This window comes from Nonomuraea sp. bgisy101 (genome assembly GCF_057708945.1).
In genome coordinates, this window is sequence record NZ_JBYITD010000007.1 from 284,657 (window position 1) to 340,817 (window position 56,161).

Genomic DNA, 56,161 nt, shown 5'->3' on the forward strand with positions numbered 1-56,161 from the left:
CGCGTCGTCGGGCGTCGCGGGGCGCACAAAGAAGGTCATGAGCGGCCATTCTGCCCGAACCCGTGTACGGGCGGCCCGCCGAAATTGACGTTTTCTTGACGCCCCGATCGCGATTGAACCACCTGTGGCCTCAGTAGTGTGCGTTCGTCTTTACGTGTACTTGATGTGGGGGTGGCCAGGTTGGCCGGCGTGGACCAGCGCGCTGCCGTGCGAGATGGGGCGCTCAGGGCGTGGCTGCTGAAGGGCCTGCAACGCTCGGCGCAGGGAAGCGGCCCGCATCACGAGGAGTCACCCGGCCACCAGCACTCCTGGTGGCAGGTGATGTGCCTGACCGGCGTGGACTACTTCTCCACCCTGGGCTACCAGCCAGGCATCGCCGCGCTCGCCGCGGGCACGCTCAGCCCGATCGCCACCGTGCTGCTGGTGGCGCTCACCCTGTTCGGCGCGCTGCCGACCTACAGGGCCGTGGCCAAGGAGAGCCCCCACGGGCTCGGCTCGCTGTCGATGCTGGAACGCCTCCTGCCGGGCTGGCGCGGCAAGCTGCTCGTGCTGTTCCTGCTCGGCTTCGTGGCCACGGCCTTCATCGTGACCATCACCCTGTCGGCGGCCGATGCCACCGCCCACCTGCTGCACAACCCGTTCGTGCCCGAGATGTTCGCCGGTTGGCAGGTGCCCGTCACGCTGGCGCTGATCGCCGCGCTGGGCGGGGTGTTCCTGGCCGGGTTCAGCGAGGCCATCTCCATCGCCGTCGTCCTGGTGGCGGTGTACCTGCTGCTGAACGCGGTCGTGGTGGCGGCGGCCCTGCGGCAGGTGTTCGCCGAGCCCCTGCTGATCTCCGACTGGCAGGCGGCGCTGACCAGCCAGCACTCGAGCCCGATCGCGATGATCGCCGTATCGCTCTACGTGATGCCCAAACTCGCCCTGGGACTGTCCGGCTTCGAGACGGGCGTGGCGGTGATGCCGCTGGTCAAGGGAGAGCTCACCAGCCGGATCAAGGGCGCGCGCAAGCTGCTGACCACCGCGGCGCTCGTCATGAGCGTCTTCCTGATCACCTCGAGCTTCGCCACCACCGTGCTCATCCCCGCCGAGGAGTTCGCCGAGGGCGGCGCGGCCAACGGGCGCGCCCTGGCGTACCTGGCCCACGCCTACCTCGGCGACTGGTTCGGCACCGCCTACGACCTGTCCACCATCGCCATCCTGTGGTTCGCCGGAGCCTCCGCGCTGGCCGGGCTCCTCAACATCGTGCCGCGCTACCTGCCCAGGTACGGCATGGCCCCTGACTGGTCGCGCGCGGCCCGGCCCATGGTCCTGGTCTTCACCGCCGTCTCCTTCCTCATCACCGTCTTCTTCGGCGCCGAGGTGGAGTCCCAGGGCGGCGCCTACGCCACCGGCGTGCTCGCGCTGATTCTCTCGGCCGCCGTCGCGGTCACCCTGTCGGCCTGGCACGGCGGCCGGATCCGCGCCGCGATCTCGTTCGGGATCATCACGCTCATCTTCGGCTACGCCACGGTCGCCAACATCATCGAACGGCCCGACGGCCTGGTGATCGCCCTGCTGTTCGTCGTCGCCATCGTGATCACCTCGTTGATCTCCCGCGCCACCCGCTCCACCGAACTGCGCGTCACCAACATCACGCTCGACGACCTGGCGCGGCAGTACATCAACCAGTGCGGCGACATCCGCCTCATCGCCAACGAGCCGAACGCCCGCGACCAGAAGGAGTACGTCGACAAGGCCCGCGAAGCCTGGGAGCTGCACCGCCTGCGCACCGGCGAGGGCCTGCTCTTCCTCGAGGTGAGCGTCCCCGACGCCTCCGAGTTCGCGGGCGAGTTGCGGGTCGTCGGCGAGGAACGGCACGGCTTCCGCGTCCTTCGCATGGAGAGCTCCACGGTCGCCAACTCCATCGCCGCCCTGCTGCTGTACCTGCGCGACCAGACGGACAAGACCCCGCACGTGTACTTCCACTGGGCGGCCGAGGGCAACCCCATCGGCGCGCTGCTGCGCTACCTGGTCTTCGGCGGTGGCGACATCCCGCCCCTCACCCGCGAGGTGCTCCGCCAGGCCGAACCCGACGCCGGCCGCCGCCCGGTCGTCCACGTCGGCTGACCTGCCGCCCGACGCCGGCCGCCATCGCGGCCGGCGGCCCGGTGGAAGTCCTCCAGGGACTCCCCGTCACGCAGCCGCAGGAACCCCTCGATCGCCAGGTCGCGACGGCGGCGGGCGCCCTCGGCGTCGGTCACCGTGGCGGCCTGGCCGTACCTGCCGGGGTCCCGCAGGATCTCGGGCGGGGAGGTGAAGACCGCGTCGCCCGCCTCGGGCAGGCCGCTGTTCTGCATCGCCACGACGATGCGCAGCCTGCCGTCGGCGTCGACCAGGCGGTGGACGGCGCCGGGGGTGAAGGTGACGACGGCGGGCAGGTGGCAGCCCTCGCCGTCCCGCGGGGGCGTGCCCTTCGTGCCCACGGGGGCGTGATTGCTAAGAAGGTAAAGGCCAGGCATGATGTCCTGGCGTGAGAATACGAGCGGCTATCGATTGGGCGCTGCCCTATTGGACACGCGGGCAGGCCGGGCGTGAGACGCCGCCAGAGCTTTTCAAGGTCCTTTACTACGGGTGGCTGCTGGCTTTCGTCCTCAAGGTGCTGGGCTCCTCATGGGACGTCTCCTGGCATTTCAAGTGGCTGCGTGACGACCTGGCACCCCCGCACCTGCTCAACTCGGCGGGCACGGCGATCGTCCTTGCGCTCACCATCATTCATGGTTACACCGGTTATGGCGTCGACAGAACCGCGCTGCGGCTGATCCAGTGGGGGACGGGCACCTTCCTGGTCGCGGTGCCGCTCGACCTGATCAACCACCGGGTCAACGGGCTCGACATCACCTCGTGGAGTCCCTCGCACATCCTGCTCTACCTCGGCACCTTCTTCATGATCGCGGGGGTGATCCGGGGCTGGTACGTCGGCGGGGGAGGCAAGCCCGTGCTCGCCGCGCTGTTCGCCTTCTTCCTGGAGAACATCCTCTTCCCCGCCCAGCACCAGGAGTACGGCGTGTTCGCCATCGCCGCCTGGGACAGGGGGGCGCCGGAGGCGGAGCCGATCCTCATGCAGTTCGCCGCCGACCAGATGGGCAGGCCGGTGGACCGTGACATGATGGTCGCCTTCTCGCTGCCGGTGCCCGACTACCTCTACCCCGTCTACTTCACCGTCGCCGGCCTGATCGTGCTGGCCGTGGCGCGGATGATGGTCGGCAGGTTCGGCACGGCGACGCTGGTCGCCGCCGCCCTCGTCGTCTACCGCGCGGCCGTCTGGCCGCTGCTCAGCGTCGCCGACTTCCCCGAGTCGGCGGTGCCGTTCTTCCTGGTGGTCGGCGCGCTCGCGGTGGACGTGGCGTTCCTGATCCGCATGCCGTACCTGAGAGCCGTGCTGGGGGCGGTGCTGGCGACCGCGGCCGTGTACGGCTCGCTCATCGCCCAGCACGCCGTGCTGGCCGCGCCGCCCCTGGCCACCGCCTCGGCGGTGTGGGCGGCGGCGGGCCTGGCAGTCGCCTGGCTGGTCATGGAATGGTTCGTGACCAGGTTCGGGCTGCGCGCCGCCGATCAGCCGATCGGGGCGCGGGTGAGCGCCACGGCCACGCCGTAGGCCAGGCCCATCACGACGAGCTCCGTCGCCGCCCACGCGGCGATGGAGCTCTTCTCGTTGCGGGCGATGCCGGGCATGAGCCGCCATCTGATGTTCGCGGCGAGGGGGATCAGCAGGCCGACCAGCGCCACCTTGGCCAGCACCAGCAGGCCGTACTCGGAGGCGACCAGATCGCCCGGCAGCTCGACGCCGGTGGTCAGGGCCATCGTCGAAAGGCCGCTGACCAGACCTGACAGGGAGACCACGGCCAGCGCGATCGTGGCGACCTTCGAGAACCTGGGCAGTGCGACGGCCAGCAACTCGCCGCGTGAGGCGAGATAGGCGCCGACCGCCAGGAGGCCGCCCGTCCAGACGGCCGCGCCCATCACGTGGAGCTCCATCGAGATCATGATGGGGTCGTGCCACACCGAGTCGACCGCGTGGCCCGTCACGGGGACCGGCAGCAGGCCGAACAGCGCGATCACGATCCGCAGCTCGGCGGGGACCTTCTCGCCGAACCGCACGGCCAGCAGGCCGAAAGCCGCGTAACCGAGCGCGCACGCCGTGCTGAACAGCAGGCCCTGGCCGGCGCCCACCGAGCCGATGTAGGTGGCGATCATGCCGAGCGTCGGCACCGTTCCAGGGCTCAGCTCGGCGGTGTACAGGACGATCGTCACCAGTGCGGTGATCGCCCAGATCCACGCGGCGGTGACGGCGTGGGTCCTGACGCGGCGCATGACGGGCTCGGTGGCGTCGGGGTCGTCGAAGCCGAGCAGCTTGGGCAGCAGGCTGAGACCGACGACGGCGGCGGCGGCCAGATCGAGCAGGACCCTGACGGCCGGCAGGCCGTACTCGACGACGGGGCCTGGCAGGGGGATGCCGGGGACGGGATCCTCGGCGGTCAGCGTGGCGGCGACGACGGCCGCGCAGACGGCGGCGAGGACCAGGCCCGCCGACATCCTGCCTGCCGTTACCGCACGGGCGGCGGGCCGTACCTCGGTGACGGTCATGCGTCGACCTGCCCGTCGGCGCGGGTGGCCGTCCCGCCTGCGGAGGCGACAGGGTGGTCGCCCGGTCCTGCGGCGGTGGTGGCGGCCTGCGCGGACGCGGACGGGTTCGTGGCGGGGGAGGGGGCGGCGCGGCGCAGGGCGATGACGGTGCCCGCGCCGAGAAGCACGAGCGCGCCGACCACCCACACGATGGCCATGCCGGCGCCGCCGTTCGCCGCCGCCTCGGCCGCCTGGGCGCCGAGGTCGGCCGCCTGCGACTGCTGCGGCGCGGGCGCCTGAAACGCGGGCGTGCCGGTGCCCGCGACGGTCAGCGTGAACGTGACCTTCCCTGAGACCGGGTGCCCGTCGGCCGACAGGATGCGGTAGCCGATCACGTACGCGCCGGCGGGCCCGAGCGGCCTGAGCCGCGCGGTGACCTTCGACCCGTTCACCGTGGCCTGCGCGGCCTCCCACCTGCCGCCGTCCGGACCCGTGACCGTGACCTGGGCGAAGCCCTGCCGCGCCGGCTGGTCGAACTCCAGCGTGACCTGCTCGGGCGCGGACGGCAGCGCGGCGCCCTCCTTGGGGTCGCTGCCGGTCAGCACGTTGTGCGCCTGCGCGGGCGCGACCGTGACGCCCAGCGCGGCGCACGCGAGCAGCAGGACCGTGAGTAGCCGCCTCACCGATCTCGACCTTCCGTAGAGCATGTCTTGACCAAGACATGCTCCCACTGCCGGCCACCTGCCGCGTTCGCGGTATAGCCGTGTTGATCGGGTACGGCATAGCATGCCGCCACCGCGATTCCCCCGATCACGCCGCGCGGAGGCCCCGATGAGCAGTGTCTCCCCACCGACCTCGGGGGCGCTGGCCGAACCCGTGCACAGGGTCGGCCCCTGGTGGGTGGCGAGCATCGCCTTCGCCAACCTGGCGCTGTTCGTCGGCTACTTCGCCCCGCTCCAGGTGCTGCTGCCCGAGCAGTTGGCCGCCGTCTCCCCGGGCGACAAGGAGGGCGCGCTGGCCTGGGTGACCGGCGCGGGCGCGCTGGTGGCGATGCTGGCCAACCCGGTCGCGGGCGCCCTGTCCGACCGCACGACGGGCCGCTGGGGCCGCAGGCATCCGTGGACGGTCGCGGGCGCGCTCGCCGGAGGCGCCGCGATGGTGTTCCTCGCCTTCCAGACCAGCGTGCTGGGCATCGCGCTCGGCTGGTGCCTGGCCCAGGCCGCGCTCAACGCCACCCAGGCGGCGCTCAGCGCGGGAGTGCCCGATCACGTGCCGGTCGACCAGCGCGGCGAGGTCTCGGGATGGATCGGCGTGCCCCAGTCGGTGGGGGTGGTGCTCGGCGTCGTGCTGGTGACCGTCGTGGCCACCACGACCAGATCGGGCTACCTGCTGGTCGGCGCGGTGGTGGCGGTGTTCGTGCTGCCGTTCGTGCTGACCACGAAGGATCCCCGGCTGACCGAGCGCCCGCCGTTCGACCCGAAGGAGCTGTGGGTCAGGCATCCGGACTTCTTCTGGGCGTGGATCACCCGCTTCCTGATGATGCTCGGCAACTCGATCGCCACGCTCTACCTGCTGTACTTCCTCACCGACGAGGTGGGCTACGAGCGGCTGTTCCCCGGCGAGAAGGCGACCGACGGGCTGCTGGTCCTGATCCTCGTCTACACCGCCACGGTGGTGCTCACCACGGTCGTGGCCGGCGTCGTCTCGGACCGGCTGGGCCGCCGCAGGCTCCTGGTGACCTGCTCCGGCCTGATCAGCGTGATCCCCGCGGTCATGATGGCGTTCTGGCCGCAGTGGCCCGTGGTCATGGCCGCCGCGGCGATCCTCGGCGCCGGGTTCGGCGCCTACCTGTCCGTGGACAACGCCCTGGTCACCCAGGTCCTGCCCAGCGCCGGCGGCAGGGCGAAGGACCTCGGCGTCATCAACATCGCCAACTCGGGCCCGCAGGTGCTCGCCCCGGTGATCGCCGGGCCGATCGTCGCGGGGCTGGGCGGCTACACCGTGCTCTACCTGGCCTCGGCCGTCCTCGCGCTGTTCGGCGCCGTCCTGGTGTGGAAGATCCGCGGCGTGCCCTGACTGATCAGGGGCAGGCGGCGCGCACCGGCGAGGTCACGTCGCGAAGTCGGCCGCGTGGTCGGCGAGGTAGTCGGCCAGCGACCGCGGCGGGTGTCCCGTCAGGGCCTCCACGGTACCGGTGATCTCCGACCAGGGGCTGTCCGGCACCGCCGCCATCATCTCGGCCAGCTCGCGGGCGGTCGGCTCCGGCATGCCCCACCGCTCCTGCGCGTGCCTGGTCATCTCCTCGATGCTCAGGTCCACATAGGTCACCGTACGGCCGAGCGTCGCGGTGAGCCGGGCGGCGATCTCCTGCTGGGACAGCGCCGCGGGCCCGGTGAGGACATGTGTCGCGCTCTCGCCGACGGGGCCTGTGAGCAGGGCGAAGGCCACGTCGGCGATGTCGCGTGTGTCGATGTAGCCGGTGCGGCCGGTGCCATACGAGCCGTGGAAGCGGCCGTCGGCGACCTCGCGCGGCAGGCTCTGCATGAAGCCCACGGGCTCCAGGATCGCGTGGGTCAGCCCCGACTTCCTGAGGTGCGCGTCGACCTCGCCGTGCAGCCCGCTGCTGAGCGGCCCGCCAGGGGTCGCGCCGAGCACCGACACGGCCACCACCTGGGACACGCCCGCGGCGGCGGCGCGGTCGACGACCTCCTTGTGCCGCTGGACGAACCCGGGCCACGGCGAGGTGTTGAGGAAGAGCCTGTCGCCCATCGGGATGGACGAGGGTCGCTCGAAGTCGCCCACCGCGTACTCGACGCCGAGTTCCTCACCCTGTTCGGCCCGCCGTACCAGGGCCAGGACGTCGGCGCCCGACTCGCGCAGGCGGGAGACCAGCGCGCGGCCGATCGAACCGGTCGCGCCCGTTACCACGATCATCGAAACCTCCATAAGTGGACGATCGGATTCCGCTTCTGGCTGGACGGTACACTAAGCGGAAGATTGTCGTCCACTTAGGAGTCGAGGTGCGTGCTGACGCCCGCCGTAACAGGGACCGGATCGTGGAGGCGGCGCGCGCCGTGGTGGCCGAGCGGGGGATCGACGCGCCGATGGAGCTCATCGCGCGCCGCGCCGAGGTCGGCGTGGGCACCGTCTACCGGCGCTTCCCCGACCGGCACGCGCTGATCGCGGCCATGGCCGACCAGTACATCCACGAGATCGCCGACGCTCTCACCAGGGCCGAGGAGTCGGGCGACGGGGCGATGGCGGCGGTCAGGTCGTTCGTGGTGTGGTGCGGGGACCAGGGCAGGGGCGCGCTGGCGGCCGCGCTGGCGGACCTGCCGCAGGAGCTGTTCGAGGAGATGAGGGAGTTCGTCACGGTGAGGGCGAACCTGGTCGAGCGGCTGGAGGCGCTCGTCGCCGCCGCGCAGGAGCGCGGCGAGATGCGGGCCGATGTGGGCGCCGACGACCTGATGGCGCTGCTGAACATCTTCGCCTGTCACCCGACGCCGCGGGGCGAGCACTACCTGCGGATCATGCTCGACGGCATTGACAACAGTTCACGCCATCATTGACCACCGACGGATGGTCGAGGCGGCGGGACTGGGAAAGGCCTCGGCCCGACGGCGGCGGTCGAGCGGGCACCACGACCTGGCTGTGAGCCTCGTGGTCGAGCGGCCCGTGCCCTTCCTGGACGAGCTCGACCATCGGGTGAGTGCGGCCTGCGCGTGGGCGTGCGCACGCCGCCACCGGTCGGCGTCGATGACCTGAACTTGACGGGAGTCTGGCCAGAAACCTCCCCATATCCGGGCAAGCCGTCCTCATGGCCCCGCACTGGAGGGAGGCAGGATGACAGCGATCATCGTGTGGCAGGAGGCGGGCGAGATGGAGAGGCGCCGGCTGATGGCCAGGGGAGGTGCGTCCGCTCCCGATGCCGAGCTGGTGGAGTCGGTGGCGGATCTGGTCCAGAGGGTACGGCTGCGCGGCGACGAGGCCCTGGTCGAGGCGCTCCACAGGTTCCACTGCGTCAGGGCGGAGCTCAGGATCGGCCCCGAGGAACTGCAGGCCGCGGGAAACGGGCTGGACGACGGGCTCAAGCAGGCGATCAGGGTCTCCATCGCCCAGGTCAGAGCCTTCAACGAGATCGCGCTCGCGCGCTCGGCCTGGCGCGCCGAGATCGACGGGGTCGGGCTCGGCGAGGTGACGCGCCCGATCGAGAGCGTGGGGCTGTACGTCCCGTGCGGCAAGGGCTCCTTTCCCTCGGTCCTGATCATGGTCGCCACCCCTGCGGTCGTGGCGGGCGTCGGCAGGATCGCGCTCGTCGTGCCCCCCGGCGTGGACGGCGGGGTGGACCCCGCGGTGCTGTTCGCCGCGCACGAGCTGGGACTGACCGAGGTCTACCGCAGCAACGGCCCCGCCGGGATCGCCGCCCTGGCCTGCGGCACCGCGACCATCCCCGCGGTTCGCAAGCTCGTCGGGCCCGGCAGTCCCGCCGTGACCCTCGCGATGGCCGAGGCACGGCGGCTCGGCTGCGTGGTCGAGGCGGGCTTCGGGCCGACCGACTCGCTGATCGTCTGTGACGGCTCGGCCGACCCCAGGCTGCTGGCGGCCGACCTGCTGAACGAGGCCGAGCACGGCCTCGACTCCGCCGCCGTCCTCGTCGGCATCGACCTGCAGGTGCTGAAACGGGCGGCCGCCGAGGTGTCCGCCCAGATCGCCGACCTGCCTGGACCGCGCCGCGACTACGCGGAGGCGTCGGTGCGGGCCAACGGCGGCATCGTGCTGGCGCGTTCGCGCGAGGAGGCCATGGCGATCGCCAACGCCTACGCGCCCGAGCACCTCCAGCTCGCCGTCGAGGACCCTGAGATGTGGCTTCCCCTGGTACGGCACGCGGGCACGGTCCTGCTCGGCCAGTGGACGACCCCGTCGGCGTCGAACTTCGCCATCGGCACCCCGGCCACGCTGCCCACGAGCGGCTTCGCGAAGGTGGTGAGCGGCGTGTCGGTGCACACCTATCTGACCAGGATCCCGGTCGCGCAGCTCGACAAGGACGCGTTCTGGCGGCTCGCGCCGACGATCACGGCGCTGGCCGAGCACGAGGGCTTCCCCGCCCACGCCGCGACGGTCACGGTCAGGCAGAATTGACATCGTCGCCCTGCGACCCGCGGCGCGAGCCGTACGGCTCCCGCCGCGGGGGCGCGGCGGGCCGCCTGCAGACGTAGGTGCGCGCGGGGGGCAGGTTCCGCCAGATGGTCCTGGTCGTGAGCACCTCGTCGAAGGCCGCGCCGAGTCGCCCGCGGAAGCGCCTGCCCGGCCCGAACGGGGTGCCGGTCAGGTAGGCGATCGTGGTGAAGCTCCCTCCCGCCTTCACGAAGACACCCAGATCAGTTCGCATGCTCCGACGCTAGGGAAGCGGCGGGCCCCTCGACTCCTGCCTGACGCCGATCTCCGCCCTCCGCCCATGAGCCGATCCGACCGGCCGGCGGGCCGGAGCTCTCCTCCTCGAGGGGGGCGGCCGTCTGCTCCTCGACGGACTGCCAGGCGCGCTCCAGCCTCGCCAGCTCCTCGCGGTCGAGATCGCGCAGCGGCGCCCTGCAGTACCCCGCGGGACGGCCCCACAGGCGCAGGAGCCCGCGGTAGATCGCCAGGTCACTCGCGCCGCGCACGACGGGGTCGGTGACCAGGCGGCGTAGCGGGAGCAGGCGCGCCCACCTGTCGCGGGCGCCGTGCAGGTCGCCGTGGCGCATCGCCTCCCACAACCCGGCGCCCGCCGCGGTGGTGACGTTGAGCAGGCCGCTGATCCAGCCGTGCGCGCCGCCCGCCATGGCCTCCAGTGGCGCGGCGAACCCGCCGTAGAACACCGAGAAGCCGTCGCCGGTCGCCGCGCGCAGCTCGTGCACCTCGTGCACGGTCGGCAGCGTGCTCTTGACCCCGTGCACCACGCCCTCCTCGTGGAGCCGAGCCAGCTCGGCCACCGGCAGGGGAGGGACGGCCGCGTTGGCGGGGATGTTGTAGACCCACACGGGCAGCCGGCACGCCTTCGCCACCGCCCGGTAGTGGCCGACGATCTCCCGCGGGGTGGGCCGCTGGTAGTACGGCAGGACCACCAGCGCGGCCGAGGCGCGTGCCCGCTCGGCGTGCAGGGTCAGCTCGACGGTCTCGGCCGTGCTGTAGGCGCCGGTCCCCGCCAGCACCGGCACCCTTTCGCCTACCGCGTCGAGCGCCACCTCCAGCAGCCGGCGCCGCTCGGCTCCCGACATCGCCACGAACTCGCCGCTGGTGCCGCCCACGACCAGCCCGTGCGCCCCCTGCTCGACCAGCCAGTCCAGGTGCTCGGCGGTGGCCCGCTCGTCCAGGCTCCCGTCGGCGGCGAACATGGTCAGCGCCGCCGGCCACACGCCCCTCACCGGGTGCCGCCCCTGTCGTACTCGGGCCTGAACGGATGCCTGAGGATCTCCTCGATCCGTGGTCTCGGTCCGAGCCCCGGCGCGTCGGAGACGATCCACTCGCCGTTGCTCACCCGTGGCGGGTCGTCGGTGTAGCGGTCCCAGTAGACCAGTTGCTCGGGGGTGAGCATCGACTCCGAGATCAGCAGGTTGGGCAGCGTCGCGGCCAGCTGCCAGGTGGCCGCGCTCGCCAGGGGCCCGAACGGGTTGTGGAAGGCCATGCCGATCGCATTGGCCTCTGCCATCGCGGCGATGCGCCTGGCCGCCGTCAGCCCGCCGCAGAAGATCACATCGGGCTGTGCGACCGCCAGCGCCCGCTGTTCGAGGAACGGAGCGGCGGCGTAGGGTCCCGCCCACCGTTCGCCGGCCGCGATCGGCGTCGTGGACCTCCTGGACACCTCGGCCAGCCACTCCGGCCGCTCCGGCGGCACCGGCTCCTCGATGAAGGTCAGCCGGTACGGCTCCAGCACCTCGCACAGCCGCAGCGCGTTGGCCACGCTCAACCGGCCGTGGCAGTCGAGCATCAGGTGCACGTCCGGCCCCGCCACCTCGCGGGCGGCCGCGAAGTACTCGGCGACCAGCGACCAGATCCAGTTCGGCAGCAGCTCGGTCTCGGTCTGTCTGGCGGGGATGGCCGCAGGCGTCTCGTGATGGACGCTCGACACCTTCGTGTAGAAGCCGGGCAGCGTCGTCTTGACGGCGGTGAACCCCATCGCGATCCTGTCGGCCACCTCGGCCGCGAACTGCTCGGGCGTCTCGGTGGCCCTCGCGTGCGTGTAGACGGGCACCGAGTCCCTGAACTTCCCGCCGAGCAGCCGGTGGACGGGCACGCCCAGCGCCCGCGCGTTCAGGTCCCAGAGCGCCACGTCCAGGGCCGAGATCCCGATCGTCAGCAGCGTGCCGCCGAGGAAGGAGTCGCGGTACATCCGCTCGAAGTGCTGCTCCACCCTGGTCGGGTCCTTGCCGACCAGGTACTCGCCGAGCTCTTCCACGATCGCGGAGACCGCTCTGGTACGGCGGCGCATGGCGACCTCGGCGTACCCCTCGACACCGTCGTCGGTCTCGATCCTGACGTAGATGGCGTTGTAGTACCCGAACTCGGCGATCCACTGCCGGACGGCGGTCACGCGCATGCGCTGGCTCCTTCGGGAGGGAATGACCCCATCCTCAGCACACTTAGGACCTAAGTCAAGAGTGTGCGTGAGCACAGGAGTTTTCCCGGCATCCCGCGATGGTCTACGCTTTCCTCGAACATAGGTCTTTGGTTAAGGAGACGCTCAGTGGCCGAGGCGACGCCGCGCGACCGCGCCCTGCTCGGCACCAGGATCGCCGGACTGATCACCGAGTACATCCGTGCCCGCGGCCTGACCGAGGGCGATGAGCTGCCCTCGGAGGCCAGACTTGCCGACGAGTACGGCGTGAGCCAGCGCGTCGTCCGCGACGCCTTCCGCTCGCTCACCCAGCAGGGCGTCATCCGCACCCGCCAGGGCAAGCGCGCCGTGGTGAGCGAGCTGCGCCCTGTGGCCGTGCACAGTTACTTCCGCCTGGCCATGGAGGCCGACGCCGCGGCCATCGACGAGCTCGTCGAACTGCGGCTCGCCCTGGAGACCAAGGCGGCGGGCCTGGCCGCCACGCGCATCACCGCGGCCGAGCTCGACGAGCTGCGGGCCGTGCTCGACGAGGTGGAGCACGTGGGCGACGACCTGCGCAGGCGCGTCCAGCTCGACCTGGCCTTCCACATCGGCGTCGTCAAGGCGGCCCGCAACCGGTTCTTCAGCGGGGTCATCGAGGCGCTGTCCGAGGCGCTGGCCGCCGAGCGGGAGCGCGGCAAGGAGCTGACGGAGGCGCTGGGGGAGAGTCACGCCGAGAGCGACGCCGAGCACCGCGCCCTGCTGCTCGGGCTCGGCACCGGCGACGCGGCGCTGGCCGAGCAGCAGATGCGCGCCCACCTGCAACGCGTCCAGCGCGCGTTCCGCGGCGAGGACTGACCGCGGAGGACCGGCTCCCGGCGAGGACCGGAGCGCCTGGAGCCGGTCCGGCCTCACTCCCAGACCGGGGCGGCCTCCGCCCTCCTGTAGAGCGCGTCGAAGTCCTCCGACCCGTCGTCGTCACGGACGTCCAGACAGGCTCCCCTCGACTGGGCAGGCATGTTCCCGACATACCTGCACTCCTCGAACAGCTGCTTGATCCCCGCGTAGCACCGGACCCTGCCGTCCCCGAGGCGGAAGCTGAGCAGCCGCCTCGGCGGCACGGGCGTGAACCCGTCCGGCACCCGCCACCGCTCCAGCGCCTCCTCGTCGAAGGCGACGCCGAGGCCGGGACCCTCGGGCAGCCGGCCGTACCCTCCGCGCACCTCGATCGGCTCGGTCAGCAGGTCGTCGGCGTAGACGTTCAGGCAGGTCACCGCGGGCCATCGGGCGTGGGTGAGGACCGCGCCCAGGTGCAGCGTCCACGCGGTCGTCAGCCCGGGGCCGACGATCTGAAGGAAGAGGTCCTTGTTGAAGGCCGCCGCCCTCAGGCCCTGCGCGATCGTGCCCGACACGCCCGCGTTGCAGGAGACGAACCCGTCGATCGCGTCCTCCCGCATCCACGAGGGGAACAGGGCCGCGTTGTAGTGCTCGACGACGGGCCTTGCGACCTTGGCCCTGACCGCCCGCTGGGCGGCCACGTCCGACTGCAGCACGGGGGATTCGTACATCTTCACCCTGGGCTGCCGGTCCAGCTCGCGCAGCACGTCGATCGCCTCGCCGGGGGTGCGCAGCATGCCGTTCCAGTCCAGGTCCAGCTCGTAGTGCACGGGCGTGACGGCGGAGATCGCGGCGACCTGCTCGTGGACGTCGAACCACGGCCTGGCCTTGAGCTTGTGGGCGAGGTAGCCCTCGGCCATGGCGTCCTTGGCCTCCTCGGCCAGCACCGCGGGCGGCATCTTGGTGCTCCACCAGGCCAGCGGGCACCAGCGCCGTACCACCGGCTGGCCGAACAGCGCGTGGACGGGCACGCCGAGCGCCTTGCCCACCACGTCGTACAGGGCCATCTGCAGCCCGGCCCCCAGCGTGTCGTCGGCCATCACCTCGGCTGGATGGCGGCCGACCACCCGGGCGACCGTCTCGTCCGTGGTCCTGGCCCAGGTGTAGTGGGGGAGGCTCTCGCCGTACCCGACCAGCTCGGCGGAGTCGGTGCGGACCCGCACGATCTCGACCACCGCGAACTCGGCGACGAGGATCTCGTTCCACGGACGGGAACGCTCGCGGAAGGGGACGTGCAGGGTGGTCCGCTCCACCCCGGTGACGCGCAGGCTCATGGGCTCCTCACTTCCCGTATCCGGCGGCGATGCCTTCGATGAGGCGGCTGCTCATCCAGAGGTAGAGCAGGAGCAACGGGATCACGACGACGCAGATCCCCGCGAAAAGGACCGACCAGCGGGCGCCCGTGTACTGCATGGTCTGGACGAAGTTCAGCAGGGTCAGCGAGATCGTCTTCTTCTCCTGCAGGAACGACAGGGCGAAGAACGTCTCGCCCCAGTCGCCGATGGCCTGCAGGATGAACAGCGCGATCAACCCCGACCTGGTCAGCGGCAGCATCACACGCCAGTAGGTGTGGTACGGGCTCGCCCCGTCCAGCGCCGCGGCCTCCTCCAGCTCGCGGGGGAGCGAGGCGAAGAACGCGGTCAGGAAGAAGACGGAGAACGGCAGGTTCGTGGCGATGTAGACGATCAGGAGGCCCGACAGCGAGTCGATCAGCCCCACCCTGTCCAGTCCGAGGTAGATCGGAATCATGATGGCGGGTCCGGGGATGCCGAGGCCCATCGCGAAGAAGACGGTGACGGGTCCCGCCGGCCGCCAGCGGAAACGCGACAGCACGTAGGCCGCGGGCGCCGCGAGCAGGATCGTGCCCAGGCCGCTGCCCGTCACGAGCAGCAGGGAGTTGAGCACGCCGTCACCGAAGGCGGCCGAGGTCCACGCCTCGGCGTAGTTGGCCCACTGGAGCTCGGCGGGCAGGCCCCACGGGTCGTGGACCACCTCCCTGGTGGTCTTCAGCGACGACAGCGCCATCCAGCCGACGACGAACAGGTCGAAGACGGCGAGCGACCAGGCCAGCGGCATCGCCAGCAGGAACAGCGGGCCGCGGCTGCGTCGTACGGTGCGGGTGGTCATGCGGCTCCTCAGTAGTCGGTCCGCTCGCGGCGGCCCGTCACCCTGCGGACCAGGAGGGTCAGCACGACGGTCAGGGCCATGGTGAGGACGGCGGCGGCCGAGGCGATGCCGTACCTCGGCACGCCGTCGGAGGGGAAGGCCCCCGCGTAGGCGTAGACGGAGAACGTCCACAGTCCCGTGGGTGGCAGGCTGCCCGTGGCACCGGCGAAGACCAGGACGAACTCGAAGGTCTTGAGCGCGCCGATCGCCCACAGCACCGCGCACACCCCGATGACGTCCCACATCAGCGGCATGGTGATGTGCCAGAACCGGCGTACGGCCGACGCGCCGTCGAGCTCGGCGGCCTCGTAGAAGGCGCGCGGGATGCGGTCGGCCGCCGCCATGAAGATCACCGTGTACGTCCCGGCCGCCAGCCACGTCATGCCGGCCATCACGGTGGCGAACATGTTCTCCGGCGCCAGCCACAGGGGAGGCTCGGTCACCCCCAGCGACTCCAGGACGGAGTTGGCCAGCCCGTCGGGGTCGAGCATGAACCCCCACAGGATGGCGATCACCAGCCCCGGCACCAGGCTGGGGAAGAACACCACGGCCCGCACGAACCTCCGGCCGACCATGTCCTGCAGCAGCATGGTCAGCACGAAGGAGATGACGAAGACGGCCGCCCCCACGCCGAAGAGGATCTTCATGGTGTTCGCGAACGACTGGCCGAAGACGGGGTCGGCGACCATCTCGGCGTAGTTGCCGAGCCCCGCCCACTCCATGGGACCCGCTCCGGCCCAGTCGTTGAAGCTGATCCAGACGGTGAAGACACTCGGCACGATCATGACGAGCGTGTACACGGCCAGCGCGGGCAGCAGGAACGGGCCGATCATCCGCCGCCTGGCCGCCTCGAAGGGCCCCACGCCCTCCGCCCGCACGGCGGGCCGCGCGGCCGTACGCTCCATCAGGCGAACGGCCATCAGCCCTTCGACTTCCAGTAGGCGGCGGCCTGCTCCGCCATCTTCGCCGTGAAGTCCGCCGCGGTGAGCTCCCCGAACAGCAACCGGTCGCTCAGCGGCAGCAGGACCTTGCTGTTGAAGTCGCCGGCGTCGACCAGGTCGGCCTTGTTGATCTCGCCGCTGTCCAGCGCCTTCTTCAGGTCGGCGATCTGCGGCGCGGCGGGCACGTCCTTGCGCACCGACATCTCCAGCGCCACGGTGGAGACCTTCTCCTGGTACTTGCGCTGCAGGAAGAAGGCGACGAAGCGCTTGGCGTCGGCGGCGTTGCGCGCCTTCTTGGGGATTCCGAACCCGGTGGTCGTCACGTTCAACGTCGGTGTCTTCCCGGCCACGGCCGGGAAGCGGAAGGCGCGGAACTCGAAGCCGGGCGCGGCGTACGGCGCGACCTCCTTGGGCAGGTAGGTGCCCTGGTAGAGGAAGTCGGACTCCCCGCCTGCCCATTTCTGCTGCATGGCGGGGAACTTGGTGGCGTTGAAGCCGTCGGGGAAGTAGCCGCCCTTGGCCAGCTTCTCCACCATCGTGGCCGCCTGGAGCACCTCCGGCTTGAGCCAGCCGCGCCCCGTGCGGTCGGGCGCGAGCGCGTGCCAGCCCTCGTCGCCCATGATCGCGCGGGCGAAGTGCTCCAGGTAGCGGGCGTTGTAGTTCGGGATGCTGCCGTCCTGCCCGAGCGGCTTGCGGCCCTTGGCCTTCTGCGCCTCCAGCAGGGCGGTGAACTCCTCCCACGTCTTGGGGGGCGCGGTGACCAGCTCGGGGAAGGCCTTGCCGTTGAAGAACCAGCCGTAGGTGGAGACCTGGTAGGGGACCTGGGTGACCACCCCGTCGGCCGAGGTGGCCATCCGCCGGTAGGCCTCGCCGACGGTCTCGGCGACGGTGGCCTGCTCGCCGTGGACCTTGGCCTGGTAGACGTCGGACAGGTCGAGGGCGGCCTTGGTCGCGGCGAACTGCCTGGTCAGCTCCCTGTTGTTGCCCTCCACCAGGTCGGCGGGCACGTGGTCGGTGTTCAGGCTGGGCAGGAACGTCTTGACCGCGGTACGGCCCTTCCACTGGGTCCTGACCTTGACGCCCGTCTCCTTCTCGAAGTCGGCGGCGGCCTCGGCCAGCACCTTCTGGTTGGGCTCGCCCTCCGACCACATGCTCCAAACGGTGATCTCCCTGTCGCCGCCGCCCGAGGCCTGGCCGCCGCAGGCGGTTAACAGGCAGACGGCGACGATCGCGGCTCCGACCTTCATGGGGACCGCCCTCTCAATTAAGACATAGGACAGATGTGTGTGCCCACCGTACAGCGCATCCGCCCAGGGTCAAGAGGTATTCCAGCGCGGCCGATTCCTTGACGGACCGTGGAGCGACGGTTACATTCCGGGCCAATACTTCAGTCCTAGGTCCTAGGAAAGGATCGCCGTGACGCATCAGGAGACCTCCCGCCGTTCGGTCTTGGCAGGGCTCGGGCTCGCCGCCGCGGCGGCCGCCCCCATGGTGGCCGTTGCGCCGCCCGCCCAGGCGGCCACCCCCGAGAATGCCGCCGCCGTCAACAGCATCAACCTCTACCCTGCCGACGCCTACGGCGCGGTCGCCGACGGCGTGGCCGACGACTCCGCGGCGCTGCAGCGGGCGATCGACGCCGCCGCCGCGGCCGGTGGCGGCACGGTGGTGCTGCGGGCCGGCAAGCAGTACCTGCTCGGCAAGTCGCTCCAGCTCAAGACGGGCATCGCGCTCGCCTCCGACCGCGCCCGCGCCACGCTGGTCCTCACCAGCGGCTACGCCGATCCGCACGTGCTCGCCGTCAAGGACGTCTCGGTGGTGACGCTGCGCAACCTCAAGCTGGACTGCGGCGAGCGGCGCCCGCTCCTGGCCGGCGTGCACGTCACCGCGAGCACCGACGTGATCCTCGACAACCTGCACGTCGAGGGCCTCACGGCCGGGGCCTACGACCGTCCCTCCGGCGTGGGTTCCACCGCGCTGGTGCGGATCGGGGACTCCCACCGGCTCCAGGTGGTGGGCTGCCGCCTGACCAAGGGCTACATCGGGCTCAACGTCGTCGGCAACTCCACGCACATCCTGATCGACGACTGCGACGTGCACGACCTGTCCCAGTTCGGCATGCACGTCCACGGCACAGTCGCCTCCCACACCGAGCACCTCACCATCAGCCGCTGCCGCGTCGAGCGCATCGGCGGCGGGCCGCACCCCGAATTCTCCGGCACCCCGATCTACATCACCTCCGGTGGCACCATCCATCCGGGGGCGCAGAAGCACCGCTTCGTCAGGGCGACCGACAACACCCTCACCGGCAACTACAAGGCCTTCAAGTTCGGCGGAAACGCCGACATGATGGCCATCTACGACATCCACGACGGTTTCTTCGACCGCAACGTGATCTTCGGCGGCGGCGACGCGGGCCTGTCCACCGACCGCTGCCGCAAGCTCGTGATCGCCAACAACATCATCGGCCACTGCAACACGGTCGGGATCAACGTCTGGGAGGTCGTCGACTGCACCGTCGTCGGCAACGTGGTCTACAACAACTACCAGAACTTCGACGGGCATCTCATCGCCGAGGACCGCGGCGGCATCAGGACCTACGCGAGGGACGGCAAGAAGTCGGAGAACGTCGTCATCGTCGGCAACCGCAGCTTCGACGACCAGGCGACCAAGACCCAGGACTTCGGCATCTTCATCCACCCGCGCACGAGGGGCGTGGACATCGGGGCCAACACCCTCACCGGCAACAAGACGGGCCTGTTCAAGACCAAGTCGGCCGAGGACATCACCTTCTCCTTCGTCGTCACCCTCGACGCCCTGCCGACCACGGGCTGGTGGGACAAGAACATGGTCGTCCAGCTGCGCAACCCGGCCCCGGGCCAGCCGTCCCGGTGGATCTGCACGGTGGGGGGCACGCCGGGGACGTGGCGGCCCGAGGCGGCGCTGGACGTTCCGGCGGCGATCACCGCGGCTCCCGCCTATGCCGGACAGCTGGCCCTGGCGAACAACGCGCTGTACGTGGCCAAGGGCACGGCCTCGGCGGCCGACTGGCGCAAGGTCGGGGACCTCGCGTGACGGGTGCACCGGACGCGGCGCACCCGAGGACCCTCCTGCGCCGGCGATCCCTGCTGGGCGGCGGCGCGCTGACGGTGGCGGGCGCGGCGGCCACCGTCGCCGTCCCCGCGGCCGTCCCCGCCGCGGCGGCATCCTCGGCGCCGCCCGCGGGAGTGTCCGCGGTGTACGCGCAGTACGTGCGGCGGGAAACCAGACTGCGGCTCTGGACCAGGCGCGAAGGGCACCGATGGATCCGCTACGACCTGCAGCGGTTCACCGCGACAGGGATCAGCCTCGACGCCTGGCGCCTGCAGGAGGTGTTCGCGGTCGACCTGTCGGCCGACGCCCCGGGTCCCGGCGTCGTCGAGACGAACCCGGCGCGGCTCGCGACGCCCGCCAACTACGAGTACGCCCTCTCGCTGCAGGGGGAGAGTCATATCGGCGGGATGCACGGCTTCGAGCTCTCGCGGGGGTCGCTGGTGGTGCTGGACGGGCGTGCCATGCCCGTCGACGAGCTCCCCGAGTACGCCTCCGCGGCCGAGTTCGAGCTGGCCCAGGAGAACGACCTGCTCTCCCGCGGCGACAGAAGCGTGGTCGGCGACCTGCGGGTGCGCCACCTCGTCACGTCCGCCGGGCTGCGGCTGCGCTGGAGCCTGACCTGGCGGCAGGCGCGGACGGTCGCGAACGCCTACGGCGCGATGCTTCCGGCCGACAAGAACGCCGCCGTCTCGACCAGGTGCAGGTTCATGGGCGAGGCGCGCGAGCACGACCTGACCGTTCCCGGACGGCCGCGCGCCGACGCCTACGGCGTGCAGATGTACAACAGGAGCAACGGCCTGGCGCTCTCGGTGGAGCTGACTCCCGACTTCCAGGCGGGATACGCCCACGCGAGCGGCTCAGGGATCTGGGTCAAGACCGACCAGCCGGGCTACAACAAGGCCTACCCCACCCGCGTCTACCCGGGACAGCTGGAGGACGTGGCGGAAGGCGCGACCTGGCGGCTCGACGCCACCTACCGCTTCGCCTGCCCCGCCTGATCAGCCTGCCCCGCCCCGCCGCCCGCCCCGCACGGGTGCCCTCGCGTACTCGTGCGGGACGGGCGGCAAGTCATCCGAAACGCCCGGGGATCAGCCCGGCTTGACCGAGACCCCGGTGCGGGCCGACTCGTAGACCGCCAGGACCAGGGCCAGCGCCGCCCTTCCGTCGGCCGAGGTGACCTCGGGGGCCCGGCCCTCGCGCACCGCCGCGACGAAGTCCTCCAACTGCAGGCGGTGGGCCGCCGCCCCGAGTCTGGCCGGCGGCTCCGGCTCGGCGCGGTCGTCCTCGCCGACCCTGAAGGCGATGATCACCTCGTTCTCCACGACCGCATGGCCGGCGTCGCCGTGCACCGAGACGCGCACGCTGTTGCCGCCGTGCGCGGCCGTCGTGGCGAACAGCCTGCCCAGCGCGCCGCCCGCGAAGCGGACCACGGCCGCCGCGGTGTCCTCCACCTCGATGCCCTCGTGCGCCAGCAGTCCCGCGTACGCCGACACCTCCTGGGCCGGGCCGAGTAGCGCCAGCATCAGGTCGACGACGTGCACGCCCTGGTTCATCAGCGCGCCTCCGCCGTCCAGCGCCCACGTGCCGCGCCAGCCGCCCGAGTCGTAGTAGGACTGGGGTCGCCACAACGTCACCTCCGCCGTTCCGGACGTGAGGCGGCCGAGCTCGCCCGCCGCCACCGCGGCCCCCACCTGGCGGAACGACGGCTCGAAACGGCGCTGGCTGATCACCGTGACGGTCCTGCCCGACTCGCGCTCGGCCGCGATGATCCGGTCGGCCGCCTCCAGCGTGATGTCGATCGGCTTCTCGATGACCACGTGCTTGCCCGCCCGCAGCGCGGGGACGGCGGCGTCGGCGTGCAGGCCGCTGGGCAGGCAGACGACCACGGCCTCGATGTCGTCCCTGGCGTACAGCTCGGCCGGGTCGCCGTGCGCGTCCACGCCGTGCTCGGCGGCGAGGCGCGTGGCCCGTTCCCGGTCGGTGTCCGCGACGGCGGCCAGCTCCGCCGTACCCTCCATGGAGGCAATGAGCCTCGCGTGCAGGGCTCCGATGACCCCGCACCCCACGATCCCGAATCGCACGGTTCTCCCTTCAGAGATCTGACCTAGGACTCTAGTTTTCCGCCTCCAGTAGGTCAATAAGTCCGGATTCATGGCAAGCAGAGGTCCTATGTCATAAGCTCGCCGACACATCGAGCGATCGGAGCAGCGGATGCGACTGGGCCTCATCGGCATCGACAACACCCACGCCGACCACGCCGTCCGGCACCTGAACAAGGAGCACGCGCTGGGACCCGCCCGGGTCGTGGCCGTTCAGGGCGGCACGGGCGAGCAGGCGGAACGGCTCGGCGTCACCACGCACGTGCGGCACCCCGAGGAGCTGATCGGCCTGGTGGACGCGGCGATCGTCATGGACAGGGACGGCTCCCTGCACCGCCGGCACGCCGAGCCGCTGCTCAAGGCGGGCATCCCGGTGTTCGTCGACAAGCCGCTGGCCACCACGGTCGCCGACGCCGAGGCGGTCATCGCGGCGGCCGCGGCGGGCGGCGTGCCCGTCACCTCCTACAGCGCGCTGCGCTGGCACCCCGCCGTGTCGGCGCCCGCCGAGCTCGGCGAGGTGCGGGCGGTCGTCGCCACCGGACCCGTCCAACGCGACAGCCCGTTCGGCGGCATCGGCTTCTACGGCGTGCACGCGGTGGAGGTGGCCCTGCACCTGCTGCCCGTCCCCGCCGCGGCGCCGTCCGTCCAGGTCCTCCCGGGAGTGGTCCTGGTGACCGTCGCCGCGGGGGACGCCCACGCCGTCGTCACCCTGGTCGAGCGCGACGCTCACACGGCTGGGCCCTTCCATCTGCAGGTGGCCGGCACCAAGGCGGTGGCGGCCGAGCGGCTCGCGCTGGGCCCGGACTACACGCTGCCGTCGCTGCGGCGCTTCGCCGACATGGTGCGCACCGGCGAGTGGCCGCTGTCGGCCGAGGAACTGCTCGCCCCCGTGCGCGTGCTGGAGGCGGTCAGCGCCGCGGTCAGGAACGCGTCGATCTCGGCCTGAGCGGCGGCCGCGCCCTCGGCCGCCGTCCGGTAGAAGAAGCCGTGCTCGGCGCGGGGGAGCGTCACGACCCTCGCCGAGGGCAGGATCGCGGCCAGCGCGTGGACGTGCGCGTGCGGGAAGTAGCGCTCCCTGCCCACGACGACGAACAGGAACGGCGGCGCGCCCGCGTGCGCGAGCGTGCCGGGGTCGGCCGCGCGCCCGCCCTCCGCGGCCAGCTCTTCGACCGCGGGGGCGATCTCGGGATGCATGCCCTCCCACGGGAACGGCGTGCCGGGGCCGTTGAGGCTCACGCACGCCAGCGGCGCCTCGCCGTCCGGGTGGCCGCCCCGAGGGCCCTGATGCCCGTCCGGGTGCCCGTCCTGATGACCGGCACCATGGCCGGACAGGGCGAACAGCGTGGCCAGGTGCGCGCCGGCCGAGCTGCCGACCAGCGCGACGGGCCGATCGCCGAGCCGTCGCCGCAGCGTGCGGTAGCCGTCGGCGACGTCGGCCGTCATCTCCGCCAGCCGCCCGCCGCCGCGGTAGCCGAGCGAGGCGCTCGTCACGCCGCGGCCGGCCGCGGCGCGCATCTGCTCGTGCCACTGCGCGCGGTCGCCCGACCGCCAGCCGCCGCCGTGGACGAAGCAGAGGGCGTACGGCGCGCGCACGTGGTTGGGCTCCAGCAGGTCGAGCCGGCGCCGCTCGTCGGGCCGGGAGCGGCGCGCCGCCGGGTGGTGGCCGTCCGCGGTCGGCGCGGTGTCGTAGGGCAGGGTCACGATCTTCACGGCAGCCCCCAGGATGTGATGAAATGAGCCAGCAGGTAGATCCTAGGTCCTAGGTTGGTGAGATGCGTTCGACAGACGTCTCGGTCCGCGAGGCGGCCGCCGCCTTCCACGACGTCCGGCTCGACCATCCGTTGCGCCTGTCCGGCGCGACGGTCGACAGGTTCACCCTCGCCGTGGTGTGGGTGACGGTCGAGGACCGCGCGGGTCGCGTGGCCTGGGGCGAGGGGGCGAGCGTGCTGTCCGTGCCGTGGTCGTGGCCGGTGTCGGAGCTGTCGTGGACCGTACGCGACCTCGTCTTACGCCGGTTGACCGAGCGGCTGGCCGCCGCCGCGACCGAGGTGGGGCCCGGCGACCCGTTCGCGATCCACCGGGAGCTGTCCGAGGCCGCCGCGTGCGCGAGGCACGACGGGGCGGAAGCGGCCGGCGGTCCTGAGCCGGTGCCCGAGCTGGCCGCCGCCCTCGCTCTCGGGGCCGTGGACAACGCCGTCCACGACGGATGGGCGCGGGCCGCGGGAGCCCCGGCCACCTCGCTCTACGAGGGCCTCGACCTCGGCCCGGCCCGCCGCCGGCTGCCGGTCCAGCACGTCGTCGGGCTCGACGACCCCCTCGAAGCAGATCCCCTCGAACACCCCCGCGCACCGGACCCCCGCGAATCCGGCCTCCTCGAACCAGATTCTCGCGAACCGGACGCGGTCGAATCGGGCCCGCCCGACCGGGATGACGTCGTGCCCCCGCGCCGCGCGGCCGTCCGCCCGCTGCGGGAGTGGCTGCGCGCCGAAGGCATCGCCCACGTCAAGATCAAACTCGCCGGGCGGGACCCCGCCGCCGACGCCCGCCGCGTCATCGAGGTGCACCGTGTGCTGCGCGAGAGCGCCGGCGACCGGCACACCGTCTCCCTCGACCCCAACGAGGGCTACCAGGAGCCCGCCGCCGTCCTCGAACTCCTCGACGCCCTCGACGGGAGCCCGGCGTGGGACGCCCTCACCTACCTGGAACAGCCCGTCCCGCGGGACGCGCCGCCCGACCCCGGCGGCATGCGGGCGATCGGCGCCCGGCTGCCCGTCCTCGCCGACGAGAGCCTGGCCACCGAGGCGGACCTCGCGCGCCTCGCCGCGGCCGGCTGGAGCGGCCCGGTCATCAAGGCCGCCCGCGGGCAGAGCCTGGCCATGCGCAGCCTCGCCCACGCCCGCGCGCACGGCATGCGCGTCGCGCTCCAGGACCTCACAGCCGTCGGCCTGGCGCTGGTCCACTCCGCCAGGCTCGCCGCCGTCCTGCCGCTGGACTGGCAGGCCTTCGAGTACAACAGCCGCCAGTACGCGCCCCGCGCCAACGGCGACCTGCCCGCCGAGCTCGTCCGGGTCCGGCAGGGGCACGTCGTCCCGGGACCTGCGCGGCCCGGCATCCACTGACCCAGGAGTGACCATGCAGGTGGGATGGATCGGTACCGGAACGATGGGCGAGCCGATGGCCGGCCGCCTCCTCGCGGCCGGGCACGCGCTGACCGTGCACAACAGGACGGCGGGCCGTACGGCTCGGCTGGTCGAGCGGGGCGCCCGCGCGGCGCCCACGGTCGCGGCCGCCGGCGGGGAGGTGGTGATCACGATGCTGCCGGCGCCCCGCGAGGTGATGGACGACGTCCTGGCGAACGCCGTCCCCGGCACGGTCGTCGTCGACTGCTCCACCTCGGCACCCGACCTGGCCAGGCACTGGGCCGAGGAGGGGGAGCGGCGCGGCGTGAGCGTTCTCGACGCGCCCGTCAGCGGCGGCCCAGCGGGAGCGAAGGCGGGCACGCTGTCGATCATGGTAGGCGGCGACGCGTCGGCCTTCGCCCTGGTCAGGCCGCTGCTGGAGACTCTGGGCACGACAGTCGTCCACCACGGCCCGCCCGGCACCGGCCAGCTGGCCAAGCTGGTCAACCAGACCGTCGTGGCGGGCGCGACGCTGGCGGCGTGCGAGGCCTACGCGCTGGCCGTCCACGGCGGCCTCGACATCGCCAAGGTGCTCGCGTCGGTCGGGCTGGGCGTGGCGGGCTCGCCGCTGCTGGACTTCCTGTGGTCGCGGCTGGCCGCCGCCGATCTGGAGCCCGGCTTCAAGCTCGACCACCTGCTGAAGGATCTGAGCCTGGTGCACGAGGCGGCCGGCGAGCTGCCGATGCCGGCGACGGAGCGGGCCGGCGAGCTGGCCGAGCGGATCCGCGCGGTGTACGGCGGCGAGCGCGGCACCCAGGTCCTGGTCAAGGTGGCCGAGCGGTGATCGTCGACTCCCACGTGCACGTCGGCAGGTGGAAGTACCCGCCTTTGGAGGAGTACCTGCCGGCCATGGCGCAGGCGGGGGTGGCCGCCGCCGTGCTCGTCCAGTTCGTCGGCAACACCGACAACGCCTACCTCACCCGCTGCGTCGCGGCCGATCCCGCCAGGTTCGCCGCGGTGGCGATGGTCGACACCGACACCCACGGGGCGCCCGCGCACGTCGCCAGGCTGGCCGCCACCGGCCACGTCAGGGGCGTCCGGCTGTGGGCCTCGACCAGGTCGCCCGGCCCCGATCCGCTGGCGCTCTGGCGCGCCGTCGACGCGGCCGGCCTGGTGGCCAGCGTCAGGGGACCGCTGGCCGACCTCGCCGACCCCGGCTTCGCCGGCCTGCTCGCCGAACTGCCCGGCCTGCGCGTACGGCTGGAGCACCTCGGCTTCACCACCTACCCCGACGCCGACCGCCGCGCCTTCGAGCGCTTCCTCGCCCTCGCCGAGCGCCCCCACACCTACACGATGTGGGCGGGCTTCCACGCCAACAGCGGCACGCCGTACCCCCACGAGGACGCCGACCCCTACCTGCGCGAGGCGGTCGCCGCCTACGGCGCGCACAGGATCACCTGGAGCGGCGACTGGAACCGCCCCGACCCCGCGCCCGGCGACTACGCCGCCGCCGTCAGGCACGTCCTCGACCGGCCCTACCTGACCGAGGACGACCACCGGCACATCCTGGGCGGCACGGCCCGCGAGCTGTTCGGGCTCGCGCCATGAGCGTGCGCGTGGGCATCGTCGGCCCCGGCGGCATCGCCGAACGGCACGCGGGCGCCCTGACCAGGGCCGGCGCGGTCCTGGCCGCCGTGGCGGGACCCGACAGGGCGCAGGCCAGGGCGTTCGCCGCCGCCCACGCCACCCCCGGGCACGGCCCGCCCGCCGTCCATCCCACGGCCGAGGCGCTCTACGGCCAGCCCGGCCTGGACGCCGTCGTCATCGCCTCCCCCCACGCCCACCACGCGGCCCAGGCCGAGGCGGCGCTGCGCGCGGGGCTGCACACCCTGTGCGAGATCCCCGTCGCGCTCGGACTGCGCGAGGCCGAATCACTGGCCAGGACCTCGGCGGAGACGGGCAGGCACCTGGCCGTCGCGCACACGCTGCGCCACTGCGCGCCGTACCTCGCCGTGCGCCGGCTGGTCGAGGAGGGGCTGCGGGTGACGCACGTCGTGGCGCGCACGCTGATGCTCCGGCAGCGTGATGCCGGCATGGACGGCCGCCCGCGCGACTGGACCGACGACGTCCTGTGGCACCACGGCGCGCACGCCGTCGACGCGGCCCTGTGGTTCCTGGACGCCGAGGACGTCTCGGTGCGGGCGGAGCGCGGCCGGCCATGGGAGGGCAGCGGCAGGCCGATGGACGCGGCGGCCGTGCTGCGCGCGCCGACCGGCGCGCTCGCCACGATCGCCCTGTCCTATCACTGCAGGACGCCCGCCAGGGACGTCGTGGTGATCGCCGAGGACCGGACGCTGCGCCTGGACGGCGGCCGCCTCCTCGGGCCCGACGGGGTGATCGTCGACTGCGGCGACGGCGACCGGATGGAACGCGAGGGCATCGACAGGCAGGACCGTGACTTTCTCGAGGCGATCACGCGGGACCGCCGTCCCGGGTGCGCGGTCGCCGACGTGCTGCCCGCGATGCGCGTACTCGAACGATGGAGGAGCCAGTGAACGAGATCGCCCGGATGGTCACCGACGAGGCGGCCGCGGCGATGGCCCGAGCGACGATCGCGCTGCTGCCGATCGGCTCGACCGAGCAGCACGGCCGCCACCTCACCTACGACACGGACTTCGCCATCGCGGAGGCGTTCGCCAGGCGGCTGGCCGGCGACCTCGGAGAGACGGCGGTGCTCTGCCCCGGCCTGCCGTACGGGCTGTCGGAGCACCATCTCGGCTTCGCGGGGACGCTCACCCTGCGCCCCGCGACGCTGCTCGGCGTCCTGAGCGACGTGGCCGAGTCGCTGGCGCAGGCGGGCATTCGCAGGGTCGTGGTCGTCAACGGGCACGGCGGCAACGTCGACGCCGTCCGCCTGGCCGCGCGCGGCCTGCGCCGCGACCACGGCATCGTCATGGCGCACCTCATGTGGGCGGGCCTGGCCGCCGACGTGATCGCCGGTGAGATCGGCAGCGAGCGGTACGGCCACGCGTGTGAGGGCGAGACCTCGGTCGGCATGGTGCTGGCCCCGCAGGTCGTGCGGGCCGACAGGATCGGGGAGCCGGGCACGCCGCTGCCGGTGCTCCCGCACGCGGCGCCGCCCGCGCCCCGCGTCGACCTGGCCCTGCCGTACCACCTGCTGTCGGGCACGGGCGCGCTCGGCGACGCCAGGCACGCGTCGCCGGCGCTGGGCGAGCGGATCGTCGCCACCGCGTACGCCAGGGCCCTGGAGTTCGCCAAGGCCTTCGCCGGCGAGGAGGGTTGAGCGTGCGGGTTCTCATCGCGGGCGGTTCGGGCGCGGTCGGCGCGCTCGTCGTGCCCGAGCTGGCCGCCCACCACCAGGTCACCGTGCTGGACCCGCTGCCGCCTGCCGTCGACGTGCCGTTCGTGCGGGGCAGCGTCACCGACCACGACGACGTACGGCACGCCGCCGAGGGCCACGACGCGCTCGTCTACCTGGCCATGGGCAGGAAGGACGGCTGGCGCGAAGGCCAGGAATGGGTGGCCAGCCACTTCGCGGTCAACGTCACGGGCCTCTACGTCACGCTGGGGGCCTGCGCGGAGGCGGGTGTGCGGGTCGCCGTGCACGCCAGCAGCATGTCGGTGTTCGACGGCTACGCCACGCGCGACTACGCCAAGCGGCCCGAGCCCGACGCCGTCGACGCCTACGGCCTCACCAAGCGCCTGGGGGAGCAGGTCTGCGAGGCCGCCGCCCGTGAGCACGGCCTCACCGTGACCTCGCTACGCCTGGTGCACCCCATGCCGGACGAGGAATGGCAGGCCTACGCAGGCGGCCTGCCCGACCTGGTGACGGCCGGCAGCGACGTGGCCGCGGCCTTCGTCGCCGCGCTCGAGCGCCGGGGGCCCGGCTACGCCGCCTACACGATCACGGGCGACTACGAGAGGACCGCGCTCGACTGGACCCCGGCGCTCCATGACCTCGGCTGGTGGCCCCGCGCCCGGCGACGCCGAGAATGACGGACGCGCGCCAGGCGGCGCTGGAACCGGCGTCCCGCGCGCGGCGGCGCTGGGACGCACGTGTGCCGGTCCCGCACGGGAGTCGCGGGACCGGCATCAGGGTTCCACCCTCTAGCTCGATCGCTGGCCGCGTCGCAACGGTAGCGACGACTTGGCCAGCCGGTGAGAGAGCGCCCCGCCGCCCGATGTCCGCTCGGTCGAAGCCGACGACCTGTTCATCGCCTTCGAGGGTCGCTTGACGGCCGGAGCCTCGGACTCGCCGCGCAGGGAGTGCTGCTCGCGCGTCTGCCGTGACTTGGAACTCACACCACCACCTCCCCGATATGTCAGTTATGTCCGTTTTGGGGAGGGGGAAACGCGCCTGATGGCCAGCGCCGCCGCCCTGATCGCGCCCCCCGGCGAGAGCCGGGCGCCACGCCAGGCCAGCCTGCCCGAGGCGGGCGCGACGATGATCGCCTGGTTGCGGGCCACGCCGCGCATGATGTCGGCGGCCAGCGACTCCACCGGGTACAGCCTCCCCTGCGCCCTGACCGCGGCGCTGCGCGCCCGCGCCCCCGTCTCCGTGTACGGCAGGCCGGGGTTGGCGTTGTCCAGCAGCGGCGTGTCGGTGAAGCCGGGGCAGACGACGCTCACCCTGACCCCGTGCGCGGCTGCCTCGGCGCGCAGGGCCGTCGACAGGCCCACGACGGCGTGCTTGGTGGCCGTGTAGGGCAGCATGAGCGGCGCGGGCACGAGCCCGGCCATCGACGCGGTGTTGACGATGTGGCCGAAGCCCTGCTCGATCATGATCGGGTAGGCGGCGTGCACGCCGTGCACCACCCCGCGCAGGTTGACGTCGATCGTCCGGTTCCAGTGGTCGAGCGTGAGTTCCTCGGTGTGGCCGCCGACGGCGATGCCCGCGTTGTTGAAGACGAAGTCGAGCCTGCCGTACCGCTGCCTGACCTGGTGGACCGCGGCCCTGACGGCGTCGGCGGAGGTGACGTCGACCTCGGCGTACTCCATCGAGGGCGCTTCTGGCGGGACCAGGTCGGCGACGGTGACGGCGACGCCCTTCGCGCTCAGTGCCAGGGCTAGCGCCCTGCCGATGCCCGAGGCGCCGCCGGTGACGAAGGCCGTCTTCGGCGAGGACCTCGTCACCGGCGCGGCTCCGCCCAGATGCCCATGACCTTCCAGATCCGCCTGGTGACAGGGTTGATCAGGCCCAGTTCGGAACAGAGGTCGCGGGTCTTGCCGACCGAGTCGCGGATCTCCGTCCTGAACTCCTCGTTGTCCGTGTAGACCTCCTCCACCACCTGGGGCGGGATCTTGAACGCGCGGATCATCGGCCCGGGAGGCGACAGCATGATCCTCGCCATGAACCCGAGGATGATCGGCGAGATCACCCCGAGCGCGAGTCGGCGGTGGCGCGGCATGCGCGGCACGCGCCGTCGCAGGTAGTGGCGCGCGAAGGAGATGTGCCTGGCCTCCTCGGCGATGTGGATGCGCATGATGGTCTCTTCGAGCGGGTGGTGCCGGTAGCCGTCCTTGAGCACCTTGCGCTGCACGTGGTCGATCGGGTCCTCGCCGCCGAGCACGAAGACGAAGAACAGCTCGGTGGAGATCAGCGGGATCCACGGCGCCACCTGGGCCAGCACCGAGAGCGGTCCAGGCATGCCGCGGATCGGGAGCTTCGTACGGTTGACGAACTCCTGGAACATCATCCCGTGATGTCCCTCTTCGATCGTCTCGTGGTAGACGTAGCGGAACTCGGGGGAGCCGTTGGGCAGCCGGTAGGCGTAGTTGAGCAGCCCTCGCTTGAGCAGGTTCTCGAACTGCAGGCCGATCTTCATGGCCGTCGCCACCCGCCACAGCCCGATCCGCGCCCTCGTCTCGGGCGAGCGGCTGCGATACCAGGGATGCCGGCCGAGCTTGTCGACCGGCGGCAGTTCCCACCGGGGGTCGGCGGGGTCGATGAGGAAGTCGGGGTCGTCCCATGGGATGTCGACGTACGGCTCCCAGTGCTTGTCGACCGACGCCTTCGACAGGCGTTCGATGACCGCCTCGTATGCGCGCTTCTCCGCGACCGACTCGTCGCGTTCCCTGGCGGCGGTTGAGCTCGGTGCAGCTGTCATGCCAGCAATTGTACGGAGAATCCAATAACTACGAAAGGTCCTCCGCCGCGATGCCCAGCTCGGCGGCCGCCGCCGTGCGCACCAACTCGGCGATCCTGCGGCGCGACAGCACCTTGCGGTGCACGGTCACCTGGACGGCGAGCCCGTCCACGAGCGAGAGGATCCGCCACGTGGCGGCCTCGGGGTCGGCGCACACGAACGCGCCCGAGGCCACGCCCTCCTCCACGATCACCCGGAAGGACTCCTTCCACCGCAGGTCCAGTCGCCGCGAGGTCTCCTCCAGGTCGGCGCTGCGCATCGACTCCGCCCACGCGTCGATCCACACGCGCCACATCTTGGCCGAGCCCGTGGGGGAGTAGAGCTTGAGCAGGTCGCGCAACCGCTCCACGGCCGTGCCGCCGGAGCGCTCCAACGTGGCGAGCGAGTCGAGGTCGCGTCTGGCCGCGTAGGCGAAGGCCTGGGCGAAAAGCTGGTCCTTCGTCTCGAAGTGGTAGAAGAGCAACGCCTGGCTGACGCCGGCCGCCCGCGCGATGTCGAGCGTCCTGGTGTGCCCGAATCCCTGCGCCGCGATGACCTCGCAGGCGGTCTTGAGTAAGTCTTCTCGCCGCAATCGGCTGAAACCGCGTGTCACAGGGGGAAACTGTATTACCCGTGGTAACCGTTGCGTAGAGGAAGATGTAGGACAAAGCGGGCGCCGGAGGGAGAGTCGGCGATCTTGAGGGTGCCTCCGTGGGCCTTCGCGATCTCCCTGGCGATCGGCAGGCCGAGACCGGTGCCGCCCGCGTCGCGGTTGCGGGAGGCGTCGAGCCTGGTGAACCGGCGGAAGACGATCTCGCGCTGGTCGGGTGCGATGCCTGCGCCGTCGTCCAGGACCTCGAGCACCGCGTCGGAGCCCGCCGTACGGACCGAGACGCTGATGGTCGTCTCCGCGTGCCGCTCGGCGTTGTCCAGCAGGTTGGTGAGGAGCCTGACCAGGCGCAGCCGATCGCCCGTCACCATCACGTCGTGCTCCAGGCTGCGGACGATCTCCTTGCACCGCGGCCGTCGCTCCAGCTCCTCGGCCACCAGTGCGCCCAGGTCCACGGGCTCCTTCGCGCCCGGCGCGCCCGAGTCGAGCCTCGACAGCGTGAGAAGGTCGGTCACGATCGCCTGCAGCCGGTCGATGCCGGCCAGCAGCGCCTTGCTGGTGTGCGTCCAGTCGACGTCGTCCGGATACAGGATGGCCTCCTCGACCTGCGCCCGCATCGCGGTGAGGGGACTGCGCAGGTCGTGCGAGGCGTCGGAGGCGAACCTGCGCTGCTGCTCCACCGCCGCCTCCAGCCGGTCGAGCGTCTGGTTGACGGTCTCGGCCAGATCGGAGATCTCGTCGCGGTGCCGCGCGGGCGGGACCCTGCGGCCCAGATCGGTGGAGGTGATCTCGGCCAGCTCGTTCTTGATGGTCTTCACCGGCGCCAGCGCCCTGCGCACGGTGAACCACGCACCCACGGTGGCCATCCCGGCCAGGAGCAGGACGATCAGCGCGGCGCCCAGGATGTAGAGCGGATGGATGTACCAGGGGACGGCGGGGACGTAGGAGTAGACCATCCAGAAGCCGTCCCCCACCTTGACCCGGTAGGCCACGGCGATCAGACAGTGCTCGCCCGGAACCTGGTTCGTGCACACCGTCGTGTCCACCCTGCCGTCGTCGCCCGTGGCAGGGGCGTGGAGGAGCAGGGGCTTGCCCAGCAGGCGGGCGCTGGCCTGGCGCACCCTGCCATGATCGTCGGCCACCTGGATCAGCTCGACCTCCTCCGTGGCGGTCAGCGGCTTGAGCTGCCCCGGCGCGGACGACTCCACGTTGAAGGCCACCCTGCGGCCCGCCGCCGCGGCCTGCCCGGTCCTGTACTCCTTCAGGGCCACGTTGGTGAGCAGGGTGATCACCACCGCGGCGGCCAGGCAGCCCATCAGGGCGGTGAGCCCGGTGATCAGTGTCAGCCGACGCCGCACCGACCACGTGGTGAGCATGTCAGCTCTCCTTCGCCGGGAGCCGGAGCACGAAGCGCGCGCCCGTGTCGGAGTCGGCGAGCCCCAGCGTGCCCTCGTGGACCTCGGCGATCTCGCGGGCGATGGCCAGGCCGAGACCGGTGCCGCCCGCGTCGCGGTTGCGGGAGGCGTCGAGCCTGGTGAACCGGCGGAAGACGAACTCCCGCTGGTCGGACGCGATCCCGGCGCCGTCGTCCAGGACCTCGAGCACCGCGTCGGAGCCCTCGTTGTAGACCGAGACGGCGAGCGCGGACTCCGCGTGCCGCTCGGCGTTGTCCAGCAGGTTGGTGAACAGCCGCGCGAGCCTGAGCCTGTCGCCCTCCACGACCACGTCGGGGCGCAGGTCGAGCTTGACCTCCTTGCTGCGCGTCCGGCCCTCCAGCTCGTCGGTCACGAGCTGCGCCAGGTCCACGGACTCGGACGCCTGAGGCTCGTGCGCGTCCAGCCTGGCCAGCGTGAGCAGGTCGGTCACGATCGCCTGCAGCCGGTCGAGGCTGGCCAGCAGCGCGTGCCCGGTCTGCTCCCACTCGGCGTCGTCGGGGTGCAGCAGCGCCTCCTCCACCTGCGCCCGCATCGCGGTGATGGGGCTGCGCAGGTCGTGCGAGGCGTCGGAGGCGAACCTGCGCTGTTGCTCCACGGCCGCCTCCAGCCGGTCGAGCGTTCTGTTGGCGGTCCTGGCCAGGGCGTGCAGCTCGTCGGGGTTGGGCGGCACCGGCACCCGCTGGCCGAGGTCCGTGGCGGTGATCTCGTCCAGTTTCTGCCTGATCGCCTCGACGGGCGCGAGCGTCCTTTCCACCGTGCGGGAGGTGCCCCACCAGGTCAGCGCGATGAGGGCGAGGGAGATCCCGATCAGGAACGCCAGCGCCCACGGGTGGACGTACCAGGGGACGGTGTCGCCGAAGGCGTAGACCATCCAGTCGCCCTCCTGCTCGTAGACCCTGAAGACGGCGACGATCTGGCAGGGGTTGTCGAAGGCCTCCAGTCCGCACACCACCTGCGTACGGCTGGCGTTGTCGTCGTCCGGCATGAAGGCCACCAGCCGCGGGCTGCCCATGAGGCCGGCGGAGGAGGACACCACCTCGCCGTCGGTGTTGAGCACCTGGACGCCCCCGACGTCCGTGCCCACGACGGCGGGCAGGTCACCGCGTTTGATCAGGTGGACCACGCGGAGGGCGGCGCTCATGACCTCTTGGGTCTGGTACTCGACCGCGGCGCCGTGAATGCCCAGCAGGAGGAGGCCGTTGACCGCAAAACAGAGTGCGGCCACGCCGACCGTCGCTATCAGCGTCAGCCGTGCGCGCACCGAAGCCGCGTACCGTGCGATCACATCTCTCCCCCCGGTAATCAGATGATCACACTAGGTGCCCTTGGCTCTAATTAACGGAGATTCATTCATAAATCCGGACAAAGCTCTGCACTAGGCGGGTGGGGGCGAGCTGATTAGAGTAAGTGAGCACTGATACCGAGGAGACGATGTGAATCTTGACGAGTATCGGAGCGCCGCCAGGACCTGGCTGGCCGAGAACGCGGGACGCGGCGACGACGCCGCACAGGCCGACGCCAAGGAGTTCATGGCCCGGCTCTACGACGCCGGATACTCGGGCATCACCTGGCCCGAGCGGTGGGGAGGCCAGGGGCTCACCCAGGCGGAGGAACGGGCGTTCGCCGCCGAGGCCCGCGCCTACACGCTGCCGACCTACATCTTCTCCATCGGGCTGGGCATGTGCGGGCCCACCCTCCTCGACAGGGGCAGCGACGCCCAGCGGGAGCGGTTCATCAGGCCGCTGCTGCGCGGAGAGGAGGTCTGGTGCCAGCTGTTCTCCGAGCCGGGCGCGGGCAGCGACGTGGCCAGCCTGCAGACCCGTGCCGTACGCGACGGTGACGCCTGGGTCGTCAACGGGCAGAAGGTGTGGACCTCCGTGGCCCAGGTGGCCGACTGGGGCCTGCTGCTGACCAGGACCGACGTCGAGGTGCCCAAGCACAAGGGCCTGACGATGTTCGTCGTCGACATGCACCATCCCGGCGTCACCGTCAGGCCGCTCAAGGACATGACCGGCCGCGCCCACTTCAACGAGGTCTTCTTCGACGACGTGACGATCCCCGACGCCCACCGGGTCGGCGAGGTCAACGACGGCTGGAGCGTGGCGGTGACGACGCTGCTGCACGAGCGGCTGTCGATCTCCGCGGGCGTCGGCATGGGCGGCGGCGTCGACTGGCTGTCCGAACTGCGCGAGGCCGTGGACACCAGCGACCCCTACGTCCGCGACCAGCTCGTCGAGCTGCACATCCGCACCCGCGCGCTGTCGCTGTTCAACCAGCGCCTCGCGCAGGAGACCAGGGCGGGCATCTTCCCCGGCGCGAGGGGCAGCGCGGCCAAGCTGCTGCTGGCCGAGCTGACGCTCTTCCAGGCCGACGTGGCCGTCTCACTCGTCGGCCCCGAGGCCCTGGTGGACGAGCGACTTTCCCACGCCGTCTGCCTCGCCCCCGCCATGGCCCTGGGCGGCGGAACGAACGAGATCATGCGCAACATCGTCGGCGAGCGCGTGCTCAACCTGCCGCCCGAGCCGAGAGTGGACAAGACCGTGCCGTTCAAGGACCTGAAGGTGGGGACGCAGGGGTGAAGCTCGTACTCGGCGAGGAACAGCAGGAGCTGCGCGCCACCGTCAGGGCCTTCATGGAGACCGTCTCGCCGCGCGAGGGCCACTCGCCCGCGGTCTACGCCCGCCTCAACGGGGAGCTGGGCCTGTCAGGCCTGATCATCCCCGAGGAGTACGGCGGAGCGGGCGCGGGCATGACCGAGCTCGCGGTCGTGCTGGAGGAGGCGGGCGCGGCGCTGCTGCCCGGCCCCTTCCTCGCAGGCGCGCTGGCCGCGATCACGCTGACCCGCCTCCCCGACAAGGAACTGCTCACCGCCGTCGCCGAGGGGCGCGTCACGGCCACGGTCGCGCCGCTGGCGGGCGGCAGCGCGCTGGTCGCCGACTCCCGCGACGGCGAGGCGCTGGTGAAGGGCAGGCTGCCGCAGGTGCTCAACGCGGCCGAGGCCGACGTGCTGCTCGCGCCGGTCACCCGCAACGACGGTGTCGCGCTGGTCGCGATCGACCTGACAGACCAGGGCGTCACCCGCGTCCCGCTGACCGCGCTCGACGAGACCAGAAGCATGGCCGAGGTCGTGCTCGCGGGCGTGAGAGGCAGGGTGCTCGCCGCGCCGCCCGACGGCGCGGCGCTCGAGTCGGCGTGGACGCTCTTCTCGGTCGCCCTCGCCGCCGAGCAGCTGGGAGTCATGCGGGCCTGCCTCGACGCCATCGTCGGCTACGCCAAGATCCGCGTCGCCTTCGGCCGCTACATCGGCTCCTACCAGGGCGTCAAGCACAAGCTGGCCGACATGCACTGCAAGCTCGAGCAGGCCGAGTCCATCGTCCGCTACGCCGCGTGGGCCGCCGACGAGTCGCCCGGAGAGCTGCCGCAGGCCGCCGCCCTCGCGCAGGCCTACGTCGGCAGGGCCTGCTTCGAGGTCGCCCGCGACCATCTGCTCCTGCACGGCGGCATCGGTTTCACCTGGGAACACGACGCGCATCTCTACTACAAGCGGGCCAAGACGGACGAGGTCCTGCTCGGCCCGCCCCGCACGCACCGAGAGCGGCTGGCCGACCTGCTGGAGCTGTGATGAACGGGTTCTACGAGATAGCGAAGTCCGATCCTGAACGCCTGGCCGTGGTCGAGCCGAGGACGACCTACGGAGAGTTGCTCGCCCGCGTCAACCAGGTCTCGCACGGCCTGCGCGCCCGGGGCCTCGGGACCGGCGACGTGGTGGCCGGGGTGCTGCGCAACGGCGTCGAGCAGGTCGTCATGCTGATGGCGACGGGCCAGATCGGCCTCTACTTCGTGCCGGTCAACTGGCACCTCACCAAGGCCGAGATCGACTACATCGTCGGCGACAGCGGCGCGAAGGTCGTGGTCACAGGACCCGAGGACGTGGACGCGCTGGCCGAGGGCATGCCGTCCACCGACCCCGAGAGCCGTACGGCGGGCGCGGTCATGTGGTACACCTCGGGCACCACGGGCTTCCCCAAGGGCGTGCAGCGCCCGCTGCCCGGAGCCGAACCCGAGGCCATCGTGCCGCTGTACACGTGGTTCCTCGGCGAGGTCGTCGACCTCAAGGCGGGCGAGGGCACGCACCTGGTCACCTCGCCGATGTACCACTCGGCCCCGTGCGCGCACACGCAGTTCGCGCTGCACCTCGGGCACACGCTGGTCATCGCGCCGCGTTTCGAGCCCGAGCCGATCCTGGAGCTGATCGACAGGCATCGCGTCACCAACGCGATGATGGTGCCCACCATGTTCCACCGGATGCTCCTGCTGCCGGAGGAGGTCAGGAAGAGGTACGACCTGTCCTCGCTCCAGCAGGTGATCCACACGGCCGCCGCCTGCCCCGTCGCGGTCAAGAAAGCGATCATGGACTGGTGGGGGCCGGTGCTCTACGAGTACTACGGCTCGACCGAGTCGGCCATCGCCTTCTCGGTCAAGCCGCACGACTGGCTGGCCAGACCCGGCACGGTCGGCAGGCCGGCGCCCACCTTCGAGGCCAGGATCCTCGACGAGCGGGGACAGGAACTGCCGCGGGGCGAGCCCGGCATGATCTACGTCAAGTCGAGCCTCGGCACCTTCGAGTACCGCAAGGACCCCGCCAAGACCGCCGCCAGCATGCGGGGCGAGTGGTACACCCCCGGAGACATCGGCTTCCTCGACGAGGACGGCTTCCTGTACCTGTGCGACAGGCGCACCGACCTGATCATCTCGGGTGGGGTCAACATCTACCCCGCCGAGATCGAGGCGGCCCTGCTCGAGCATCCGGCGGTCGCCGACGTCGTCGTCATCGGCGTGCCGGACGAGGAGTGGGGCCACAACGTGGTCGCGCTCGTGCAGGCGCACGCGGAGGTCACGCCCCAGGAGCTGCTGGATCACCTGGAGCCGAGGATCGCCAGGTTCAAGCACCCGAAGGTCATCGAGTTCCGCGCGGAGCTGCCGCGGACGCCGACGGGGAAGCTGTCGCGCTCGAAGGTGCGGGAGGAGTACCTGGCGGCCCTCGGGTGATCTCGCGCTCGACGTGCTCCACGGCCGCTCCCGCTCGGGCAGCGCCGCGAAGACCGTGCCGACGGCGGACGCCTCCGCCCGCGAAGGCGGTGCCCCCACCTGCCGTCGCGCGAGGGAAGTACTCCCTGCGTACGACGTCCGATCGGACATATCCGTCTATTGTGCCGGTATGAAGGTTGATCGGGACGTGGTGCTCGCGGTGGTGATCGCGGCGGCCCAGGTGGGCGGAGAGATGCTGCTCTCGCCAGGACTGGCCCCGCTCGACTACGGGTTGCTGCTTGCCGGCACGCTCGTGCTCGCGTTCAGGCGGCGGTATCCGATCACCGTGCTGGCGGTCACCGTCGCCTGCCTGCTCGCCTACTGCGCCCGCGCCCACCCCGGAGCGACGGTGGTCTTCCCCGTGCTCGTCGCCGTCTCCACCACGGTCCGGCAGGGCAGGCGCCCGGCCGCTCTGGCCGCCATCGTCGTCTTCGTCGCCGGCATGTTCGCCATCGGGCAGGACTCGACGGCGGCGCTGTCGCCCAGGTCGGCGATCGAGAGCAAGGTGCTGCTGGTCGGCTGGCTGGTGGCCGCGGCGGTGATCGGCGAGGCCCAGCGGGCCTGGAGCCACTACCTGGAGGAGGTCGAGCAGCGCGCGGCGGAGGCGGAGCGGACCCGTGAGGAGACCGCGCTGCGCCGCGCGGGGGAGGAGCGGCTGCGCATCGCCAGGGAACTGCACGACTCGCTCACGCACAGCATCTCGATCATCAAGGTGCAGGCGGGAGTGGCCGCCCATCTGGCCCGCAAGCGCGGCGAGGAGGTGCCGCCGTCGCTGACGGCCATCCAGGAGGCGAGCGCCGACGCGATGCGGGAGCTGCGTGCCACGCTGGAGGTGCTGCGCTCGGAGGAGGGCAGCGGCCTGGACCAGGTGCCCGAGCTGGTCGACAGGGCGCGCGCGGCGGGGCTGCCCGCCGAGGTCGAGGTGAGCGGATCCCCGCGCCCCCTGCCGACCGAGGTCGACAGGGCCGCCTACCGCATCGTCCAGGAGGCGCTGACCAACATCACCAGGCACGCGGGGCCCGCCTCCGCCTCCGTCCGCATCGGCTACCTGCCCGACGAGGTGGTCGTGCAGATCGACGACGACGGCGCCGCCGTACCCCACCAGAGGCATCAGCCGGGCGTCGGGCTGACGGGGATGCGCGAGCGCGTCACCGCGCTCGGCGGCCACCTGCGCGCCGAACCGCGGCCCGAAGGCGGCTTCACCGTCAGGGCCGAGCTCCCGGCGGCACGGTCATGATCAAGGTACTGCTCGCCGACGACCAGGCGCTGATCAGGGCGGGCTTCCGCGCCCTGCTGGAGGCCGAGGACGACCTGGAGGTGGTCGGGGAGGCGGCCGACGGCCGCCAGGCCGTCGAGCTCGCCGTACGGCACCGCCCGCAGGTCGCGCTCGTCGACATCCAGATGCCGGTCATGGACGGCATCGAGGCCACCAGGCGCATCGCCGCGGACGAGAGCCTGGCCGGTGTGCACGTGGTGATGCTGACGAACTACGGCGTCGACGAGTACGTGCTCGACGCGCTGCGCGCGGGCGCGGCCGGCTTCCTGCTGAAGGACACCGACCCCGCCGACCTGCTGTCCGGGATCAGGGTGGCGGCCAGGGGTGACGCGCTGCTGTCGCCGACGATCACGCGGAGGCTGATGGACGAGTTCGTCATGCGCGCGCCCGCCAGCCAGGTGACCGACCTCGACCCGCTGACCAGGCGCGAGCGGGAGGTGCTGTCGCTGGTGGGGCGCGGCCTGTCCAACGACGAGATCGCCGCGCACATGGTGATCAGCCCGTTCACCGCCAAGACCCACGTCAGCAGGGCGATGGTGAAGCTGGGCGCGCGCGACCGCGCCCAGCTGGTGGTCATCGCCTACGAGTCCGGCCTGGTCTCGAAGCGCAGCTCGTCGGTGAACCGGGTGCCGCCCTCAGGGGTGTCGCCCAGGTAGAAGCGGACGCTCATCGTCCTGTCATGGGTGTCGAGCACGGTCGTCCACGTGGTCCGCCACATCTTGTCCGCCCCCGCGGCGACCTCGTCCAGCGCGCTCGCCAGGCCTCGGGCCGACAGGGGCGCGCCCTTGCCGCGCTCGTGCAGCGTGCGGAGCCTGCCGAAGGTGTCCATCGTGGTCTCGTCGTCGGCAGGCAGCGCCATCGGGTCGGGGTAGCGATGCAGCGGATGGTTGGTCACGCACAACGGCGCGTCACCCGCTTCGACGATCCGCTCGCTCTCCCACACGAACGCCTTCCCCGAGGCGTCGGCGATCAGGTAGTGCAGGGGCAGGCCGTGGTCGTACTGCTTGGCCATCAGCAGCGCCCTCTTGGCCTGCTCGACGTTCTCGCAGGTGTCGAGCACGAACCTGGGCAACTGCACCGAGCTCAGCCCGACGCCCGGCTCGGCCGATCCGGGCGGCTCGGCCCTGCTCACGTCGGCGATCAGCAGCACGACCGCCAGGCCCGCCTCGTTGACGCCGTCCATGCAGCCGTCGAGCTCGTTCATGGTGATGACGGTGGAGGCCGGCCCCTCGTCGGGGATCGTGGTGATCACGTAGGGGCGGGAGGCCATGGGGAGCTCGCCGGGCGCCGGAGCCTGGCGGCCCATGATCTCGCTGGTGGTCTGCGTGAAGAAGTCGTAGTTGCGGGCGATCCTGCCGTGCCCGTCGGTGGCGGCCGAGGGCGGGCACCACAGTGCCGAACAGCCCGACCCCGTCGGCAGGGCGTTCAGCCCGTCAAGGACGAGGTCGTCACGGTCGGGGTCGAGGTCGAAGGCGGCGGCCACGCCGTCCAGCCGTTCGTGATGCTGCGGCCAGAAGTGCTCGAACCAGGCCATGCGCGCCCTGTTCACCGTCTGGTCGGCCGGTCGCGGCGCCCAGCCGGCACGGGTGCGCGCCTCCTCCGCCAGGGACCTGCCGATGTCGAACTGGCTGCCACGCACGGTGAGATGCCTGACGAGCTGGAAGTCGTTCTCGCTGCCCGCGATCTGGGTGATGGTCATGCCCCGAGCCTCGGCGGGGGCGCTGACCGCGCGCCTACCGCCCGCTGACCGCCCTGCCGCGGCGCGCCTTCGTCCCGCTGACAGCGCCTACGTCCCGCTGACCGCCCTGCGGTAACGCTCCGACAGCGTGCGGACCACCTCCGCCAGCTCCGGCGGCTCGATCACCTCGAAGTCGACGCCGAGCAGGCCGATCCAGACCGCGATGCCGGTGAGGTCGTCGCCGCCGACGTGCGCGATCGAGGTGTGCTCGTCGACGGGCTCGAAGTCCATCCCCGTCGGCAGGCCGCTCATCCGCTCGGCGGAGGCGTGGACCAGCACCTTCGCCCGGTAGCGCCACATCGCGGTGTTGAGGCCGCGCTCCACGTGCTCGGCCACGTCGAAGGGCAGCTCGCGCGGGGTGAAACGGGGGCCGTTCGGGGTACGGACGGAGATCCTGTCGACCCTGAACGTCCGCCAGTCGCGCCGCTCGACGTCCCACGCCAGCAGGTACCAGCGGCCACGCCGGTGCACCAGCCGGTACGGCTCGGCGTCGCGCCTGCTGCCGGTGCCGTCATGCCCCGTGTAGTCGAAACGCAGGCGCTCGTGGTCGCGCGCGGCGTTGGCGATCGTGGTCAGCACCTCGGGCGGCACCGAGGGCGCCGCGCCGGGGATCTGCACGGTGTAGGCGTTGAGCGCGCCCACCCTGCGCCGCAGCTTGGCCGGCAGCACCTGCTCCAGCTTGGCCAGCGCCCGCACCGAGCTCTCCTCGATGCCCGCCACGCCGCCGCCCGCCGCCCTGCCCAGGCCGACCGCAACCGCGACCGCCTCCTCGTCGTCGAGCAGCAGCGGCGGCAGGGCGGCGCCCGCCCCGAGACGGTAGCCGCCTGCCACACCCGGTGTGGCGTGCACCGGGTAGCCGAGGGTGCGCAGCCGCTCGACGTCGTTGCGCACCGTCCGGGTCGTCACGCCCAGACGGTCGGCCAGCTCAGGGCCTGACCAGTCCCTGTGCGCCTGGAGCAGGGAGAGCAGCTTGAGCAGGCGAGCCGAGGTTTCCAGCATGCGACCAGTGTGCCGCCTAACGAGGAACGTCCGCTTCCGTGATCACCACGATCTTGCCGAGAAGATGCCCTTCCTCGCTCAGCCGGTGAGCGTCGGCCGCGTCCTCCAGCCGGTAGACGCGGGCGATCGGCATGCGCACGCTCCCCGACGCCACCACGTCCCTGACCGGCGCGGGATCGGTGCCGCCCGTGGAGAAACGCACCCCGAACTCGCCCGCCGTCGGGTCGGCGATCGTGACGACCTTGTCCGCGTCCCCGGTCAGCCGCACGGAGTCGGCGAGCACGCCCCTGCCCGAGGCGTCCAGGACGGCGTCCACCGGGCCCACCCTGTCCGCCCACCCGTCGCCGTAGGTGACGGGGATGACGCCGAGGTCGCGCAGGAACGCGTGATGGGCCTCGCTCGCCGTACCGACGACCTCGACGCCCATGGCTCGCGCCAGCTGCGCGGCGACCAGGCCGACGCCGCCCGCCACCGCGTGGATCAGCAGCCTCCGGCCGTGCCCGCCGCCGTGCCCGCCATGCCCGCCGCCGTGCCCGCCGCCGTGCCCAAGGTCGTGCCCGAGGCCGAGCTCGGCCAGCGTCCTCATGGCGGTCTCCGCCGCCACGGGCAGCGCCGCGGCCTCCTCGTAGGTGAGATGGTCCGGCTTCTCCAGCAGCTCGGCGGGGTCGGCCAGCACATGGTCGGCCAGGCCGCCGGTCGGGACCCTGCCGAAGACCGGCTGCCCCACCCGCCAGCCCGCCACGCCCTCGCCGAGCGCGTCGATCGTCCCGGAGACCTCGATTCCCGTGCCGGTCGAGCCCTCCAGCGGGACGACCATGTAGCCCCTGCGGAACTTCCAGTCGAGGGCGTTCACCGCGGCGGCCCTCACCGCGATCCTGACCTGGCCCGGGCCCGGCGCCGGGATGCTCACCTCGTCGACGGTGAGCACGTCCGCCTCGCCGTACTCGCGGTAGCGGACGGCGCGCGAGGTGGCCAGCAGGACCGCCTTGCCCACCAGGGTGCGCCCCTCGATGGCGGCGTGCGCGTCGGCCGCCCTGTCCAGCGGCACGGCCAACCCGATCGTCGGCGTGATCCCGGCGGCGAAGGCCCGCTCCGCCAGACGCCTGAACTCCTGCGGCGTGAACTGGACCTGCTCCATGCCCGTGACGGTGATCCCGCGCCTGCCCGCCTCGGCCGCGTCGACGGGGGCCGGCCCTCCCGCCGTGACACCGTAGGCGAAGAATCTGCCACCCCGCGCGGTCAGCTCGAAGGCCCGCGCGCCCTGCTCGCCGCCGACCCCGTCGAAGACGACGTCGAACCCGCTCCGCCAGGCCCCTCCGGCGGCGGCCGCGTCCCCGGCATGCGGCGCCCCCTCGGCGTGGGCGGCGTCCCGGGTGTGGGCGGCGTCCCCGGAGTGCGTCGGCCGCTCGGTGTGAGCCGCGTCCCCGATGCGGATCGCGTCCCCGGAGTGCGTCGGCTGCTCGGGGGGCGCCGCCTGCTCGGTGTGGGTCGCGCCGAGGAGTTGGGCCCGCCGTCGCTTGGCCGTACCGGACGCGATGGCGGTGACCTCGGCGCCCGCCGCCGCGGCCAGCTCCACCAGCACCAGGCCCAGGCCGCCGCCCGCGCCGGTGACCAGAACCCTCGCCCCCGGCTTCAGCTCCGCCGCGTCCACCAGGCTGAGCGCGGCTGGACCCACCTGCAGCAGCGCCGCCGCGTCGCGCAGAGACAGCCCAGGGGGCACGGGCACCAGCGCGTCCGCGTCGGCCGACGCCTGCTCGGCGTACCCACCGCTGACCATGGCGGCGACCCTGCGCCCCAGCCACGAGGGGTCCACGCCGTCGCCGACCGACAGCACGGTCCCCGCCACGCCGGTGCCTGGCACGTACGGCGGCTGCGCTCCGAACCACTCCCTGCCCCAGCCCGTGCGCAGCTGCGCCTCCACCGAGAGGACGTCGGCCGCCGCCACGCCCACGACGACCTGCCCTGGGCCCGCCACCAGGTCGTCGACCTCGCGCGCTCGCAGAACCTCGGGACCGCCGAACTCCGTGACCTCGATAATCTTCATGCCGAGCAGTCTCGAACCTCAAGCATGCTTCAGGTCAAGTTCGTCTAGCCGAAGAGCTTCTGCGCCTGCTGGAGGAGTGTCAGCACGGTCAGCGATCCGAAGAAGGCCACCGACCAGACCAGGGCCGCGAGCCGGTAGCTGCGTACCTTGATCGGCCCCGGCAGCGCTCGCCTGTTGAGCACGATCAGCAGGATCGAGTACACGAACATCATCGCCGCGGCGAAGCACGCCGAGAGAACCAGCAGGATCAGCGGCTGGTCGAAGCCCGCGAGCAGGACGGCGATCCCGACCAGCGCCATCGCCCAGACGATGATGAAGTAGACCCTGTTGACCGAGATCGGCCGGTCGCGCAGGTAGACCGTCTTCAGCACGTCGGAGGCGAGCCTGCTGGTGTAGTCGACGATGCCCATCGCGGAGGCGAACAGCGACAGCGCGCCGATCACCCAGAACAGCACGCCGAACCACGCGCCCACCGTGGCCTGCAGCGCCTCGCCCTCCACCTTGAGGAAGCCGATGCTGTTGGCCAGCCCCTCCTTACCGAAGACCGTGGAGTAGGCGAGCATCGACATCAGCGCGATGGTCACGAACGACACCACGGCGAACGTCGAGGCCTGCTCCACGTTCGCGAAGCGCCACCAGGCCCGCCACCTGGCCAGGTTCTCCTTCGTGGGCGCGAACTGGAACCCGGTCGACGAGGCCGCCTCCTCGTGACCGGTGACCGGACTGACCAGCCGCGGCACGTAGTGGCCCATGCCCAGGCCCTTGTCGCGGATCCAGTTGCTCTGGCACAGGTTCTGTCCGCCGCCCGCGCCCGCGTAGGCGATGGCGCCCATCAGCAACGCGAACTCCAGCGGCGGGACCGGCAGGCTCGCGTCCACCGTGAGACCCCTGCCCAGCGCCACCCACGCGTCCGCGTTGATCGCGAACAGCACGGCCACCACGATCAGCGTGACCACCAGTGCGATCTTGACGAAGATCACCCGCTCCAGCATGGTGTAGATGACCGGCGCGAGCGTCAGCCCGAGCGCGATCACCAGGAGCATGCCGATCGCGATGAAGCGGACGTTGCCGCCCGTCAGGTACGTCACCATCGTCGCGGAGGTCGTCACCCAGCCGGGCCACAGGTTCGACAGCAGCGTCATCACGACGAACACCGCGCCCCAGTGCTTCCAGAACCGGCTGAACCCGGTCAGCGCGGTCTCGCCCGTGGCCAGCGTGTACCGCTCGATCTCCATGTTGAGGAACCACTGCGTGACGATGCCGATCAGCGCGCCCCAGATGAAGACCAGGCCGACCTGCGAGGCGATGTAGGGCCACAGGATGAACTCGCCGGAGGCGAGCCCCACTCCCGCGCCGACGAGCCCCGGCCCGATGAGGCGCCACTTCGAGACGGGGGCGTCGGGCAGATCCCTGACGGTGACCGGTGGAAGGACGTGCTGCGGCACTGTAGGCGTGAACACGCCAGCCCTCTACCCGATCAGCACCACATATTCACCGTTCTTCGTGAAATCCGCGACCCGCCCGCCGTCCGCCATCAACCCGCCCAGCACCTCGCGCATCGCAAGCCGCCACGCCATCGCCGCCGACGGGTCCTCGTGGCGCAGCGCCTCGATGTCGGCGGGCGTGCCGACCAGCGCCACCGGCCCCTTCACCTGCCCCCTGACGGGGAGGCGGTCCTCCTCCTCCAGCGCCACCACGCCCTCGTACGGCACGGCCGGGGCGTCCTGCTCCTTCACCAGCCACTCGACCACCAGGCGGTCGGACTCGTCGCCCTCGTTGATCGCGTCGGCCATCGCGCCGTAGAAGCCCTCCACGTACTCGATGGCGCGCGCGCCGAGCTTGGCGAGGTTGAAGTGGGCGTTGCGGCGCACCAGCGGGTCGAACGTCCACGTGATCCGGTCGATGCCGCGCTCGGCGCACCAGGCGCGCTGGTGCGTCTTGAGCGCGTGGCCGACGCCCCTGCCGGGCGCGGCGCCGGTGACGTGGGAGTGCAGGGTGTTGTCCTTGGCCAGAATGCCCACCGACGCGCCGACCAGCCTGCCGCCCTCGTAGGCGCCCGCGACGTAGCCGCCGGTGTGGGAGAAGACCCGCATCAGCTCCACGGTCACCGGTGGGTTGGCGGGAGCGGGGTGCCAGATCTCGTCGAACAGCCTGAAGACGTCGGCGAACTCGCCGATCTGGCGCAGCTCCCGCACCACCACCTGGGCTTTCGTCACCTTGGGAAATCTATCCGAGCCCGCGGGGCCGACACCTGCGAGCCGCGCCTTTCCTGAGGCGGCCGAATGCCCTGCCGATCCGGCGCTGCTCGGCAGGGTCAGGAGGCCAGGACCGAGGACACCAGCGCCCGTAGCAGCCGCATCCGGCCCGGCATCTCCGCCACGACCACGTGCTCGTGGTCGGCGTGCGCGCCTCCGCCCACCCCGCCGAGCCCGTCCAGTGTCGGCACGCCGAGCCCCGCCGTGAAGTTGCCGTCCGAGGCGCCGCCCACCGACGCCGACGTCAGCGCCCCGAGCCCCAGTTCCTCGGCCAGCCGCGCCGCCTCGGCGAACAGCTCCGCCGACAGCGCCGCCTCCATCGGCGGCCGGTTCGGCCCGCCGCTCATCTCCAGCCGCGTCCCCTTGAGCTGCGGCGACAGCGCCCGCATCAGGGTGTCCACCTTCGCCTGGGCGGCCAGCGTCGGCACCCGCACGTCCACTCCGACCCGTGCCAGGGCGGGCACCGTGTTCACCGTCGTCCCGCCGGCCAGCACGGTCGGCGTGACCGTCGTCCCCGTCACCGGCTCATCCTCGTCGACGAGTTCGGCCACGCCCGCGATCGTGAGAATCTGGTGGGCCAGCTCGATCCCCGCGTTGGCCCCGTTCCACGGTTCGAGCCCGGCGTGCGCCGCCTTGCCGTACACGGTGACCGTGTAGTCGGAGGTGCCCTTGCGCGCGGTCTTCAGCGCGCCGCCGTCCGCGCTCGCCTCCAGCACGAACGTGGCCGCCAGGCCGCGGGCGGCGTCCTCGATCAGCGTGCGCGAGGTGACCGAGCCGACCTCCTCGTCGCCGGTGACCAGCACGCAGACGCCGTCGAGCGAGTCGAGCCCGGCCAGCGCGTGGAACATCTGCACGAGCCCAGCCTTCATGTCGAAGACCCCTGGCCCGCGCGCGATCCCGTCGACGACCGACCACGGGTGGGTGGCCAGCGTCCCCATCGGCCAGACGGTGTCGTGGTGGCCGAGCAGCAGCACCTTGGGCGTGCCGAAGCTCCACCGCAGGTGCGTGACACCGTCGATGACGATCGTCTCCGGCTGCGCGCCCAGGTGACGGGCGCCCATCGCGGCGACCACCTTCGCGCTGCGCGCCACCGCGTCCAGGTCACTGGAGAAGGACTCGCAGCTGACCAGCTCACCGAGGTCCTCGATCACGCCAGCGCCTTCCCGAACAGGCGGTGCACGTTCCCGCCGACGATCTTGCGGACGTCCGCCTCGGGCACTCCGCGGGCCAGCAGCCCCTCGGTGACCATCGGCAGGCCGCTGGGCCCCTCGAGCCCCGGCACGCAGGCGCCGACGTCGAGACCGGTGGAGGAGATGGTCTCGCAGCACGGGGGAGTGAGGTCGCGCCTGACCTCGTCCATGAAGTCGGGCCCGAGCCCCACGTGGTCGATCCCCACGACGCCCACGATGTGCTCGATGTGGTCGAGCACGTGGTCGAGCGTCGCCTCGCGGGCGTTCTCGGTGAGGAAGGCGGCCAGGAAGTTGACGCCGATCACGCCGCCCGTCCCTGCCACCCCCCTGAGCTGCTCGTCGGTGAGGTTGCGGTGGTGGTCGCGCAGGGCGCGTGCGGAGGAGTGCGTGGCCATGACCGGCTTGGTCGCCAGCTCCAGCACGTGCGCGACGCCGGAGGCGCCCAGGTGGGAGACGTCGAACAGGATGCCCAGCCGTTCCATCTCCTTCAGCGCCTCGACGCCGTGGGAGGTCAGCCCGCTGCCCGTGGCGTCCTCGCCGCTGCCGTCGGCCAGCGGCGTACGGCCCCAGTGGGCGATCGAGGCGATCCGGACGCCGAGCCTGTGCACGGTCGGGATCAGCTCCACGCTGGCGTCGATGCCGGGCATGCTCTCCAGCGCCAGGACCAGCGCAATCCTGCCCGAGGCGATGGCCGCGTCGATCTGCGCGGCGTCCGTGCACAGCGCCACCTCGTCCGGGTTGCCCTCGGCGATCACGTGCGCGCACTCGATCATCCGCAGCGTCTGCCTGAGCGAGCCCTCCGGCCGGAACTCCGACGAGATGAACACCGGCAGCACCTGCAGGTTCACCTTGCCCGTCCGCAGCTGGGGCAGCCATTGGACGCGGAAGAACTCCGCCCACCGGTCCGGCGGCCTCGCCGAGACCGCCATGAGCAGATCGTTGTGCGTGTCTGCGACCACATGCGACGTCATGCCGAAGACGTTATCCGGTAGGCGGGCAGCGGCGGGAGGGCGGTGAGCCTGCGGTACAGCGTCGTCGGTCCTGGCCAGTTGTTGGTGACCCGCCCCTCGGCGGTCTTGTACCAGCTCTGGCAGCCGTTGTTCCACACCATCCGTTCCATCGCGGCCGCCAGCTGCCCGCGCCACGCCGCCATGGCCTCGGGCCTGACCTCCATGGGCCCGTTTCTCTCCAGGTATGGCAGGCACGCCATGACGTGCCGCACCTGGCACTCGATCATGAAGACGATGGAGTTGTGGCCGAGGTTCGTGTTCGGCCCGTAGAGGAGGAACAGGTTGGGGAAGTTCGGCACGGTGATGCCGAGATAGGCCTCGGCGCCGTCCTTCCACTGCTCGGCCAGCGACCTGCCGCCCAGCCCTGTGAACGCGATCGGCCGCAGGAACTCCGTGGACCTGAAACCGGTGGCGTAGATGATCGTGTCGGCCTCGCGCACGCCCTCGGCGGTCTCCACGCCCTTCGCGGTGATCCTGGCGATCGGGTCGGTGACGACGTCGACGTTGGGCCTGGTCAGGGCAGGGTAGAACGCGCTGTCGATGACCACCCTCTTGCAGCCGACGGGGAAGTCGGGCGTGAGCCTGGCACGCAGCTCCGGGTCGGCGACCTGGGCGTGCAGGTGGCCCAGCGCCCGCTTCCTCAGCATGCCGGCGCTCCAGCCCTGGGCGAGGGCGGGGTAGAGGGTGCCCTCGGCGTACCGGTAGATCCACTCGCGGTAGGCCCGCTGCAGGCCGGGAACGAGGCGGAAGGCGAGCGTGGCGGCGGGGCCGAAGGCGGAGTCGGGCTTGGGGATGACCCAGTTCGGGGTGCGCTGGAAGACGTCGAGGTGCTCGACCAGCGGCTGGATGCGGGGGATGAACTGCGCGGCGGACGAGCCGTTGCCGATCACCGCGACGCGGCGGCCGGTCAGATCGTGGTCGTGGTTCCAGCGGGCGCTGTGGAAGGCGACCCCTGCAAAGCTCTCAATTCCCGAAATTTCGGGGTATGAGGGGCGGTTCAGCTGCCCGACGGACGACACCACGACATCGAACTCCTCGGTCCCTTCGCCGGTGGTGACCTGCCAGCGCCGGCCGTCGAACGCGGCGGAGACGACCTCGGTGTTGAGCCGGATCTTCGGCCTGACACGGTACTTGTCGGCGCACATGTCAAGATAGGCCAGGATCTCCGGTTGCTCGGGGTAGCGGCGGGTCCAGCTCGCGTACTTCTCGAACGAGTACGAGTACAGATGGGAGGGGATGTCGCAGCCCGCCCCCGGATAGCTGTTGTCGCGCCAGGTGCCGCCGACGCCGCCCGCCTTCTCGTAGACCGTGTAGGAGCCGATCCCCGCGCGCTCCAGCCTGATCGCCATGCACAGACCGCCGAACCCCGCACCGATGATCGCGACCCTCATGCGTCCCTCCACAGATGTCAGGATCCACTTACGGTAGGCGGCGCTCGTTCACCTGTCGAGGCACCCGAGCCGGTAGTCTGCGCTGGTGACGCTGGCAGATGTGATCAACGTGTTCGAGGCCGCCTATCCGCCGCAAAGGGCCGAGTCGTGGGACGCCGTCGGCCTGGTCTGCGGAGATCCCGCACAGCCCGTGCGGCGGGTGCTGTTCGCCGTCGATCCCGTGCCCGTCGTCGCGGAGGAGGCGTTCGACTGGGGAGCCGACCTGATCGTCGTCCACCACCCCCTCTACCTTCGCGGCACCACCAGCGTCGCCGCGACCACCTACAAGGGACGGCTGATCCACCAGCTCATCCGCAACGACGTCGCCCTCTACACCGCCCACACCAACGCCGACGTCGCCAACCCCGGCGTCTCCGACGCGCTGGCCCGCGCCGTCGGCCTGGTCGGCGACCTCGTGCCGCTGCAGCCGTTCCCCGACGACCCCTGGCGCGGCCTCGGCCGCGTCGGCGACCTTCCCCGCACCATGACGCTCGGCGAATTCGCCGAGCAGGCCCTGGCCGGGCTGCCCACGACCTCGTGGGGGCTGCGCGTGGCGGGCGAGCCGTCCACGCCCGTCAAGCGGGTGGCCGTCAGCGGCGGCTCGGGAGACTCCCTCCTCGGTACGGCGCGCGCCGCGGGCGTCGACGTCTTCCTCACCGCCGACCTGCGCCATCACCCCGCCAGCGAGTTCGTCGAGGCCGGCGGCCCCGCCCTGGTCGACGCCGCCCACTGGGCCACCGAGTGGCCATGGCTCGACAGCGCGGCGTCCATCCTGAGCTCCAGTGGCGTTAACGTTGAGACGCGCGTCTCCGCCACGGTCACCGATGCTTGGACAAGAGGATATTGATCATGAAAGCAGCCCCTGCCGAACAGAAACGACTGCTCGACCTGGCCGAGCTCGACTCCGCTGCCGATCGTCTGGCCCACCGCCGCCGCACGCTGCCCGAGCTGGCCGAGATCGACGAGCAGTCGAAGCAGTTCGCCCAGCTGGCCACCCAGGTGATCGCCGCCGAGACCGAGGCCGGCGACCTGGCCCGAGAGCAGACCAAGGCGGAGAGTGACGTCGACACCGTGCGCACCCGCGCCGAGCGGGACCAGAAGCGCCTCGACTCCGGCATGGTCACCTCGCCCAAGGACCTGTCAAGCCTGCAGTCCGAGATCGCCTCGCTGCACCGCCGCCAGGGCGACCTGGAGGAGGTCGTGCTGGAGATCATGGAGCGCCGCGAGGCCGCCGACTCCAAGGTCACCGACCTGATCGCCAAGCGTGACGAGATCGCCTCCACCCGCGGCGCCGCAGAGGACCGTCGTGACACCGCCCTCGCCGAGATCGACAAGGAGGCCGCCGACGTCGCGGGGCGCCGCGCCGGCGTCGCCACCGAGATCCCCGCAGACCTGCTCGCCCTCTACGAGAAGCTGCGCGGCCAGTACGGCGTGGGCGCCGCGATGCTGCACGGCGGCCGTTGCATGGGCTGCAAGGTGACGCTCTCGATCGCCGACATGAACCGGATCAAGGCCGCGCCCCACGACGAGGTGCTGCGCTGCGAGGAGTGCCGCCGCATCCTCGTCCGCACCCCCGAGTCCGGCATCTGACCCTCGGCCCCGACTCGGCCTTCAGCGATCAAGGAGCAGTCATGAGCACGACCTCGTACCTCATCGAGGCCGACGGCGGGTCGAGGGGCAACCCCGGTCCCGCCGGCTACGGGGCCGTCGTCATGGACGCCGCCGACAGCCAGGTCCTCGCCGAGGTGGCCGAGGCGATCGGCGTGGCCACCAACAACGTCGCCGAGTACCGCGGCCTGATCGCGGGGCTCACCTCCGTGCTCGACCTCGGCGGCGAAGGTGCCGCCGTCGAGGTCCGCATGGACTCCAAGCTCGTCATCGAGCAGATGGCGGGCCGCTGGAAGGTCAAGCACGAGGGGCTCAGGCCGCTCGCCCTCGAGGCGCAGGCGCTGGTCAGGCGGCTGAGGGTCACCGGGTGGACGTGGATCCCCCGTGAGCGCAACAAGCACGCCGACCGGCTGGCCAACGAGGCGATGGACGCGGCGGCCAAGGGGCTGGCGTGGAAGGCGGGCGGCGCCGCCGTACGTGAGTCCGGCGCCGCGGGCGGCGTCGCCGAGCGGGATGCAGGCATCTCGGGCGGCACCGCGGAGCGGGATTCGGGCGGCGTCAACGCGGCTGGTCCTTCGCCCGTCGGGCTCGGGGCGGCCGCGCCGAAGGCGGGGGAGCAGACCGACCTGCTCGACCTGTCGGCCCCCACCGCCTCGCTGGTCACCCGGCAGGCCGCCAAAGGCACCGGCTGGGGTCCCGCCACCAGGGTCGCCACCTCCCTGCTCCTGCTGCGTCACGGCGAGACCCCGCTGTCGGCCGAACGCCGCTTCTCCGGCCTCGGTGACGCCGAGCTCACCGCCAACGGCCTGGCCCAGGCGAGTGCGGCGGCGCGCAGGCTGGCGGCGCCGCCGTACCGGATCGACGTGATCGTCAGCTCCCCGCTCAAGCGGGCCCGGCAGACCGCCGAGATGGTCGCCCGGCTCGTCGGCGTCGAGGTCGAGATCGACGAAGGGCTCAGGGAGACCGACTTCGGCGCCTGGGAAGGCCGCACCTTCACCGAGATCCAGCGCGAGTGGCCCGACGAGCTGGCCGCCTGGCTGGCCGACCCCACCGTCGCGCCGCCCCAGGGCGAGAGCTTCGCCGAGGTGGCGCGCCGGGTCGAGGCGACCAGAGATCGGCTGATCGAGCGCTACGAAGGCAAGACCGTGCTGGCCGTCTCCCACGTCACGCCGATCAAGACGTTCCTCAGGCTCGCGCTGCTCGCGCCGCCGGAGGCCCTCTACCGCATGCACCTCGACCTGGCGTGCCTGTCGCTGATCGACTTCTACGCCGACGGCCCGGCGGTGATGAAGACGTTCAACGACATCTCCCACCTGCGCTGACCCGGGCACGGCCGGGCCGTTCCCGACGCCGCGAGGCTCACCGGACCCGGCCGGGACCCTGGGCGCCGCCCTCACGTCACGGCGCTCTCGCCGGCGGGGTGGGAGGGGGCGGGGATGCGATAATCTCGGGGGAGACGAGCCGGCCGGGCGACCGCGTCGAGCCCCTTCGCGGGGCTCGCCGAGGAAGGTCCGGGCTCCACAGGGCAGGGTGGTCGGTAACGCCGACCCGGGGCGACCCGCGGGCTAGTGCCACAGAGAGCAGACCGCCTCCCGGTCATCCGGGAGGTAAGGGTGAAAGGGTGGTGTAAGAGACCACCAGCGCCCACGGTGACGTGGGCGGCTAGGTAAACCCCACCTGGAGCAAGGTCAAGAAGGGACGCTCCCAGGAGCGTCCCGCGCGCGGCGTTCGAGGACTGCCCGTCCGAGCCGCGCGGGTAGACCGCTTGAGGCCGCCGGCAACGGCGGTCCTAGATGGATGGTCGCCCCTTCGTTCGCGAAGGACAGAACCCGGCCTACAGGCCGGCTCGTCTCTCTCCGCCTCTCTGACCAGGGGCGGAGCACTCTTCACGATCTCCCGTTCCGTGATCTTGGGAAGTGGAAGCACGTCGACCGCTCCAAAGGGTGCGAGTCCGCGCCTGGCGCATGGCACGACGAGGGCACATGACGACGTGGGCGCCGGAAGGCGGCGGCCCGCGGTGAGCGGGCCGCCGCGTCACCTGCGCGCGCTCACGTCCCGGCCGCGGGGACGGGCACCAGACCGCGCTCGGCGAAGACCTGCTTGGCGATCGAGGTGGCGACCAGCGCCCGCGGCATCCCGCAGTAGACGGCCGCCTGCAGCAGAGCCTCGGTGATCTGGTCCGGGGTCAGCCCCGCGTTGAGCGCGATCCTGAGATGCATCTTGAGCTGCGGCTCGCAGCTCCCCAGTGTGGTGAGGATGCCCAGGATGACGAGCTGCCGGTCGCGCGGCGGCAGCGCGGGCCGGTCGTAGATCTCGCCGAACGCCCAGGAGATCACCTGGTCGGCGAGGTCGGGCGAGACGTCGTCGAGGGCGGCGGTGACGTGCGCGCGGGCGGTGCCGTCCAGGCGGTCCAGGACGTCTTCGCCGTGCTTGCGGCGATCTGTTGTCATGTCTTCCTCACCAGCGGACGTGGAGGCTGTCGGGGTGGCGGTAGCGCCAGCCGTGGAAGGCGGGCGGCCGGTCCGCGTCGGCCCGCAGGCCGGGCAGGCGTTCCAGCAGCACTTCCAGGCTGATGCGGACGATCTCCGGCACGAAGTCGATGGCCAGGCAGCGGTGCCGGGCGTAGCCCAGCGAGACGTGCGGGTGCAGCGGCCGGTGGAGGTCGAAGCGGTCGGGGTCGTCGAACACGCTCTCGTCCCGGTTGGCGGAGGCGACGATGGCCGCGACCGGCGCGCCCGCCGGCAGCGTCACCCCGGCCAGCGTGACCTCGCCGGGCGCCGAGCGCATGAGCGCGCCCACAGGCGAGATCCACCGCAGCGCCTCGTGCACGGCCGGCGGCAGCAGCGAGAAGTCGGCCTTGACCGCCGCGTACTGCTCCGGGTTGCCGAACAGGCCCAGCAGCGCGTAACTGGCCGCGATCGACGGCTCCTCGATGGCGCTCATCACCAGCCGCAGCGTCGGCAGCACCTCCTCCAGCGTGCGCGGGTTCTCGGGCGGCCGGCCCGCGTGGATGAGGTTGGAGAGCGTGGACTGGTTGGGGCTCTTGGTGTACCGCTCGACGGTCGGCGTCAGGGCCCGGTTGATCTCGGCGGCCGTGTCCTCGCCCAGCTTCTGCTTGGCGGGGTCGCCCTCGAAGTTGGTGATGCCGGTGTTCAGCCCGCGCGACCACCGCAGGAAGATCTCCGGGTCCACCTGGTCCAGGCCGAGCACCTTGGCCTCGGACAGGACGGCGATGGGGCCGAGGTAGTCGCGCTTCAGCTCGGCCTCGCCGCGGCCGGCGATGGTCTCGACGTACTTCTCGGCCAGCCGCCGGACGTCGTCGGCGAAGAAGCGGTGCACGGTCTCGGTCGAGTAGTCCACGTCCACGCAGGCGCGCAGCTCGGCGTGGGCGTCCCCCTCGGTGCCCAGCATGTTGCCCTGCCCGCACACCCGCGCCACGAGGGACTGGGGGAAGTGGGTGGTGAAAGACTGCGGGCGGCTGACCACCGTTACGACGTCGTCCCAGCGGGTCACCATCCACTGGTTGATCGCGGGCAGGAAGGCGACCGGCTCCTCCTTCCGCAGCCGGGCGTAGATCGGGTACGGATCCTCGTTGAGCTGGTCGAGTGTGATGCTCTCGGTGAAAGTGCTCATGGAGAAAGGTCCTCTCAATCCCTTCAGGGGCTCACTGGGGCTCAGCGGGTCAGGGCGGTGAGCGGGTGCCTTGCCCGGGGCTCGGGGCCGCCAGGCGCGCGCACGTCGCGCAGCACCTCCCGCAGGTCCGCCAGCAACTTGTCGGCGGTGTCGAAGCTGAATCCGTTGCGGATCACGAAACGCAGGACCTGGATCTCCTCCAGCGCGGGCGGCAGGTGGTAGGCGGGCACCTGCCAGCCGCGGCGGCGCAGCCGGTCGGACAGCTCGCGCGCGGTGCAGCCCAGATCGTCCGCCGTCCTGACGGCGAACACCGGCAGGTCGCTCCCGTCGGTGAGCGGTTCGAGACCGCCGAGCTCGGAGATGCCGGCCACCAGGTGCCGGGCCACGTCCTGGCAGGTCTGCTGGACCGCGCGGTACCCGTCGAAGCCCAGGCGCAGGAAGTTGTAGTACTGGGCCGCGATCGGGGCGCCCGACCGGGAGAAATTGAGGGTGAACGTCTCCTGCGGGCCGCCCAGCACGTCGGTGTGGAGCACCAGGTCGTCTGGCAGGTCGGCGGCGTCCTGCCAGACCACCCAGCCGACCGCCGGGTAGACCAGCCCGAACTTGTGGCCGGAGGCGTTGATCGAGCGCACCCGCGGCAGCCGGAAGTCCCACACCAGGTTGGGCTGGAGGAAGGGTGCGACGAAGCCGCCGCCGGCCGCGTCCACGTGCAGCGGCACGTCGATGCCCCGCTCCGCCTCCAGCCGGTCCAATGCGGCGGCGATCTGCGCGACGGGGTCGTACGCGCCGGTCTGGGTGGAGCCGAGCACGGCGACGACGCCGATCGTGTTCTCGTCGCAGTGGCTCGCCACGTCCTCGGGGTCGAGCCGCAGGTCGAAGGCGCCGCCGTGGTGGCGGATCGGCACCAAGCGGGCCTCGACGTCCCAGTAGCGGCAGAACTTCTGCCAGCACACGTGGGTGTTGGTGCCGATGACGAGGTTGGGCCGGTCGCCCGCGTGGCCGCGCCGCCGCCAGGCGAACTTCATCGCCAGGCCGCCCAGCATGGCCGCCTCGCTGGAGCCCGCCGTCGAGCAGCCGATGCCGTGGCCTGGGTCGTGCCACAGCTCGGTGAGCATGTTGACGCAGCGCCCCTCCAGATCGGCGATCTGCGGATACTCCTCGCGGTCGACCATGTTCCGGTCGAGGCACTCGCCGATCAGCTCCTTGGCCTGAGG

General features: G+C 71.7%; 53 protein-coding genes, 1 other RNA gene and 1 pseudogene (2 of these 55 cut by a window edge). 24 read left to right on the forward strand and 31 right to left on the reverse strand.

Going from position 1 to position 56,161, the window contains the following annotated elements:
• On the reverse strand, positions 1-39 hold the start of the coding sequence (locus tag AC3EO4_RS15955; protein WP_431896256.1) for a GNAT family N-acetyltransferase. It extends 516 nt beyond the left edge of the window; 39 of the gene's 555 nt are visible here — the first part of the coding sequence; the start codon lies at positions 37-39; the stop codon falls past the left edge of the window.
• Between the two features lie 150 nt (positions 40-189).
• On the opposite strand from AC3EO4_RS15955, the gene AC3EO4_RS15960 reads away from it, so the two are divergent.
• Positions 190-2,106, forward strand: a complete 1,917-nt coding sequence (locus AC3EO4_RS15960) for an APC family permease (RefSeq protein WP_379573813.1) — start codon at positions 190-192, stop codon at positions 2,104-2,106.
• Here the strand turns inward: AC3EO4_RS15960 and AC3EO4_RS15965 are convergent.
• Positions 2,004-2,462 (reverse strand): hypothetical protein, encoded by a 459-nt coding sequence (locus AC3EO4_RS15965; RefSeq protein WP_431896258.1) that lies wholly within the window; start codon positions 2,460-2,462, stop codon positions 2,004-2,006. The genes AC3EO4_RS15960 and AC3EO4_RS15965 overlap by 103 nt on opposite strands.
• A gap of 47 nt (positions 2,463-2,509) precedes the next feature.
• On the opposite strand from AC3EO4_RS15965, the gene AC3EO4_RS15970 reads away from it, so the two are divergent.
• On the forward strand, positions 2,510-3,634 hold the full coding sequence (locus AC3EO4_RS15970) for a hypothetical protein (RefSeq protein ID WP_379573816.1): 1,125 nt from the start codon (positions 2,510-2,512) through the stop codon (positions 3,632-3,634).
• On the opposite strand, the gene AC3EO4_RS15975 is transcribed toward AC3EO4_RS15970, so the two are convergent.
• A complete protein-coding gene (locus tag AC3EO4_RS15975) occupies positions 3,592-4,623 on the reverse strand; it encodes a copper resistance D family protein (RefSeq protein WP_431896260.1) in 1,032 nt (343 codons plus the stop codon). The two genes, AC3EO4_RS15970 and AC3EO4_RS15975, sit on opposite strands and share 43 nt — an antisense overlap.
• Positions 4,620-5,285: a copper resistance CopC family protein gene (locus tag AC3EO4_RS15980; RefSeq protein ID WP_431896262.1), complete on the reverse strand. Its 666-nt coding sequence runs from the start codon at positions 5,283-5,285 to the stop codon at positions 4,620-4,622. The genes AC3EO4_RS15975 and AC3EO4_RS15980 overlap by 4 nt, the downstream gene beginning before the upstream one ends.
• A 148-nt stretch (positions 5,286-5,433) precedes the next feature.
• Between AC3EO4_RS15980 and AC3EO4_RS15985 the strand changes: the two genes are divergently transcribed.
• Positions 5,434-6,678 (forward strand): MFS transporter, encoded by a 1,245-nt coding sequence (locus tag AC3EO4_RS15985; protein WP_379573819.1) that lies wholly within the window; start codon positions 5,434-5,436, stop codon positions 6,676-6,678.
• Between the two features lie 33 nt (positions 6,679-6,711).
• On the opposite strand, the gene AC3EO4_RS15990 is transcribed toward AC3EO4_RS15985, so the two are convergent.
• Positions 6,712-7,536, reverse strand: coding sequence for an NAD(P)H-binding protein (locus tag AC3EO4_RS15990; RefSeq protein WP_379573820.1), 825 nt, complete (start codon positions 7,534-7,536; stop codon positions 6,712-6,714).
• 86 nt (positions 7,537-7,622) lie between these two features.
• Here AC3EO4_RS15990 and AC3EO4_RS15995 point away from each other — a divergent pair, with 86 nt between their 5' ends.
• Both AC3EO4_RS15995 and hisD read left to right on the forward strand, forming a co-directional pair.
• The gene (locus AC3EO4_RS15995; protein ID WP_431896263.1) at positions 7,623-8,171 is read left to right on the forward strand and encodes a TetR/AcrR family transcriptional regulator; all 549 of its coding nucleotides are present in this window, start codon (positions 7,623-7,625) and stop codon (positions 8,169-8,171) included.
• A 274-nt stretch (positions 8,172-8,445) separates the two neighbouring features.
• Positions 8,446-9,741 (forward strand): histidinol dehydrogenase, encoded by a 1,296-nt coding sequence (hisD, locus tag AC3EO4_RS16000; protein WP_379573823.1) that lies wholly within the window; start codon positions 8,446-8,448, stop codon positions 9,739-9,741.
• Here hisD and AC3EO4_RS16005 read toward each other — a convergent pair.
• The 3 genes from AC3EO4_RS16005 to AC3EO4_RS16015 are packed head-to-tail and all read right to left on the reverse strand — an operon-like array spanning position 9,728 to position 12,175.
• The gene (locus tag AC3EO4_RS16005) at positions 9,728-9,991 is read right to left on the reverse strand and encodes a hypothetical protein (protein WP_431896264.1); all 264 of its coding nucleotides are present in this window, start codon (positions 9,989-9,991) and stop codon (positions 9,728-9,730) included. The two genes, hisD and AC3EO4_RS16005, sit on opposite strands and share 14 nt — an antisense overlap.
• Entirely contained in the window at positions 9,981-11,003 is a 1,023-nt protein-coding gene (locus AC3EO4_RS16010; RefSeq protein WP_431896266.1) for a dihydrodipicolinate synthase family protein, read from the reverse strand. Before AC3EO4_RS16010 ends, AC3EO4_RS16005 begins: the two co-directional genes overlap by 11 nt.
• Positions 11,000-12,175, reverse strand: coding sequence for a mandelate racemase/muconate lactonizing enzyme family protein (locus tag AC3EO4_RS16015; RefSeq protein ID WP_379573827.1), 1,176 nt, complete (start codon positions 12,173-12,175; stop codon positions 11,000-11,002). The genes AC3EO4_RS16010 and AC3EO4_RS16015 overlap by 4 nt, the downstream gene beginning before the upstream one ends.
• Before the next feature lie 147 nt (positions 12,176-12,322).
• On the opposite strand from AC3EO4_RS16015, the gene AC3EO4_RS16020 reads away from it, so the two are divergent.
• Entirely contained in the window at positions 12,323-13,030 is a 708-nt protein-coding gene (locus AC3EO4_RS16020) for a FadR/GntR family transcriptional regulator (protein WP_379573828.1), read from the forward strand.
• Between the two features lie 53 nt (positions 13,031-13,083).
• Here the strand turns inward: AC3EO4_RS16020 and AC3EO4_RS16025 are convergent, their stop codons facing one another.
• Genes AC3EO4_RS16025 through AC3EO4_RS16040 form a run of 4 tightly spaced genes read right to left on the reverse strand, consistent with a single transcriptional unit; the run spans position 13,084 to position 17,423 of the window.
• Positions 13,084-14,343, reverse strand: a complete 1,260-nt coding sequence (locus AC3EO4_RS16025) for a mandelate racemase/muconate lactonizing enzyme family protein (protein WP_379573829.1) — start codon at positions 14,341-14,343, stop codon at positions 13,084-13,086.
• Between the two features lie 7 nt (positions 14,344-14,350).
• Positions 14,351-15,196, reverse strand: coding sequence for a carbohydrate ABC transporter permease (locus AC3EO4_RS16030; RefSeq protein WP_431896268.1), 846 nt, complete (start codon positions 15,194-15,196; stop codon positions 14,351-14,353).
• Between the two features lie 8 nt (positions 15,197-15,204).
• Positions 15,205-16,155 carry a carbohydrate ABC transporter permease gene (locus AC3EO4_RS16035; RefSeq protein ID WP_379573831.1) on the reverse strand — a complete coding sequence of 317 codons (951 nt, stop codon included), beginning with the start codon at positions 16,153-16,155 and terminating at the stop codon, positions 15,205-15,207.
• On the reverse strand, positions 16,155-17,423 hold the full coding sequence (locus AC3EO4_RS16040; RefSeq protein WP_379573832.1) for an ABC transporter substrate-binding protein: 1,269 nt from the start codon (positions 17,421-17,423) through the stop codon (positions 16,155-16,157). Before AC3EO4_RS16040 ends, AC3EO4_RS16035 begins: the two co-directional genes overlap by 1 nt.
• A 169-nt stretch (positions 17,424-17,592) precedes the next feature.
• Between AC3EO4_RS16040 and AC3EO4_RS16045 the strand changes: the two genes are divergently transcribed.
• On the forward strand, positions 17,593-19,248 hold the full coding sequence (locus AC3EO4_RS16045) for a right-handed parallel beta-helix repeat-containing protein (protein WP_431896270.1): 1,656 nt from the start codon (positions 17,593-17,595) through the stop codon (positions 19,246-19,248).
• Positions 19,245-20,264 (forward strand): hypothetical protein, encoded by a 1,020-nt coding sequence (locus AC3EO4_RS16050; RefSeq protein ID WP_379573834.1) that lies wholly within the window; start codon positions 19,245-19,247, stop codon positions 20,262-20,264. Before AC3EO4_RS16045 ends, AC3EO4_RS16050 begins: the two co-directional genes overlap by 4 nt.
• 90 nt (positions 20,265-20,354) lie before the next feature.
• On the opposite strand, the gene AC3EO4_RS16055 is transcribed toward AC3EO4_RS16050, so the two are convergent.
• Positions 20,355-21,347 carry a Gfo/Idh/MocA family protein gene (locus AC3EO4_RS16055; RefSeq protein WP_431896272.1) on the reverse strand — a complete coding sequence of 331 codons (993 nt, stop codon included), beginning with the start codon at positions 21,345-21,347 and terminating at the stop codon, positions 20,355-20,357.
• Between the two features lie 130 nt (positions 21,348-21,477).
• On the opposite strand from AC3EO4_RS16055, the gene AC3EO4_RS16060 reads away from it, so the two are divergent.
• On the forward strand, positions 21,478-22,311 hold the full coding sequence (locus AC3EO4_RS16060) for a Gfo/Idh/MocA family oxidoreductase (protein WP_431896274.1): 834 nt from the start codon (positions 21,478-21,480) through the stop codon (positions 22,309-22,311).
• A 386-nt stretch (positions 22,312-22,697) separates the two neighbouring features.
• Here AC3EO4_RS16060 and AC3EO4_RS16065 read toward each other — a convergent pair.
• A pseudogene (locus tag AC3EO4_RS16065) lies at positions 22,698-23,075 on the reverse strand (alpha/beta hydrolase); the annotation flags it as partial.
• Between the two features lie 62 nt (positions 23,076-23,137).
• Here AC3EO4_RS16065 and AC3EO4_RS16070 point away from each other — a divergent pair.
• From AC3EO4_RS16070 to AC3EO4_RS16095, 6 genes are read left to right on the forward strand one after another with little or no spacing between them, the layout of a single operon-like run.
• Positions 23,138-24,484 (forward strand): enolase C-terminal domain-like protein, encoded by a 1,347-nt coding sequence (locus tag AC3EO4_RS16070; RefSeq protein WP_431896276.1) that lies wholly within the window; start codon positions 23,138-23,140, stop codon positions 24,482-24,484.
• A 13-nt stretch (positions 24,485-24,497) separates the two neighbouring features.
• Positions 24,498-25,328: an NAD(P)-dependent oxidoreductase gene (locus AC3EO4_RS16075; RefSeq protein WP_379573838.1), complete on the forward strand. Its 831-nt coding sequence runs from the start codon at positions 24,498-24,500 to the stop codon at positions 25,326-25,328.
• Positions 25,325-26,092 (forward strand): amidohydrolase family protein, encoded by a 768-nt coding sequence (locus tag AC3EO4_RS16080; RefSeq protein WP_379573839.1) that lies wholly within the window; start codon positions 25,325-25,327, stop codon positions 26,090-26,092. The genes AC3EO4_RS16075 and AC3EO4_RS16080 overlap by 4 nt, the downstream gene beginning before the upstream one ends.
• Positions 26,089-27,039 (forward strand): Gfo/Idh/MocA family protein, encoded by a 951-nt coding sequence (locus AC3EO4_RS16085; protein WP_379573840.1) that lies wholly within the window; start codon positions 26,089-26,091, stop codon positions 27,037-27,039. Before AC3EO4_RS16080 ends, AC3EO4_RS16085 begins: the two co-directional genes overlap by 4 nt.
• Entirely contained in the window at positions 27,036-27,788 is a 753-nt protein-coding gene (locus AC3EO4_RS16090; RefSeq protein WP_431896279.1) for a creatininase family protein, read from the forward strand. The genes AC3EO4_RS16085 and AC3EO4_RS16090 overlap by 4 nt, the downstream gene beginning before the upstream one ends.
• A 2-nt stretch (positions 27,789-27,790) precedes the next feature.
• Positions 27,791-28,501 carry an NAD-dependent epimerase/dehydratase family protein gene (locus AC3EO4_RS16095; RefSeq protein ID WP_379573842.1) on the forward strand — a complete coding sequence of 237 codons (711 nt, stop codon included), beginning with the start codon at positions 27,791-27,793 and terminating at the stop codon, positions 28,499-28,501.
• Positions 28,502-28,612: 111 nt separating this feature from the next.
• On the opposite strand, the gene AC3EO4_RS16100 is transcribed toward AC3EO4_RS16095, so the two are convergent.
• Genes AC3EO4_RS16100 through AC3EO4_RS16125 form a run of 6 tightly spaced genes read right to left on the reverse strand, consistent with a single transcriptional unit; the run spans position 28,613 to position 33,961 of the window.
• A complete protein-coding gene (locus tag AC3EO4_RS16100; protein ID WP_431896281.1) occupies positions 28,613-28,807 on the reverse strand; it encodes a hypothetical protein in 195 nt (64 codons plus the stop codon).
• Positions 28,808-28,831: 24 nt separating this feature from the next.
• On the reverse strand, positions 28,832-29,638 hold the full coding sequence (locus AC3EO4_RS16105; protein WP_379573844.1) for an SDR family NAD(P)-dependent oxidoreductase: 807 nt from the start codon (positions 29,636-29,638) through the stop codon (positions 28,832-28,834).
• Positions 29,635-30,612 (reverse strand): AurF N-oxygenase family protein, encoded by a 978-nt coding sequence (locus AC3EO4_RS16110; RefSeq protein ID WP_379573845.1) that lies wholly within the window; start codon positions 30,610-30,612, stop codon positions 29,635-29,637. The genes AC3EO4_RS16105 and AC3EO4_RS16110 overlap by 4 nt, the downstream gene beginning before the upstream one ends.
• A 28-nt stretch (positions 30,613-30,640) precedes the next feature.
• Positions 30,641-31,243, reverse strand: coding sequence for a TetR/AcrR family transcriptional regulator (locus tag AC3EO4_RS16115; RefSeq protein ID WP_379573846.1), 603 nt, complete (start codon positions 31,241-31,243; stop codon positions 30,641-30,643).
• Positions 31,244-31,257: 14 nt separating this feature from the next.
• A complete protein-coding gene (locus AC3EO4_RS16120) occupies positions 31,258-32,616 on the reverse strand; it encodes a sensor histidine kinase (RefSeq protein ID WP_431896283.1) in 1,359 nt (452 codons plus the stop codon).
• Between the two features lies 1 nt (position 32,617).
• Positions 32,618-33,961 carry a sensor histidine kinase gene (locus tag AC3EO4_RS16125; protein ID WP_431896285.1) on the reverse strand — a complete coding sequence of 448 codons (1,344 nt, stop codon included), beginning with the start codon at positions 33,959-33,961 and terminating at the stop codon, positions 32,618-32,620.
• A 148-nt stretch (positions 33,962-34,109) separates the two neighbouring features.
• Between AC3EO4_RS16125 and AC3EO4_RS16130 the strand changes: the two genes are divergently transcribed.
• From AC3EO4_RS16130 to AC3EO4_RS16150, 5 genes are all read left to right on the forward strand, one after another.
• Entirely contained in the window at positions 34,110-35,255 is a 1,146-nt protein-coding gene (locus tag AC3EO4_RS16130) for an acyl-CoA dehydrogenase family protein (protein ID WP_431896286.1), read from the forward strand.
• Positions 35,252-36,298, forward strand: a complete 1,047-nt coding sequence (locus AC3EO4_RS16135) for an acyl-CoA dehydrogenase family protein (protein WP_379573850.1) — start codon at positions 35,252-35,254, stop codon at positions 36,296-36,298. The genes AC3EO4_RS16130 and AC3EO4_RS16135 overlap by 4 nt, the downstream gene beginning before the upstream one ends.
• Positions 36,298-37,725, forward strand: coding sequence for an AMP-binding protein (locus AC3EO4_RS16140; protein WP_431896288.1), 1,428 nt, complete (start codon positions 36,298-36,300; stop codon positions 37,723-37,725). The genes AC3EO4_RS16135 and AC3EO4_RS16140 overlap by 1 nt, the downstream gene beginning before the upstream one ends.
• A gap of 169 nt (positions 37,726-37,894) precedes the next feature.
• Positions 37,895-39,001: a sensor histidine kinase gene (locus tag AC3EO4_RS16145; protein ID WP_431896290.1), complete on the forward strand. Its 1,107-nt coding sequence runs from the start codon at positions 37,895-37,897 to the stop codon at positions 38,999-39,001.
• On the forward strand, positions 38,998-39,696 hold the full coding sequence (locus AC3EO4_RS16150; RefSeq protein ID WP_379573853.1) for a response regulator: 699 nt from the start codon (positions 38,998-39,000) through the stop codon (positions 39,694-39,696). The genes AC3EO4_RS16145 and AC3EO4_RS16150 overlap by 4 nt, the downstream gene beginning before the upstream one ends.
• Here AC3EO4_RS16150 and AC3EO4_RS16155 read toward each other — a convergent pair.
• From AC3EO4_RS16155 to AC3EO4_RS16190, 8 genes are all read right to left on the reverse strand, one after another.
• On the reverse strand, positions 39,621-40,739 hold the full coding sequence (locus AC3EO4_RS16155; protein ID WP_379573854.1) for a C45 family autoproteolytic acyltransferase/hydrolase: 1,119 nt from the start codon (positions 40,737-40,739) through the stop codon (positions 39,621-39,623). The two genes, AC3EO4_RS16150 and AC3EO4_RS16155, sit on opposite strands and share 76 nt — an antisense overlap.
• Positions 40,740-40,826: 87 nt before the next feature.
• On the reverse strand, positions 40,827-41,777 hold the full coding sequence (locus AC3EO4_RS16160) for a helix-turn-helix transcriptional regulator (protein ID WP_379573855.1): 951 nt from the start codon (positions 41,775-41,777) through the stop codon (positions 40,827-40,829).
• Positions 41,778-41,793: 16 nt separating this feature from the next.
• Positions 41,794-43,821, reverse strand: a complete 2,028-nt coding sequence (locus tag AC3EO4_RS16165; protein WP_431896292.1) for a zinc-binding dehydrogenase — start codon at positions 43,819-43,821, stop codon at positions 41,794-41,796.
• A 44-nt stretch (positions 43,822-43,865) separates the two neighbouring features.
• Positions 43,866-45,281 carry an Nramp family divalent metal transporter gene (locus AC3EO4_RS16170; protein ID WP_431896294.1) on the reverse strand — a complete coding sequence of 472 codons (1,416 nt, stop codon included), beginning with the start codon at positions 45,279-45,281 and terminating at the stop codon, positions 43,866-43,868.
• A 9-nt stretch (positions 45,282-45,290) separates the two neighbouring features.
• On the reverse strand, positions 45,291-46,037 hold the full coding sequence (locus tag AC3EO4_RS16175) for a GNAT family N-acetyltransferase (RefSeq protein WP_379573858.1): 747 nt from the start codon (positions 46,035-46,037) through the stop codon (positions 45,291-45,293).
• 98 nt (positions 46,038-46,135) lie between these two features.
• Entirely contained in the window at positions 46,136-47,227 is a 1,092-nt protein-coding gene (locus AC3EO4_RS16180; protein WP_431896296.1) for a M20/M25/M40 family metallo-hydrolase, read from the reverse strand.
• The gene (locus AC3EO4_RS16185; protein WP_379573860.1) at positions 47,224-48,237 is read right to left on the reverse strand and encodes a dipeptidase; all 1,014 of its coding nucleotides are present in this window, start codon (positions 48,235-48,237) and stop codon (positions 47,224-47,226) included. The genes AC3EO4_RS16180 and AC3EO4_RS16185 overlap by 4 nt, the downstream gene beginning before the upstream one ends.
• Complete coding sequence (locus tag AC3EO4_RS16190) at positions 48,234-49,667, reverse strand: flavin-containing monooxygenase (RefSeq protein WP_431896298.1); 1,434 nt, start codon at positions 49,665-49,667, stop codon at positions 48,234-48,236. The genes AC3EO4_RS16185 and AC3EO4_RS16190 overlap by 4 nt, the downstream gene beginning before the upstream one ends.
• 85 nt (positions 49,668-49,752) lie before the next feature.
• Between AC3EO4_RS16190 and AC3EO4_RS16195 the strand changes: the two genes are divergently transcribed.
• The 4 genes from AC3EO4_RS16195 to rnpB all read left to right on the forward strand — a co-directional run bounded on the left by AC3EO4_RS16195 (position 49,753) and on the right by rnpB (position 53,167).
• Positions 49,753-50,553 (forward strand): Nif3-like dinuclear metal center hexameric protein, encoded by an 801-nt coding sequence (locus AC3EO4_RS16195; RefSeq protein WP_379573862.1) that lies wholly within the window; start codon positions 49,753-49,755, stop codon positions 50,551-50,553.
• 2 nt (positions 50,554-50,555) lie between these two features.
• Positions 50,556-51,296, forward strand: coding sequence for a zinc ribbon domain-containing protein (locus AC3EO4_RS16200; protein WP_431896300.1), 741 nt, complete (start codon positions 50,556-50,558; stop codon positions 51,294-51,296).
• A gap of 41 nt (positions 51,297-51,337) precedes the next feature.
• Positions 51,338-52,636 carry a bifunctional RNase H/acid phosphatase gene (locus AC3EO4_RS16205; protein WP_431896302.1) on the forward strand — a complete coding sequence of 433 codons (1,299 nt, stop codon included), beginning with the start codon at positions 51,338-51,340 and terminating at the stop codon, positions 52,634-52,636.
• Positions 52,637-52,771: 135 nt separating this feature from the next.
• Positions 52,772-53,167, forward strand: an RNA gene (rnpB, locus tag AC3EO4_RS16210) — RNase P RNA component class A.
• 195 nt (positions 53,168-53,362) lie between these two features.
• On the opposite strand, the gene AC3EO4_RS16215 is transcribed toward rnpB, so the two are convergent.
• The 3 genes in view from AC3EO4_RS16215 to gad are tightly spaced (at most 41 nt apart) and all read right to left on the reverse strand, a layout consistent with a single transcriptional unit that may run on beyond the window.
• Complete coding sequence (locus AC3EO4_RS16215; protein WP_379573865.1) at positions 53,363-53,764, reverse strand: carboxymuconolactone decarboxylase family protein; 402 nt, start codon at positions 53,762-53,764, stop codon at positions 53,363-53,365.
• 7 nt (positions 53,765-53,771) lie between these two features.
• Positions 53,772-54,947, reverse strand: a complete 1,176-nt coding sequence (locus AC3EO4_RS16220) for a cytochrome P450 (RefSeq protein ID WP_431896303.1) — start codon at positions 54,945-54,947, stop codon at positions 53,772-53,774.
• A 41-nt stretch (positions 54,948-54,988) separates the two neighbouring features.
• On the reverse strand, positions 54,989-56,161 hold the 3' portion of the coding sequence (gene gad, locus AC3EO4_RS16225) for a glutamate decarboxylase (RefSeq protein ID WP_431896305.1). It continues 222 nt past the right edge of the window; 1,173 of the gene's 1,395 nt are visible here — the last part of the coding sequence; the start codon falls outside the window, past its right edge — the gene reads right to left on this strand; it ends in the stop codon at positions 54,989-54,991.

What these genes read in the sequence shown, in the direction of transcription:
- AC3EO4_RS15975 (WP_431896260.1), bottom strand. Translation starts at nt 4,623, where the DNA reads ATGACCGTCACCGAGGTACGGCCCGCCGCCCGTGCGGTAACGGCAGGC.
- AC3EO4_RS16005 (WP_431896264.1), bottom strand. Translation starts at nt 9,991, where the DNA reads ATGCGAACTGATCTGGGTGTCTTCGTGAAGGCGGGAGGGAGCTTCACC.
- AC3EO4_RS16185 (WP_379573860.1), bottom strand. Translation starts at nt 48,237, where the DNA reads ATGACGTCGCATGTGGTCGCAGACACGCACAACGATCTGCTCATGGCG.
- AC3EO4_RS16160 (WP_379573855.1), bottom strand. Translation starts at nt 41,777, where the DNA reads ATGCTGGAAACCTCGGCTCGCCTGCTCAAGCTGCTCTCCCTGCTCCAG.
- AC3EO4_RS16015 (WP_379573827.1), bottom strand. Translation starts at nt 12,175, where the DNA reads ATGCGCGTGACCGCCGTCCGGCAGTGGATCGCCGAGTTCGGGTACTAC.
- hisD (WP_379573823.1), top strand. Translation starts at nt 8,446, where the DNA reads ATGACAGCGATCATCGTGTGGCAGGAGGCGGGCGAGATGGAGAGGCGC.
- AC3EO4_RS16165 (WP_431896292.1), bottom strand. Translation starts at nt 43,821, where the DNA reads ATGAAGATTATCGAGGTCACGGAGTTCGGCGGTCCCGAGGTTCTGCGA.
- AC3EO4_RS16120 (WP_431896283.1), bottom strand. Translation starts at nt 32,616, where the DNA reads ATGCTCACCACGTGGTCGGTGCGGCGTCGGCTGACACTGATCACCGGG.
- AC3EO4_RS16025 (WP_379573829.1), bottom strand. Translation starts at nt 14,343, where the DNA reads ATGAGCCTGCGCGTCACCGGGGTGGAGCGGACCACCCTGCACGTCCCC.
- AC3EO4_RS15985 (WP_379573819.1), top strand. Translation starts at nt 5,434, where the DNA reads ATGAGCAGTGTCTCCCCACCGACCTCGGGGGCGCTGGCCGAACCCGTG.
- AC3EO4_RS16150 (WP_379573853.1), top strand. Translation starts at nt 38,998, where the DNA reads ATGATCAAGGTACTGCTCGCCGACGACCAGGCGCTGATCAGGGCGGGC.
- AC3EO4_RS16075 (WP_379573838.1), top strand. Translation starts at nt 24,498, where the DNA reads ATGCAGGTGGGATGGATCGGTACCGGAACGATGGGCGAGCCGATGGCC.
- AC3EO4_RS16035 (WP_379573831.1), bottom strand. Translation starts at nt 16,155, where the DNA reads ATGGCCGTTCGCCTGATGGAGCGTACGGCCGCGCGGCCCGCCGTGCGG.
- AC3EO4_RS16190 (WP_431896298.1), bottom strand. Translation starts at nt 49,667, where the DNA reads ATGAGGGTCGCGATCATCGGTGCGGGGTTCGGCGGTCTGTGCATGGCG.
- AC3EO4_RS16030 (WP_431896268.1), bottom strand. Translation starts at nt 15,196, where the DNA reads ATGACCACCCGCACCGTACGACGCAGCCGCGGCCCGCTGTTCCTGCTG.
- AC3EO4_RS16155 (WP_379573854.1), bottom strand. Translation starts at nt 40,739, where the DNA reads ATGACCATCACCCAGATCGCGGGCAGCGAGAACGACTTCCAGCTCGTC.
- AC3EO4_RS16140 (WP_431896288.1), top strand. Translation starts at nt 36,298, where the DNA reads ATGAACGGGTTCTACGAGATAGCGAAGTCCGATCCTGAACGCCTGGCC.
- AC3EO4_RS15990 (WP_379573820.1), bottom strand. Translation starts at nt 7,536, where the DNA reads ATGATCGTGGTAACGGGCGCGACCGGTTCGATCGGCCGCGCGCTGGTC.
- AC3EO4_RS16220 (WP_431896303.1), bottom strand. Translation starts at nt 54,947, where the DNA reads ATGAGCACTTTCACCGAGAGCATCACACTCGACCAGCTCAACGAGGAT.
- AC3EO4_RS16040 (WP_379573832.1), bottom strand. Translation starts at nt 17,423, where the DNA reads ATGAAGGTCGGAGCCGCGATCGTCGCCGTCTGCCTGTTAACCGCCTGC.
- AC3EO4_RS16145 (WP_431896290.1), top strand. Translation starts at nt 37,895, where the DNA reads ATGAAGGTTGATCGGGACGTGGTGCTCGCGGTGGTGATCGCGGCGGCC.
- AC3EO4_RS16070 (WP_431896276.1), top strand. Translation starts at nt 23,138, where the DNA reads ATGCGTTCGACAGACGTCTCGGTCCGCGAGGCGGCCGCCGCCTTCCAC.
- AC3EO4_RS16200 (WP_431896300.1), top strand. Translation starts at nt 50,556, where the DNA reads ATGAAAGCAGCCCCTGCCGAACAGAAACGACTGCTCGACCTGGCCGAG.
- AC3EO4_RS16110 (WP_379573845.1), bottom strand. Translation starts at nt 30,612, where the DNA reads ATGACAGCTGCACCGAGCTCAACCGCCGCCAGGGAACGCGACGAGTCG.
- AC3EO4_RS16205 (WP_431896302.1), top strand. Translation starts at nt 51,338, where the DNA reads ATGAGCACGACCTCGTACCTCATCGAGGCCGACGGCGGGTCGAGGGGC.
- AC3EO4_RS16215 (WP_379573865.1), bottom strand. Translation starts at nt 53,764, where the DNA reads ATGACAACAGATCGCCGCAAGCACGGCGAAGACGTCCTGGACCGCCTG.
- AC3EO4_RS16060 (WP_431896274.1), top strand. Translation starts at nt 21,478, where the DNA reads ATGCGACTGGGCCTCATCGGCATCGACAACACCCACGCCGACCACGCC.
- AC3EO4_RS16085 (WP_379573840.1), top strand. Translation starts at nt 26,089, where the DNA reads ATGAGCGTGCGCGTGGGCATCGTCGGCCCCGGCGGCATCGCCGAACGG.